57 protein-coding genes, 1 pseudogene and 1 riboswitch (1 of these 59 running past the window's edge) are annotated in these 57,671 nt (G+C 46.9%); of the genes and pseudogenes, 38 read left to right on the top strand and 20 right to left on the bottom strand.

Going from position 1 to position 57,671, the window contains the following annotated elements; translation table 11 throughout:
- The 14 genes from rplF to dsbD form a co-directional block, all read left to right on the top strand.
- Positions 1 to 360, top strand: the 3' portion of a protein-coding gene (gene rplF / locus H8K36_RS15245) for a 50S ribosomal protein L6 (protein WP_186917413.1). 174 nt of this gene lie to the left of the window's left edge; only the last 360 of its 534 coding nucleotides appear in the window; its start codon lies off the left edge, out of view; its stop codon occupies positions 358 to 360.
- Between the two features lie 13 nt (positions 361 to 373).
- The gene (gene rplR, locus H8K36_RS15240; protein WP_186917414.1) at positions 374 to 736 is read left to right on the top strand and encodes a 50S ribosomal protein L18; all 363 of its coding nucleotides are present in this window, start codon (positions 374 to 376) and stop codon (positions 734 to 736) included.
- 12 nt (positions 737 to 748) lie between these two features.
- Entirely contained in the window at positions 749 to 1,267 is a 519-nt protein-coding gene (gene rpsE / locus H8K36_RS15235) for a 30S ribosomal protein S5 (RefSeq protein ID WP_186917415.1), read from the top strand.
- A gap of 10 nt (positions 1,268 to 1,277) precedes the next feature.
- Positions 1,278 to 1,457, top strand: a complete 180-nt coding sequence (gene rpmD / locus H8K36_RS15230; protein ID WP_186917416.1) for a 50S ribosomal protein L30 — start codon at positions 1,278 to 1,280, stop codon at positions 1,455 to 1,457.
- 28 nt (positions 1,458 to 1,485) lie between these two features.
- A complete protein-coding gene (gene rplO / locus H8K36_RS15225; protein ID WP_186917417.1) occupies positions 1,486 to 1,917 on the top strand; it encodes a 50S ribosomal protein L15 in 432 nt (143 codons plus the stop codon).
- A 34-nt stretch (positions 1,918 to 1,951) separates the two neighbouring features.
- The gene (secY, locus tag H8K36_RS15220; RefSeq protein WP_186917418.1) at positions 1,952 to 3,289 is read left to right on the top strand and encodes a preprotein translocase subunit SecY; all 1,338 of its coding nucleotides are present in this window, start codon (positions 1,952 to 1,954) and stop codon (positions 3,287 to 3,289) included.
- 24 nt (positions 3,290 to 3,313) lie between these two features.
- On the top strand, positions 3,314 to 3,532 hold the full coding sequence (infA, locus tag H8K36_RS15215; RefSeq protein WP_005663428.1) for a translation initiation factor IF-1: 219 nt from the start codon (positions 3,314 to 3,316) through the stop codon (positions 3,530 to 3,532).
- Positions 3,533 to 3,564: 32 nt separating this feature from the next.
- Positions 3,565 to 3,678 (top strand): 50S ribosomal protein L36, encoded by a 114-nt coding sequence (gene rpmJ, locus H8K36_RS15210; RefSeq protein WP_014004415.1) that lies wholly within the window; start codon positions 3,565 to 3,567, stop codon positions 3,676 to 3,678.
- Positions 3,679 to 3,705: 27 nt separating this feature from the next.
- A complete protein-coding gene (rpsM, locus tag H8K36_RS15205) occupies positions 3,706 to 4,071 on the top strand; it encodes a 30S ribosomal protein S13 (protein WP_186917419.1) in 366 nt (121 codons plus the stop codon).
- Between the two features lie 29 nt (positions 4,072 to 4,100).
- Complete coding sequence (gene rpsK / locus H8K36_RS15200; protein WP_186892601.1) at positions 4,101 to 4,505, top strand: 30S ribosomal protein S11; 405 nt, start codon at positions 4,101 to 4,103, stop codon at positions 4,503 to 4,505.
- A gap of 184 nt (positions 4,506 to 4,689) precedes the next feature.
- Complete coding sequence (gene rpsD, locus H8K36_RS15195; protein WP_186917420.1) at positions 4,690 to 5,313, top strand: 30S ribosomal protein S4; 624 nt, start codon at positions 4,690 to 4,692, stop codon at positions 5,311 to 5,313.
- Positions 5,314 to 5,416: 103 nt separating this feature from the next.
- Positions 5,417 to 6,394, top strand: a complete 978-nt coding sequence (locus H8K36_RS15190) for a DNA-directed RNA polymerase subunit alpha (RefSeq protein ID WP_186917421.1) — start codon at positions 5,417 to 5,419, stop codon at positions 6,392 to 6,394.
- 132 nt (positions 6,395 to 6,526) lie between these two features.
- On the top strand, positions 6,527 to 6,925 hold the full coding sequence (rplQ, locus tag H8K36_RS15185; protein WP_186917422.1) for a 50S ribosomal protein L17: 399 nt from the start codon (positions 6,527 to 6,529) through the stop codon (positions 6,923 to 6,925).
- Positions 6,926 to 7,108: 183 nt separating this feature from the next.
- Positions 7,109 to 8,908 carry a protein-disulfide reductase DsbD gene (dsbD, locus tag H8K36_RS15180; protein WP_255423139.1) on the top strand — a complete coding sequence of 600 codons (1,800 nt, stop codon included), beginning with the start codon at positions 7,109 to 7,111 and terminating at the stop codon, positions 8,906 to 8,908.
- Positions 8,909 to 8,970: 62 nt separating this feature from the next.
- Here dsbD and sbcB read toward each other — a convergent pair whose 3' ends face one another.
- The 4 genes from sbcB to yihA form a co-directional block, all read right to left on the bottom strand.
- Complete coding sequence (sbcB, locus tag H8K36_RS15175) at positions 8,971 to 10,416, bottom strand: exodeoxyribonuclease I (RefSeq protein ID WP_186917423.1); 1,446 nt, start codon at positions 10,414 to 10,416, stop codon at positions 8,971 to 8,973.
- 41 nt (positions 10,417 to 10,457) lie between these two features.
- Positions 10,458 to 11,636, bottom strand: coding sequence for a magnesium transporter CorA family protein (locus H8K36_RS15170; RefSeq protein WP_186917424.1), 1,179 nt, complete (start codon positions 11,634 to 11,636; stop codon positions 10,458 to 10,460).
- Between the two features lie 74 nt (positions 11,637 to 11,710).
- Complete coding sequence (gene hemB, locus H8K36_RS15165) at positions 11,711 to 12,721, bottom strand: porphobilinogen synthase (RefSeq protein ID WP_186917425.1); 1,011 nt, start codon at positions 12,719 to 12,721, stop codon at positions 11,711 to 11,713.
- A 206-nt stretch (positions 12,722 to 12,927) separates the two neighbouring features.
- The gene (yihA, locus tag H8K36_RS15160; protein ID WP_186917426.1) at positions 12,928 to 13,650 is read right to left on the bottom strand and encodes a ribosome biogenesis GTP-binding protein YihA/YsxC; all 723 of its coding nucleotides are present in this window, start codon (positions 13,648 to 13,650) and stop codon (positions 12,928 to 12,930) included.
- A 242-nt stretch (positions 13,651 to 13,892) separates the two neighbouring features.
- Between yihA and H8K36_RS15155 the strand changes: the two genes are divergently transcribed.
- From H8K36_RS15155 to H8K36_RS15135, 5 genes are all read left to right on the top strand, one after another.
- Positions 13,893 to 14,561: a c-type cytochrome gene (locus H8K36_RS15155; RefSeq protein ID WP_186917427.1), complete on the top strand. Its 669-nt coding sequence runs from the start codon at positions 13,893 to 13,895 to the stop codon at positions 14,559 to 14,561.
- 116 nt (positions 14,562 to 14,677) lie between these two features.
- Positions 14,678 to 16,864: a cytochrome c biogenesis protein ResB gene (locus tag H8K36_RS15150; protein ID WP_186917428.1), complete on the top strand. Its 2,187-nt coding sequence runs from the start codon at positions 14,678 to 14,680 to the stop codon at positions 16,862 to 16,864.
- A 39-nt stretch (positions 16,865 to 16,903) separates the two neighbouring features.
- Positions 16,904 to 18,040, top strand: coding sequence for a c-type cytochrome biogenesis protein CcsB (gene ccsB / locus H8K36_RS15145; RefSeq protein WP_186917429.1), 1,137 nt, complete (start codon positions 16,904 to 16,906; stop codon positions 18,038 to 18,040).
- Positions 18,041 to 18,235: 195 nt separating this feature from the next.
- Positions 18,236 to 19,213, top strand: coding sequence for a protein-methionine-sulfoxide reductase catalytic subunit MsrP (gene msrP / locus H8K36_RS15140; RefSeq protein ID WP_186917430.1), 978 nt, complete (start codon positions 18,236 to 18,238; stop codon positions 19,211 to 19,213).
- A gap of 25 nt (positions 19,214 to 19,238) precedes the next feature.
- Positions 19,239 to 19,847 (top strand): protein-methionine-sulfoxide reductase heme-binding subunit MsrQ, encoded by a 609-nt coding sequence (locus H8K36_RS15135; protein WP_186917431.1) that lies wholly within the window; start codon positions 19,239 to 19,241, stop codon positions 19,845 to 19,847.
- A 28-nt stretch (positions 19,848 to 19,875) separates the two neighbouring features.
- Here H8K36_RS15135 and lptM read toward each other — a convergent pair whose 3' ends face one another.
- Complete coding sequence (gene lptM, locus H8K36_RS19730; protein ID WP_222611243.1) at positions 19,876 to 20,037, bottom strand: LPS translocon maturation chaperone LptM; 162 nt, start codon at positions 20,035 to 20,037, stop codon at positions 19,876 to 19,878.
- 69 nt (positions 20,038 to 20,106) lie between these two features.
- On the opposite strand from lptM, the gene cyaY reads away from it, so the two are divergent.
- The gene (cyaY, locus tag H8K36_RS15125) at positions 20,107 to 20,415 is read left to right on the top strand and encodes an iron donor protein CyaY (RefSeq protein ID WP_186917432.1); all 309 of its coding nucleotides are present in this window, start codon (positions 20,107 to 20,109) and stop codon (positions 20,413 to 20,415) included.
- 95 nt (positions 20,416 to 20,510) lie between these two features.
- Here the strand turns inward: cyaY and H8K36_RS15120 are convergent, their stop codons facing one another.
- Positions 20,511 to 22,673 carry a penicillin-binding protein 1A gene (locus H8K36_RS15120; protein WP_370587148.1) on the bottom strand — a complete coding sequence of 721 codons (2,163 nt, stop codon included), beginning with the start codon at positions 22,671 to 22,673 and terminating at the stop codon, positions 20,511 to 20,513.
- Between the two features lie 470 nt (positions 22,674 to 23,143).
- Between H8K36_RS15120 and H8K36_RS15115 the strand changes: the two genes are divergently transcribed.
- The 9 genes from H8K36_RS15115 to H8K36_RS15075 all read left to right on the top strand — a co-directional run bounded on the left by H8K36_RS15115 (position 23,144) and on the right by H8K36_RS15075 (position 34,095).
- Positions 23,144 to 24,223, top strand: coding sequence for a pilus assembly protein PilM (locus H8K36_RS15115; RefSeq protein WP_186917434.1), 1,080 nt, complete (start codon positions 23,144 to 23,146; stop codon positions 24,221 to 24,223).
- Positions 24,223 to 24,858 (top strand): PilN domain-containing protein, encoded by a 636-nt coding sequence (locus H8K36_RS15110; RefSeq protein ID WP_186917435.1) that lies wholly within the window; start codon positions 24,223 to 24,225, stop codon positions 24,856 to 24,858. Before H8K36_RS15115 ends, H8K36_RS15110 begins: the two co-directional genes overlap by 1 nt.
- Before the next feature lie 8 nt (positions 24,859 to 24,866).
- Positions 24,867 to 25,571, top strand: coding sequence for a type IV pilus inner membrane component PilO (locus H8K36_RS15105; RefSeq protein WP_186917436.1), 705 nt, complete (start codon positions 24,867 to 24,869; stop codon positions 25,569 to 25,571).
- Positions 25,568 to 26,101: a pilus assembly protein PilP gene (locus tag H8K36_RS15100; RefSeq protein ID WP_186917437.1), complete on the top strand. Its 534-nt coding sequence runs from the start codon at positions 25,568 to 25,570 to the stop codon at positions 26,099 to 26,101. The genes H8K36_RS15105 and H8K36_RS15100 overlap by 4 nt, the downstream gene beginning before the upstream one ends.
- Entirely contained in the window at positions 26,098 to 28,257 is a 2,160-nt protein-coding gene (gene pilQ / locus H8K36_RS15095) for a type IV pilus secretin PilQ (protein WP_186917438.1), read from the top strand. The genes H8K36_RS15100 and pilQ overlap by 4 nt, the downstream gene beginning before the upstream one ends.
- Positions 28,258 to 28,324: 67 nt before the next feature.
- Positions 28,325 to 30,481 carry a beta strand repeat-containing protein gene (locus H8K36_RS15090; protein WP_186917439.1) on the top strand — a complete coding sequence of 719 codons (2,157 nt, stop codon included), beginning with the start codon at positions 28,325 to 28,327 and terminating at the stop codon, positions 30,479 to 30,481.
- A 30-nt stretch (positions 30,482 to 30,511) separates the two neighbouring features.
- A complete protein-coding gene (aroKB, locus tag H8K36_RS15085) occupies positions 30,512 to 32,188 on the top strand; it encodes a bifunctional shikimate kinase/3-dehydroquinate synthase AroKB (protein ID WP_186917440.1) in 1,677 nt (558 codons plus the stop codon).
- Positions 32,189 to 32,198: 10 nt separating this feature from the next.
- The gene (locus H8K36_RS15080; RefSeq protein ID WP_186917441.1) at positions 32,199 to 33,359 is read left to right on the top strand and encodes a deoxyguanosinetriphosphate triphosphohydrolase; all 1,161 of its coding nucleotides are present in this window, start codon (positions 32,199 to 32,201) and stop codon (positions 33,357 to 33,359) included.
- Positions 33,360 to 33,402: 43 nt separating this feature from the next.
- Positions 33,403 to 34,095 carry a DUF4197 domain-containing protein gene (locus H8K36_RS15075; RefSeq protein ID WP_230404680.1) on the top strand — a complete coding sequence of 231 codons (693 nt, stop codon included), beginning with the start codon at positions 33,403 to 33,405 and terminating at the stop codon, positions 34,093 to 34,095.
- A gap of 63 nt (positions 34,096 to 34,158) precedes the next feature.
- Here H8K36_RS15075 and H8K36_RS15070 read toward each other — a convergent pair whose 3' ends face one another.
- The 8 genes from H8K36_RS15070 to H8K36_RS15035 form a co-directional block, all read right to left on the bottom strand.
- On the bottom strand, positions 34,159 to 35,250 hold the full coding sequence (locus tag H8K36_RS15070; RefSeq protein WP_186917443.1) for an enoyl-CoA hydratase/isomerase family protein: 1,092 nt from the start codon (positions 35,248 to 35,250) through the stop codon (positions 34,159 to 34,161).
- A 184-nt stretch (positions 35,251 to 35,434) separates the two neighbouring features.
- Complete coding sequence (gene hpf, locus H8K36_RS15065) at positions 35,435 to 35,779, bottom strand: ribosome hibernation-promoting factor, HPF/YfiA family (RefSeq protein WP_186917444.1); 345 nt, start codon at positions 35,777 to 35,779, stop codon at positions 35,435 to 35,437.
- A 131-nt stretch (positions 35,780 to 35,910) separates the two neighbouring features.
- Positions 35,911 to 37,404 carry an RNA polymerase factor sigma-54 gene (locus tag H8K36_RS15060; RefSeq protein WP_186917445.1) on the bottom strand — a complete coding sequence of 498 codons (1,494 nt, stop codon included), beginning with the start codon at positions 37,402 to 37,404 and terminating at the stop codon, positions 35,911 to 35,913.
- Between the two features lie 27 nt (positions 37,405 to 37,431).
- Complete coding sequence (lptB, locus tag H8K36_RS15055; RefSeq protein WP_186917446.1) at positions 37,432 to 38,175, bottom strand: LPS export ABC transporter ATP-binding protein; 744 nt, start codon at positions 38,173 to 38,175, stop codon at positions 37,432 to 37,434.
- Between the two features lie 29 nt (positions 38,176 to 38,204).
- A complete protein-coding gene (locus tag H8K36_RS15050; RefSeq protein WP_186917447.1) occupies positions 38,205 to 38,792 on the bottom strand; it encodes an LptA/OstA family protein in 588 nt (195 codons plus the stop codon).
- A gap of 49 nt (positions 38,793 to 38,841) precedes the next feature.
- Positions 38,842 to 39,531 (bottom strand): LPS export ABC transporter periplasmic protein LptC, encoded by a 690-nt coding sequence (gene lptC, locus H8K36_RS15045; RefSeq protein ID WP_186917448.1) that lies wholly within the window; start codon positions 39,529 to 39,531, stop codon positions 38,842 to 38,844.
- On the bottom strand, positions 39,443 to 39,997 hold the full coding sequence (locus H8K36_RS15040) for a KdsC family phosphatase (protein ID WP_186917449.1): 555 nt from the start codon (positions 39,995 to 39,997) through the stop codon (positions 39,443 to 39,445). The genes lptC and H8K36_RS15040 overlap by 89 nt, the downstream gene beginning before the upstream one ends.
- On the bottom strand, positions 39,997 to 40,962 hold the full coding sequence (locus H8K36_RS15035; RefSeq protein ID WP_230404674.1) for a KpsF/GutQ family sugar-phosphate isomerase: 966 nt from the start codon (positions 40,960 to 40,962) through the stop codon (positions 39,997 to 39,999). Before H8K36_RS15035 ends, H8K36_RS15040 begins: the two co-directional genes overlap by 1 nt.
- 315 nt (positions 40,963 to 41,277) lie before the next feature.
- Here H8K36_RS15035 and H8K36_RS15030 point away from each other — a divergent pair, with 315 nt between their 5' ends.
- The 8 genes and pseudogenes from H8K36_RS15030 (at position 41,278) to H8K36_RS14995 (ending at position 50,879) form a co-directional block, all read left to right on the top strand.
- Positions 41,278 to 42,105, top strand: a complete 828-nt coding sequence (locus H8K36_RS15030) for a BPSS1780 family membrane protein (RefSeq protein ID WP_186917451.1) — start codon at positions 41,278 to 41,280, stop codon at positions 42,103 to 42,105.
- Between the two features lie 152 nt (positions 42,106 to 42,257).
- Positions 42,258 to 44,240 (top strand): monovalent cation:proton antiporter family protein, encoded by a 1,983-nt coding sequence (locus H8K36_RS15025; RefSeq protein WP_186917452.1) that lies wholly within the window; start codon positions 42,258 to 42,260, stop codon positions 44,238 to 44,240.
- Positions 44,241 to 44,843, top strand: a pseudogene (locus H8K36_RS15020) (adenine phosphoribosyltransferase); the annotation flags it as partial.
- Between the two features lie 113 nt (positions 44,844 to 44,956).
- A riboswitch (S-adenosyl-L-homocysteine riboswitch) is annotated at positions 44,957 to 45,104 on the top strand.
- Positions 45,105 to 45,152: 48 nt separating this feature from the next.
- Positions 45,153 to 46,571: an adenosylhomocysteinase gene (gene ahcY / locus H8K36_RS15015; RefSeq protein WP_186917454.1), complete on the top strand. Its 1,419-nt coding sequence runs from the start codon at positions 45,153 to 45,155 to the stop codon at positions 46,569 to 46,571.
- A 189-nt stretch (positions 46,572 to 46,760) separates the two neighbouring features.
- Complete coding sequence (locus tag H8K36_RS15010) at positions 46,761 to 47,114, top strand: phage holin family protein (protein ID WP_186917455.1); 354 nt, start codon at positions 46,761 to 46,763, stop codon at positions 47,112 to 47,114.
- Positions 47,101 to 47,931 (top strand): methylenetetrahydrofolate reductase [NAD(P)H], encoded by an 831-nt coding sequence (metF, locus tag H8K36_RS15005; RefSeq protein ID WP_186917456.1) that lies wholly within the window; start codon positions 47,101 to 47,103, stop codon positions 47,929 to 47,931. The genes H8K36_RS15010 and metF overlap by 14 nt, the downstream gene beginning before the upstream one ends.
- 110 nt (positions 47,932 to 48,041) lie before the next feature.
- Entirely contained in the window at positions 48,042 to 49,403 is a 1,362-nt protein-coding gene (locus H8K36_RS15000) for a hypothetical protein (RefSeq protein WP_186917457.1), read from the top strand.
- Between the two features lie 129 nt (positions 49,404 to 49,532).
- A complete protein-coding gene (locus H8K36_RS14995) occupies positions 49,533 to 50,879 on the top strand; it encodes a hypothetical protein (protein WP_186917458.1) in 1,347 nt (448 codons plus the stop codon).
- Positions 50,880 to 50,960: 81 nt separating this feature from the next.
- On the opposite strand, the gene trpC is transcribed toward H8K36_RS14995, so the two are convergent.
- The 6 genes from trpC to rpe form a co-directional block, all read right to left on the bottom strand.
- Positions 50,961 to 51,761 (bottom strand): indole-3-glycerol phosphate synthase TrpC, encoded by an 801-nt coding sequence (trpC, locus tag H8K36_RS14990; protein ID WP_186917459.1) that lies wholly within the window; start codon positions 51,759 to 51,761, stop codon positions 50,961 to 50,963.
- Between the two features lie 45 nt (positions 51,762 to 51,806).
- Positions 51,807 to 52,838 (bottom strand): anthranilate phosphoribosyltransferase, encoded by a 1,032-nt coding sequence (trpD, locus tag H8K36_RS14985; RefSeq protein WP_186917460.1) that lies wholly within the window; start codon positions 52,836 to 52,838, stop codon positions 51,807 to 51,809.
- 1 nt (position 52,839) lies between these two features.
- Positions 52,840 to 53,406 carry an anthranilate synthase component II gene (locus H8K36_RS14980; RefSeq protein WP_186917461.1) on the bottom strand — a complete coding sequence of 189 codons (567 nt, stop codon included), beginning with the start codon at positions 53,404 to 53,406 and terminating at the stop codon, positions 52,840 to 52,842.
- On the bottom strand, positions 53,407 to 54,903 hold the full coding sequence (trpE, locus tag H8K36_RS14975) for an anthranilate synthase component I (RefSeq protein WP_186917462.1): 1,497 nt from the start codon (positions 54,901 to 54,903) through the stop codon (positions 53,407 to 53,409).
- Between the two features lie 346 nt (positions 54,904 to 55,249).
- Positions 55,250 to 55,939, bottom strand: a complete 690-nt coding sequence (locus H8K36_RS14970; protein WP_186917463.1) for a phosphoglycolate phosphatase — start codon at positions 55,937 to 55,939, stop codon at positions 55,250 to 55,252.
- 114 nt (positions 55,940 to 56,053) lie between these two features.
- Positions 56,054 to 56,722, bottom strand: a complete 669-nt coding sequence (gene rpe, locus H8K36_RS14965; protein WP_186917464.1) for a ribulose-phosphate 3-epimerase — start codon at positions 56,720 to 56,722, stop codon at positions 56,054 to 56,056.
- 171 nt (positions 56,723 to 56,893) lie between these two features.
- Here rpe and H8K36_RS14960 point away from each other — a divergent pair.
- The coding region (locus H8K36_RS14960) for an RNA-guided endonuclease InsQ/TnpB family protein (RefSeq protein WP_186920454.1) at positions 56,894 to 57,671 on the top strand (778 nt) is incomplete at its 3' end.

The raw sequence follows: 57,671 nt of genomic DNA, 5'->3' as shown, positions 1-57,671 counted from the left end.
CGTGAAGCTAATGCTATGACAGGTACATTGCGTGCCTTGGTCAATAACATGGTGAATGGTGTTACTAAAGGTTTTGAGCGTAAGTTGACGCTGGTCGGCGTTGGTTATAAAGCGCAAGCGCAAGGCGACAAGCTGAATCTCTCCTTGGGTTTTTCTCATCCTGTAGTACATCAAATGCCAGAAGGCGTGACATGTGCAACACCAACTCCAACTGAAATTCTCATCAAAGGTGTGAATAAGCAGCAAGTTGGTCAGGTCGCAGCAGAAGTTCGTGCATACCGCAGCCCAGAGCCTTATAAAGGCAAGGGTGTCCGCTACGCGGATGAAGTGGTTGTGATTAAAGAAACCAAGAAGAAGTAATAGGGGTTAGACGATGGATAAGAAACAATCACGTCTGCGCCGCGCGACTCAAACCCGTGCCAAGATCGCAGAGCTCAAGGTCACACGTTTATCTGTGCACCGTACGAACTCTCACATCTACGCTAGCATCATTGATGCAGATTCCAAAGTATTGGCATCTGCTTCTACAGTGGAAGCTGAAGTGCGTGCAGAATTGGCAACGGCATCTAAGCACGGTGGTAATGCTGCGGCAGCCACTTTGATTGGTAAGCGCGTTGCGGAAAAAGCATTGAAAGCAGGAGTTACCGAAGTTGCGTTTGATCGCTCCGGTTTTCGTTACCACGGTCGTGTGAAGGCGTTGGCAGAAGCCGCGCGTGAAGCCGGCTTGAAGTTCTAAGGAATATTCGTCATGGCAAAAATGCAAGCAAAAACAGCAGCCGACAAGCCGGATGATGGCATGCGCGAAAAAATGATCGCGATCAACCGTGTAACCAAAGTGGTTAAGGGTGGTCGTATCATGGGCTTCGCAGCATTGACAGTTGTTGGTGATGGTGACGGCCGTATCGGTATGGGCAAAGGAAAGTCGAAAGAGGTTCCAGTGGCCGTACAAAAAGCGATGGAAGAAGCGCGTCGCAAAATGATCAAAGTTACTTTGAAGAATGGCACATTGCAACATACCGTAATTGGTAAGCATGGTGCATCTTCAGTAATGATCTCTCCAGCTAAAGAAGGTACTGGTGTGATCGCTGGTGGTCCAATGCGCGCTATTTTCGAAGTTTTGGGTGTTACTAACGTTGTTGCTAAATCTAACGGTTCCACAAATCCATACAACATGGTTCGTGCAACTTTGAATGGTTTGGCAAAAATGAGTACTCCAGCTGAGATCGCAGCGAAACGCGGCAAGTCCGTTGAAGAAATTTTGGGCTAAGGTGATCGCAATGACTAAAACAGTAAAAGTACAATTGGTCAAGGGTTTGATCGGTACGCGCGAATCACATCGTGCAACTGTGCGCGGCTTGGGTCTGCGTCGTGTAAATTCAGTTTCTGAATTGCAAGACACACCAGCTGTTCGCGGTATGATCAACAAAGTCTCGTATCTTGTGAAGGTTGTATCGTAAGCCTTAGGGTTTGCGATCGGAGCAAATTATGGAATTAAATACAATCCAACCAGCTGATGGCGCAAAACACGCAAAACGTCGTGTTGGTCGCGGTATCGGTTCTGGTATCGGTAAAACAGCGGGCCGTGGTCACAAAGGTCAAAAATCCCGTACAGGCGGTTTTCATAAAGTAGGTTTCGAAGGCGGTCAAATGCCTTTGCAACGTCGCTTGCCTAAACGCGGTTTTAAATCTTTGGCAACACCTTACAAAGCAGAAGTTCGTTTGTCTGATCTGGAAAACTTGCCAGTAACAGAAATCGACATCTTGGCTTTGAAACAAGCTGGTGTTGTGTCTGATTTGGCACGTGTTGTTCGCGTGATTTTGTCAGGTGAGATCACTAAGAAAGTAACTTTGAATGGCTTAATCGTCACCAAAGGTGCTAAAGCTGCGATCGAAGCTGCTGGCGGCTCAGTCGCTTAATAACGAAATTCATTGCGAAATTCTGGAGCAATAATTGGCAACATCTCCTCAACAAACTAAAAGTGCGGCAAGCGGTTTTCCTTGGGGAAGACTGTGGTTTTTGCTTGGTGCACTGGTTGTATATAGGATAGGCGCACACATACCTGTTCCTGGGATTGATCCAACTGTTCTGGAAACACTCTTTAAACAAAACCAAAATGGTATTTTGGGTATGTTTAACATGTTTTCAGGCGGTGCGTTGGCGAAGTTTACGATTTTAGCATTGGGTATCACGCCTTACATTTCTGCAAGTATCATCATGCAGTTGATGTCAGTGGTGTCCCCTCAGCTTGAAGCGTTGAAAAAAGAAGGTGAATCGGGTCGTCGTAAGATTACCCAGTACACGCGTTACGGTACTTTGGTACTCGGCGTGGTGCAGGCTTTCTTTATCGCGTTCGGACTCGAAACCCAGCCAGGTTTGGTACTTGATCCAGGTATGGCATTCAGATTTACAACGGTTGTAACTTTGGTTACCGGTACCATGTTTTTAATGTGGTTAGGTGAGCAAATTACTGAGCGCGGTCTAGGTAACGGCATCTCGATTATCATTTTTTCTGGTATCGTGGCTGGTTTGCCTGGCGCATTGGCAGGTATGCTGGATATGGTCAGCACGAATACAATGCAACCAATCTCAGCAATCGTAATCTGCGTCATGGTTGCAGCTGTCACATTCTTGGTCGTATTCGTAGAGCGTGGTCAACGTAAGATTTTAGTTAACTACGCAAAGCGCCAAGTTGGTAATAAGGTTTATGGTGGTCAAAGTAGCCACTTGCCATTGAAATTGAATATGGCCGGTGTGATTCCTCCGATTTTTGCGTCGTCAATTATTATGTTGCCGGCCACGATCACTGGAATGTTTGCTAAAGGTGCGCAAGATCAGGAATCTGGTTTTGTTCGTTTCCTTCAAGATTTAGCAAGCTCTCTGTCTACGGGTGAGCCGATGCATGCTTTGTTGTATGCAGCAACGATCATTTTCTTCTGCTTCTTCTATACAGCGTTGGTTTTCAACAGTAAAGAAACAGCAGACAATTTGAAGAAGAGCGGTGCGTTTGTTCCAGGGATTCGTCCTGGTGATCAAACAGCTCGTTATATCGATAAGATTTTGATGCGTTTGACGCTGATTGGCGCGATGTACATTTCGCTGGTTTGCTTGTTGCCAGAATTATTGATCGCTCATTGGAAGGTACCATTTTATTTCGGCGGCACTTCGCTGTTGATTATCGTGGTAGTGACAATGGACTTCATGGCGCAAGTACAGAATTACGTTATGTCACAGCAATACGAATCGCTTCTTCGTAAAGCAAATTTCAAGGGCGGCATACCTTCACGGTAAGCGCTCAGAGGAACAGCAGACCGAATGGCAAAAGACGACGTTATACAGATGCAGGGAGAGATTCTAGAGAATCTTCCGAATGCAACATTTCGAGTTAAGTTGGAAAATGGGCATGTTGTGCTTGGCCATATTTCAGGAAAAATGCGAATGAACTATATCCGCATTCTTCCTGGCGATAAGGTGACAGTAGAATTGACGCCTTATGATTTGAGCCGAGCACGTATTGTGTTCCGGACCAAGTAAATTAAATTGAACTAGAAGGGAAGAGGGCAAAAATGAAAGTTCTCGCATCAGTTAAGCGGATTTGCCGCAACTGCAAGATCATCAAGCGCAAAGGTGTTGTTCGTGTAATTTGCACAGAACCACGCCATAAACAGCGCCAAGGTTAATTAACGTTATTGAACGAGGAATAACGAATGGCACGTATAGCAGGGGTTAATATCCCAAATCATCAGCATACCGTAATTGGCTTACAAGCAATCTATGGTATTGGCGGCCCACGCGCAGCAGATATCTGTGCAGCAACGGGTGTTCCGACCACTAAAAAGGTCAAAGATCTGGACGACAACGAGTTAGAAAAGCTTCGCGACAGTATTGCAAAATACGTTGTTGAAGGTGATCTTCGTCGTGAAATCTCGATGAACATCAAGCGTTTGATGGACTTAGGCTGCTACCGCGGTCTGCGTCATCGCAAAGGTTTGCCTGTTCGTGGTCAACGTACACGTACTAATGCACGTACACGTAAAGGCCCACGTAAAGCAGCGCAATCATTGAAGAAATAATCCAGTAAGCTGGATTCAAGGAACCAATTATGGCAAAAGCACAAAATAACGCAGCGGCAGCTCGCGCTCGTAAAAAAGTTAAGAAAAATGTTGCTGAAGGTATCGCACACGTTCACGCATCTTTCAACAACACCATCATCACGATCACTGATCGTCAAGGCAATGCATTGTCTTGGGCAACTGCTGGTGGTCAAGGTTTTAAAGGCTCTCGTAAATCTACACCTTTCGCTGCGCAGGTTGCGGCAGAAGCAGCTGGTAAAGTTGCTGTAGAATGCGGTATCAAAAATCTTGAAGTACGTATCAAAGGCCCAGGCCCAGGTCGTGAGTCCTCTGTGCGTGCTTTGAATAATTTGGGTATCAAGATCTCTTTGATTCAAGACGTTACGCCAGTTCCACACAACGGCTGCCGTCCTCCAAAGCGTCGTCGTATCTAATACTTAGCTTAGCGTGAGCTAAGCTTTGGAAATTCTGGCATTCGTGCTAGAATGCAGCCCGCCAATTCAATTGGTGGGTTTTGTTCTTTAGAATTGTTATTCGTTTTTTTAAGACCACTGTTTGATAGCAGGTAGATCAGACTAGCGCAGGCGAACGCTTGCGTCATTTACAAAGGAAATTATTGTGGCACGTTATATCGGACCAAAAGCAAAATTATCCCGTCGCGAAGGCACGGATCTGTTTCTGAAAAGCGCACGTCGCTCTTTGGACTCCAAATGCAAATTAGATGTAAAACCAGGTCAACACGGCGCAAAATCTGGCGCACGTACATCTGACTTCGGTAATCAATTGCGTGAAAAACAAAAAGTCAAACGTATGTATGGCGTTTTGGAACGTCAATTCCGTCGTTATTTCGCAGAAGCTGATCGTCAAAAAGGCAACACAGGCGAAACACTGTTGAAATTGTTGGAATCTCGTTTGGATAACGTTGCATACCGTATGGGTTTCGGCTCAACACGTGCAGAAGCGCGTCAATTAGTTAGCCATAAAGCATTCACTGTTAACGGTATTGTTGTGAACATTGCTTCTTACCAAGTAAAAGCTGGTGATGTAGTTGCTGTTCGTGAAAAATCCAAAAAACAAACACGTATCGTTGAAGCATTGTCTTTGGCAGAGCAAATCGGTATGCCATCTTGGGTGTCTGTTGATGCCAAGAAGATGGAAGGTACTTTCAAAGGTATGCCAGATCGTAGCGACATCGCTCACGATGTCAACGAATCCCTGATCGTTGAATTGTATTCTCGTTAATATTAAGTTTCACCGCCTGCCCATTTTACGATGGGCAGGCTTTTTTCTTTTTGCCATCAGCCTTATCGGTGTAACGAGCCGAGGGTATTGAAAAGGACAAATCATGCAAAACAATCTGTTTAAGCCTCGTATTATCGATGTCGAAATGTTGGGCCCTGGCTCAGCGAAAGTTGTGATGGAACCGTTCGAACGCGGTTTTGGTCATACTTTGGGTAACTCTTTGCGTCGCGTTTTGTTGTCTTCTATGGTTGGTTACGCGCCAACAGAAGTCACGATTGCTGGCGTGGTTCACGAATATTCGACACTCGATGGCGTACAAGAAGACGTCGTTGATATCTTGTTGAACTTGAAGGGCGTGGTTTTCAAGTTGCATGAACGTGATGACGTGACTTTGACTTTGAAAAAAGAAGGCGAAGGCGCTGTTTTAGCTTCTGATATCGAGTTGCCACATAATGTTGAATTAATCAATCCGGATCACGTGATTGCAAATTTGACTGCTGGCGGCAAGTTGGACATGCAGATCAAAGTGGAAAAAGGCCGTGGTTACGTTCCAGGTAACGTACGTCGCTTGTCTGAAGACGCGAACAAAACAATTGGTCGTATCATTTTGGATGCTTCGTTCTCCCCAGTACGTCGTGTTTCTTATTCTGTTGAGTCTGCTCGCGTTGAACAACGTACTGACTTGGACAAATTGATCATCAACATCGAAACAAATGGTGTGATCACTCCAGAAGAAGCGATTCGTCAATCTGCTCGCGTGTTGGTAGATCAATTGCACGTATTCGCTGCATTGGAAGGCACAGAAGCTGCTGCTGAAGCGCCATCTCGCGCACCAGCGGTTGATCCAGTATTGTTGCGTCCAGTCGATGATTTGGAATTGACAGTACGTTCTGCAAACTGCTTGAAAGCTGAAAATATTTACTACATCGGTGATTTGATCCAACGTAGTGAAAATGAACTGCTCAAGACACCAAATTTGGGTCGCAAGTCTTTGAACGAAATCAAAGAAGTGTTGGCATCTCGTGGTTTGTCTTTGGGTATGAAACTCGAAAACTGGCCACCAGCTGGTTTAGAGAAGTAATTAATTGATTGAACATCGATCACGCTATTGCGTGGTCGATGGTGTAGGTGAGTAGGAAGACATTACCGGTCCGCGTCAAATGGTTTGACGATAGAAGAACTGGAATTTTTAAACATATTGAAAGGAAGTACCATGCGTCATCGTCACGGCTTACGTAAGCTGAATCGTACATCATCCCATCGTTTAGCAATGTTGCGCAACATGACAGTTTCTTTGTTGCGTCACGAAGCGATCAAAACAACTTTGCCAAAAGCAAAAGAATTGCGCCGCGTAGTTGAGCCAATTTTGACTTTGGCAAAAACTGACACATTGGCAAACAAACGTTTGGCATTCAACCGTTTGCGCGATCGTGAAATCGTTCAAAAACTGTTCGCGGAATTGGGCCCACGTTTTGCAAATCGTAACGGTGGTTACCTGCGTATCTTGAAAATGGGTTTCCGCGTTGGCGACAATGCACCTATGGCATACGTAGAACTGTTGGATCGTCCAGAAGTTACTGATGCAGCTGATGCACCAACAGTAGAAGAATAAGCACCGCTTTAAGCTTTATTCGCAAAGAAAGCCGTTCATGTATTGAACGGCTTTTTTATTTATGGTCGGCCATTAATGACTATGGGTGCTGGTTTCTTCAAAGATGTTGCCAATCCTCAGAGTCATGCGCAATCTATCGGCACTTCGGTTAAGATGTGAGTTCTTGAACAGTCTTTCCTCATCATGATGACTCCCGTAATCATATTTAATCTCGCTCCTATCTCAACGCTCAACGGCATCCTAAGTCGCTATTTTGTGCTGGCCCTCGCGTTTTTGATGGCAATCGGTAGCCTAAGCTTTGTTGCGCCAGCGAATGCGGATGATTTCCTCGACCCAGCAGTGGCTTTCAAAGTTGATGCTAAGATGGTGGCAAAAGATAAGCTGCGCATCGATTTTACGATTGCCAAAGGCTACTACCTCTATCGCGAACGGTTTAAGTTTGGTGCTGAAGGCGCAAGTTTGGGGCAATTCGATTTCCCGCGCGGGAAGATTAAGTATGATGAGACCTTCGAGAAAGATGTCGAGACCTATCACGACCAATTAACACTTGAAATCCCCGTGGTCGCGAACTCGGATTTTAAATTAAAACTAACGCAGCAAGGTTGTGCTGATGCTGGCTTGTGCTATCCACCTATGGACTTAGTGATTCCGATTAGCATTGCTTCTGCTATCCCGACACAAACTTCAGTTAACGTGCAGAATGCTCAAGCGCCCGCGGAAACGGAGTCTTCGGGTATCGCCAGCACCTTGAAAAGTGGACGTTTGGTGTTGATCATTCCTCTGTTTTTTGTTTTGGGTTTGGGTCTTTCTTTTACGCCCTGTGTCCTCCCTATGGTACCGATTCTCTCATTCATCATTGTTGGTGAGGGGGCGGCAATTAAAAGGAGTCGTGGCTTCTTCTTATCACTTAGCTATGTTCTCGGCATGGCCTTGGTCTACACCGCATTGGGTGTCAGTGCTGGGTTACTGGGCGAAGGTCTCGCTGCCGCTTTACAGAACCCTTGGGTACTGTCTTCGTTTGCGGGTCTGATGGTGTTGTTGTCACTCTCGATGTTTAACGTCTACCAGCTTCAAGTGCCTGCCGCGATCCAAACGAAGTTGAGTATGTTTTCCGAAGGACAAAGAAACGGCAAGATGGCTGGCGTGTTTTTGATGGGAGCCATTTCAGCATTGATTGTGGGCCCCTGTGTAGCGGCGCCCTTAGCAGGTGCTTTGGTGTACATCAGCCAAACACGTGATGTGGTTGTTGGTGGTAGTGCTTTGTTTGCGATGGCGATGGGTATGGGCGTCCCGCTCTTGTTGGTTGGTATGTCGGCGGGTAGTCTCTTGCCTCGTGCAGGTGTGTGGATGGAGCAGATCAAACGCTTCTTTGGCGTCTTGATGCTGGCGATGGCGATTTGGATGGTATCCCCAGTTTTGCCAGCTGCGGTCCAAATGATTGCATGGGCCGCGCTGTTGATCTCTTATGCGGTCTACCAAGCCTTCTTCTACAAAGGTAAATTGTTTTCTAAGTTCGTTGCAGGGGTGTTCTTCATTCTTGGGGCGATACAACTTGCAGGCGTCTCAACCGGAGGGCGCGATGTATTCTCACCTTTGGCACATCTCACCGGCAATGCCGTGCACGTGCAATTTCAACGTGTCAAATCCAGTGCTGAGCTCGATGCGGTCCTTCAACAATCTGCAGGTAAGATCGTGATGTTTGATTTCTACGCGGATTGGTGCGTGTCTTGCAAAGAAATGGAAAAGTTAACTTTTGTTGAACCTCGCGTGAAAGCGAAGCTGGATCAAATGGTGTTGTTGCAAGTCGATGTGACGGCGAACAATGCTGAAGACAAAGCACTCCTAAAACGGTTCGGATTGTTTGGGCCACCAGGCATTATCTTCTTCGATAAAGCGGGGAAAGAGCTGGAAGGTAAGCGCGTGATTGGTTATCAAAATGCGGATAAGTTCTTGCAGTCTTTAAACTCAGTTGATGCACCTTAAGAGTGGTAGTTAAGTGGGTTGATGATGCGAGTGCTAGAAAAAAGGCGACTAGGTCGCCTTTTTTATTGTACGGGTACGACTAGCTCTGCATAATCGTATAGAGCACCGAGAATCTCTTGCGTTTCTTCATCGGCGGTCTCAGATAGGAAATCAATTTGATTAAAGTAGCTTTCCACGGATCGCGCCTGGGCCTCTCCATGGATCAAACGTGCGATCCGATGTTCTTCCCATTGCAGTCGTTCATCTGCGGCCAAAGTCTGAGGGAAGTTGCGTGCCTTGTAGCGGAAGAATAACTCGCCTAGCCGTTCGTCTTGGAAGTGAGGTTTCGCTTTTTGTAACTGCGAGGCGTCCATTTGGCGCAAATCATTCAGGATACGCCTATCACCTGTGCCTATGAATCCTCCATACAGATCTTCATCGACATCAGCGGCTTCCATTTCAGGGCGCGCATAGACTTGTGACCAGAAATCGCTCGTCAACTCTCCCGACTGGGAAAGTTGCACGGCACGCTCGGCGTATGTTTGAACTTGGTCGAGATCGATTTGCCAGCGAGTGGCCATTTCTGCACTCAATGTCTTCAAGTTGCCGATGACGATAGGCGACTTATTCAGATGTATGCTCTTAACAGGTAGCCGACTAACTCCTTCAGGAAGCGCATCCGTTTTGCTGAACATACGTAATTGAATTTCCGCGACATCAAGACCTACGAGTTCTTGCGGATCGAAGCGTAAGTCCCAAGCGATGATCTCGTTTTTGTTTTTCGGATGCACAGCAAGTGGCCACATCACTGCAAGACAACCATAGCTCGTATTGAACATGCCTGATACATGCAAGAATGGCTTGCCCAATAAAGGTAAACCAAGTTCACTCGCAGCTTTTTCCTTCTTGTGTAGAGCGAAGCAGAAATCGAATAGCTTAGGTTGTTTCTGTTTAACTAAGCGAGCCAAGGCGATCGTCGCTCTTACGTCAGACAAAGCATCATGCGCTGCTTCATGGGCAATGCCATTGGCTGCGGTTAAGTGTTCGAGCCTAAAGCTGGGCTTCCCTTCTTCGTTCAAGGGCCAATTAATTCCCTCAGGACGAAGAGCGTAGCAAGTGCGCAGCATGTCCATGATGTCCCAACGTCCACATTGGTTTTGCCATTCACGTGCATACGGATCGATCAAGTTACGCCAAAACATAAAGCGAGTGATTTCATCATCAAAACGAATCGTGTTATACCCGACGCCGATCGTGCCGCTCGCGGCCAATGCTTGTTCGACTTGCGCCGCAAATTGATACTCTGGCAGGCCTTGCTCTAGACATTGTTGCGGCGTGATATGGGTGATCAAACAGGATTGAGGATCAGGCAAAAAATCATTTGCTGGTTTACAGAATATATTGATCTCTTCGCCGATTTCGTTAAGCTCCGCATCGGTGCGAATGGCAGCAAATTGGGCTGGTCGGTCACGTCGTGCGATCGCGCCGAAGGTTTCGTAATCGTGCCAAAGGAAGCTATGTGTTTGCATGATGAGAGCTTGGTGGATAATTTTAAATCGGTAATACGGTGTTAATCGAGACGGCGCCGTTCACGTTCGCCAAAGTAACGCAATTTGACGAATACGATCACTAGCACGACGACAATCGCCACCATACCGCCGATTACTTTCCAAAAACCAGATTCATCCGCCAGTAATGGCATCTTCGCAAAGTTCATCCCGAAAATCCCGGTCAACAAAGTGAGAGGCATGAACAAAGCCGTAATCACCGTCAGCCAACGCATGATGTCACTGGTACGATGTGCCATCGCCGCGAAGTGAATTTGCACTGACGACTCCAACGAGGCTTCTAAACGTCTCGCATGGTTTAACACGCGATTGACGTGTTCCATCACATCATTAATTCGTACCAACAGTAAATCTTTGGCGCGGCTATGGTGTTCTGCATTGCCGTCATAGGTGTCGATCAAATGATCGCGTAATTCCTGCAGGGCATCGTATTGTTCTTCACACAGGTGATCGAGCTTGCGTATCTCGATACGCGAATCGAGTAGGGCGATCCAATTATTGAAAGGCTTACGTGGATCGAGTAAGGCGTGTTGCCAGCGATCGAGTTGATTTGTTAATGGCTGACGTAGGTCGAGATATTGATCGACCATGGCGTTCAACATACGTAACATCAAATCTTCGGGTGATGTCGGTAGGCGACTCGCATGACTATTGTTTTCGCTTTTGGGTTTGTAGGCCAGTAAACGTTGGCGAGTCGCTTCAATGGTGCGGCTGTTTTTTCCTCGTACGGTGACGAGTGCAGTCCCAAAGAGTAGAAAAGAAATAGGTAAGGTCTGAAGCTTGTTTAAAGCCGCAGGAATCTTGCGTGAATTTGGCTCAGTGTTCGTAGGCGCTTCACTATGCAGCGCCAATTTTTGAAAGACGACAAGTTCGTAATCTTGAGTCGCATCAAAATACGATGGATGCGTCAGATTAATCACATCCTTGAGATGCAGGTCATAAAGACGAATGCCTGTGATTTTTTCGACTTCATCACGCCAAGCTTCAGGGTTGGCGGCGACTTCTTCATGGGTCACATCCAGCCACAAAAAACGGCAGCTCTCATCGAGTGGTAACTCACTGCTGTAATGGTTGCCGTTGCCAGAAGGGTTTGAAGGTGAGTTAGTCGCTGATTCTGCGGCGGGAACTTCGTGCGCAGTGTTGAGCACTACTTGCGATTCACTTATGTAGAAAATTTCCATCCAGCACACTTCGTAAGAGTTTGATCAAAGTGCCCGCTGCACGCTGGGTGCGCAACAGCAGGCAAAATCAAAGCTTACTTGGTTTGCAATAAACGCGCTACATCTCTTGCGAAATAGGTCAAGATACCATCCGCACCGGCACGTTTGAAGGCCAAGATCGCTTCCATCATGGTTTTGTCATGATCGATCCAACCGTTGATCGATGCTGCTTTGATCATGGCGTACTCGCCGCTCACTTGGTAAGCGAAGGTCGGCACTTTGAATTCATCTTTCACACGACGCACAATGTCGAGATAAGGCATGCCTGGTTTTACCATCACCATATCGGCACCTTCTGCCAAATCCAAGGCAACCTCACGCAAAGCCTCGTTACTGTTGGCAGGGTCCATTTGATAATTGGCTTTGTTGCTCTTACCGAGATTGCCAGAAGAACCGACCGCGTCACGGAAAGGGCCATAAAATGCGGAAGCATATTTTGCTGAGTAGGCCATGATGCGAGTGTAAATAAAGCCGTTACTTTCCAAAGCTTCCCGAATCGCACCAATGCGGCCATCCATCATATCGCTAGGAGCGACGATGTCAGCGCCAGCTGCGGCATGGGTTAACGCTTGGCGCACTAACATCGCTGTTGTTTCATCATTCAAGACATAGCCCGTTTCATCGATCAAGCCATCTTGACCGTGGCTGGTGTAAGGATCGAGCGCGATATCAGTCAAAATGCCAAGCTCTGGGCAAGTTTGTTTCAGAGCGCGAATGGCGCGAGGAATCAAACCCTCAGGGTTAGTTGCTTCAATACCGTCTTCGGTCTTGAGAGACTGATCAATCGATGGAAATAGGGCCATTACAGGGATGCCAAGTTGAACGCAATCTTTCGCCACTTCCAACAGTTTATCGAGAGACATGCGTTCTACGCCTGGCATCGATACCACGGGCTCAACGCGATTTTCCCCATCGACGATGAATACGGGATAGATCAAATCAGAAGCGGTAACATGGTTTTCGCGCATTAAATTGCGAGAAAAAGTATCGCGGCGCATACGACGCATACGAATGGCGGGAAATGGGGCGGACGAATTGATGGTCATAAGTAATAAAAAAATGTCGTGGTTTATGAAACTTTTCTTACCTTTTGTGCTCTTAGGAATAGGCAATATGCTTACCGCTGGTCCTCCCTAAGCGGGGCGCCTCTTGTTCCCATTCGATAGGCGTTTTTTTGCCCCAGCATCTTTGGTGCTGGGGATTTTTTACTTTTCGCTACTCGATCTGCAATAAAACTTTCTTCATTGCAAATTTAGTTTTCCTGCTTGCCTTCCACAGCTGACGTTTCAGTGTCTTCGATTGCATCGAGATCGATATCGAGACCTGTTAGCTCTCTGATCTTAGAATCGGCTTCCTCAATCCCTGTCCGTTTTAGAGCGGAAAACAATTGTGCTGTAAATGGATACGGTGTGCCGTTGGCATCGACATAACTCGCCAGTACGGTTTTCGCTAAACGCAAAGCATTGGTGGCTTCATTGCGATTAAGTTTGTCTGCTTTGGTGAGTAAACAATGTACTGGGCGGCCAGTCGGTGCGAACCACTCTAACATTTGTCGGTCGAGATCGGTGAACGGGCGACGTGAATCCATGATCAAGATCAAAGCCGCTAGTTGATCGCGCTTTTGCACGTAGGAACCCAACAAGACATTCCAATGATTCTTTGCTGCACCTGGAACTTCGGCATAGCCATAGCCAGGAAGGTCAACCAGCATGGCGCGAATTTCTTCTTGTATAGTCTCATCTTTACGGTGTTGCCCGACGTGCGCACCACCAATTGAGAAAAAGTTGATGTGCTGGGTACGACCAGGCGTCTTTGAGGCAAAGCAGAGTTTTTTCTGGTTGCACAAAATATTGATGGCAGTCGACTTGCCAGCGTTAGAGCGACCTGCGAACGCCACTTCAGGAACGTTGAGGCTAGGAAGATCTCGCAAATGATTGACTGTCGTAAAAAAACGCGCTTGCCAAAGGATAGACATAGGAGGGGCCAATCTTGATGAAAACAGCATGAAACTGCAAAAAGTAAGGCGGAAACTGTTCATTTCAGCCTGAAAAGTGAGGTTTCCTAGCGTCAATTGACTTGGAATACCTCAACATTTCCACAAAAGCTATTGTACAATAAGGGGTTAGCTACGTGGGCTCAATCAAGATTTAGAGCTGGTCACGTACATCGTATGCTCCAACAGAACCGATTTCCAATTTTCAGTCTCAAGGTGTTTGAATGAACCGTGCATTTTTATCATTTTCTAAGTCCCTTAGCGTCATCGCTTTAGCGGCTTCTTCCATGGTTTCTGTTGCTTATGCCAACGAAACAGCTAAACCAGCGAAAGCAGACGCGAGCAAAGGTGAAGCTCTGTACACCAGCGGTGATGCAGCACGTGGTTTGGTAGCATGCGTTTCTTGCCATGGTGCAGCAGGTAATTCGACGATCACCGTTAATCCAAAATTGTCTGGTCAGCACGAAGCCTATGTTGTCAAACAATTGACAGATTTCACGACGCCAGCGCGCAACAACCCAGTCATGACCACATTTGCAAAAGCAATGACGGCGGAAGATATGAAAAATGTTGCTGCATTCTTGGCAACACAGAAGCCAAAAGCGGGTGCTGCGAAAAATAAAGATATCGTTGAATTAGGTAAGAAAATCTACCGCGCGGGTATCGCTGAGAAAAACGTTCCAGCATGTGCTGGCTGCCACAGCCCGAACGGTGCTGGTATTCCAGCTCAGTTCCCACGTTTGGCTGGCCAACATCAAGACTACACCGTGGCGCAGTTGGCGAACTTCAGCAAAGGTACACGCGCAAACAGCCCACAAATGGTGACCATCGCGAAACGCATGTCTGAAGAAGAAATGAAAGCCGTTGCTGATTACATCGCTGGTTTGAAATAATCGCCATTATTTGCAACACGCTCTCTGATCTCTACGACATAGAATAAGACGACAGAGTTAAAGAAGATTAACGGAGGGGGTGGCGCTTGCCATCCCCTTTTTGTTTGTGGATATTCATGGAAAACGAAACCAGTACTTCCGGTTGGGAAATTCAAACGCGCCGCGCTTGGTTAGCAAGCACAGTCGAACTCTTGTCATCGATGCGTTTTGCGATCAGTTTGCTCTGTATGATCGCCATTACTTCTATCGTTGGTACTTTCCTTAAACAAAACGAACCACTAAATAATTACGTCAACCAATTCGGCCCCTTTTGGTTCGAAGTGTTTCAGCATTTGGGTTTGTATTCTCTGTATTCGGCTTGGTGGTTCTTGTTGATCATGGCGTTTCTGGTGTTGTCGACTAGTCTTTGCCTATGGCGTAATGCGCCGAAAATGCTGCGAGATGTCGCTAGCTGGCGAGACAATGTACGTGAACAATCTTTGCGTAATTTCCATCACCGTAGTGAGTGGGTCGTCAGCAAATCGACGCCTGAACTGCAGTCGATGATCTCTAGTTATATCCACCAATTGGGATATAAATTCAAAGCGGTCGACAAAGATGGTGCGGTGCTGATCGCCGCGAAGCAAGGTGCTGGCAACAAATGGGGCTATATCTTTGCACATGCCGCTATCGTCATTATTTGCGTTGGCGGTTTGCTAGATTCTGATCTCGCTATTCGCTACCAAACATGGTTCATGGGTAAAGTGCCCTACGAAGGCAGTGGCGAATTGATCTCCGAGATCCCAGAGAAATATCGCTTGTCGAAATCGACGCCGACTTTCCGCGGCAATGTCGCCGTGCCTGAAGGCAGTAGTGCGAACGTCGCCATCATTCAGCAGAGTAAAGGCGTATTGCTGCAAGATTTGCCGTTCACGATTCAACTCAACAAATTTAATATCGATTTTTATTCGACTGGCATGCCTAAGCTGTTTGCGAGCGAAGTGACAGTGATCGATCATGAGACTGGTAAGAGTTTTCCTGCAATTGTGAAGGTGAATCACCCTTTGATTTATAAAGGTGTGGCGGTCTTCCAATCTAGCTTTGATGACGGTGGCAGTCGCCTGCAGTTGAAGGTCCACCCTATGCAAGGAAAGTTCGCGCAGACAACTGAACTAAAGGGAACCATGGGCGGTTCAACAGCGCTTGATCCGAGCTTGGCGAAAGGCGAGGCGTATAGCATCGAATGGTCCGGCTTCCGTCCTTTGAACATCGAAGACATGGCTCGCAATGGACAAGACGTGCGAGCGGTGAATCCAAATGCGAATTTCGTTGAACGTTTGTCTGCAGATTTAGATAAGCATTCGGGTGCTGCTGCGAAGAGGCCAGAAGATAAGACCCTCAAAAACGTAGGTCCGACAGTGCAGTATAAATTGCGCGACAAAACAGGTCAGGCCCGTGAATTTCATAACTACATGAGCCCAGTTCAACTCGACGGTGCATGGGTGTTTTTGGCTGGTACGCGAGATTCGCCAAATGAAACATTTCGCTATTTACGCATCCCTGCAGACGACGAGAATAGTTTGAAAGAGTGGATGCGCCTGCGTGCGGCGCTAGCGGATCCTGAGTTGCGGGTCAAAGCAGCGGAGCGTTATGCAAAACGGGCTTTGTCGACTGCAGAAGCGGGTAAATTCCAGAGTCAATTAACTGCATCTGCCGTTAAAGGCTTGAGTATATTTGCGGGTGGTGAAGACGGGAGTAAATTATCCGGTTTCGCTGCTATCGCGGGCTTCTTGGAAAAAATTCCCGCGGCGGAGCAAGGTAAAGCTGCCGATGTGTTTATGAAGATTTTGAACGGTAGTATGTGGGATTTGTGGCAATTGGCACGTGAACGCGATGGATTGCCTGTTCTCGAATTGAATGAACAACGCGCGCAGTTTCTGCAATTGGCGACCTCGAGTTTGTCTGACTCTTTCTTTTATGGCGCTCCTGTTTATTTGGAACTGACTGGTTTTGAGGAGGTAAAGGCCTCGGTTTTCCAAGTTGCTAAAGCACCTGGGCAGAATATTGTGTATCTTGGCTGTTTATTCCTAGTGATTGGTGTGTTCGCGATGTTTTATGTGCGTGAACGTCGCTTATGGCTATGGATTAAGGCTGAGGGTGGTGAGAGTCGCGTGTTAATGGCGATGAGCTCACAGCGCAAGACCTTGGACTTTGAGAAAGAATTTGAACAGTTAAAGCAGCAGTTGTCGGCACGCTTTGCAGTAGAGCCTGTGGTTCAAGTGGAAAAGCAAAACGCAGCAATTGAGCCAGGTAGTCAGGTTTGAAAGGCGAATAGGCCTCGATACGCTTAAATAGGAAAAGTAATGGAAAACATTGTAGAACATCAAAGTTTTTTGAAGCGCTTAACAGTCATCGATTGGCTTTATGCCGCCTTGTTATGTACCGGTTCTTTGTATGCTTTCAGCGCCTATGGCAAGCACATGGATGTTTATGAAGAGGCCATTTTATTATTGGCCGGTCCAACCTTTGCCTTCTTGGGTTGGCATTGGAAACCAATGCGTTGGTTGATGCCTTTGTTAGCAATTCTCAGCTTATTCGCGATTTCACAGTACGCAGGTCAGCTTGATTTGGCTAGCAAAAAATTCTTCCTCAAATATTTGTTGTCTAGCCAATCTGCGATTTTGTGGATGAGTACATTCTTTTTTCTTTCTACTCTGTTTTATTGGGGAGGATTGATTGCACGCTCGGATTTTGGTGCATCGGTAGGATCGGGCTTATGCTGGGCAGCGGTGGTCATGGGTGCCACCGGTATGCTGGTACGTTGGTATGAATCGTATTTGATCGGTCCTGACGTTGGCCATATCCCAGTCTCGAATCTTTATGAAGTGTTCGTGTTGTTCTCATTGATTACAGCGATGTTCTATTTGTACTACGAACAAAGTTATAAAACGCGTCAACTTGGCGCTTTTGTATTATTGGTGATTTCTGCGGCAATTGGTTTCTTGTTGTGGTACACCGTGAGCCGAGGCGCTGCGGAGATCCAACCACTGGTGCCTGCCTTGCAGAGTTGGTGGATGAAAATTCATGTGCCTGCTAACTTTATTGGTTACGGTACTTTTTCTTTGGCAGCTATGGTCGGCGTTGCCTATCTGTTGAAGGCGCGTGGGGTTCTCGCTGATCGAATTCCAAGTTTGGAATTGCTCGATGACGTGATGTATAAAGCCATCGCGGTGGGCTTTGCTTTCTTCACAATCGCTACCATCCTTGGTGCACTGTGGGCGGCCGAAGCATGGGGTGGCTATTGGTCATGGGATCCAAAAGAAACCTGGGCGCTGATAGTCTGGTTGAACTATGCAGCTTGGCTTCATATGCGCTTGATGAAGGGCTTGCGCGGACAAGTAGCGGCATGGTGGGCAGTGATTGGTTTGCTTGTTACTACGTTTGCTTTCCTTGGTGTAAATATGTTCTTGTCGGGTTTGCATTCCTACGGCACCCTATAGTTTGAATATACAGATCTGGTTCAATGATTGAAGCCCAAACGAGAAATTGTTTGGGCTTTTTTGTTATGGAGAGCACTGACCCGAATAAAGAATTTTGGGAAAAAATGTAAGTTTCAAACTGAAACGCCGACTTATGAGAAACTATGAACAAATAGAAGCGAGTCCGATCAATTTCATTCTGAACTGGAGCACCGTATGCTGATCAAGAAACAAACTTCTGACACCATTATCTTGCCATCTGAAATTACGCCCCGCGATGTTTTTGAATCCCGACGCGATTTCATTCGACGTGTCGCCATAGGTTCGATTGCTAGTGCATCTGTCATTGAAATGGCACAGCGCGAGGCGTTTGCACAAACGCCCGGAGCGCAAAAACTGGCAGCGACTATCAATCCGGCATACGCCTCAAATGAGAAAAAAACGGCATATAAAGATGTGACTAGCTACAACAATTTTTACGAATTTGGTACTGATAAAGACGAGCCAGCCGTCAACGCTCATACTTTAAAGACAAGGCCATGGACTGTCAGCATTGAAGGAGAAGTGAACAAGCCTATGGTGCTTGATCTCGACGCTTTGCTCAAGTTGGCACCGATCGAGGAGCGTGTGTATCGTTTGCGTTGTGTTGAAGGGTGGTCGATGGTGATTCCATGGTTGGGATATTCACTCTCGAATTTACTGAAGAAAGTGGAGCCGAATAGCAACGCACGCTATGTCGAATTCATTAGCCTTGCCGATAAAAAGCAAATGCCGGCAATTCGCTTTCCTGTTCTGCAATGGCCCTATACTGAGGGCTTGCGTATAGATGAGGCAATGCACCCATTGACGCTGCTTACACTGGGCTTGTATGGAGAAGTATTACCCAATCAAAATGGCGCACCAGTGCGTCTCACAGTGCCTTGGAAATACGGTTTTAAATCTGCGAAATCTATCGTTAAGATTCGCGTGACCAAAGATCTGCCTAAGACATCTTGGAATGTAGCGAATCCAAGTGAGTACGGTTTTTATTCGAATGTGAACCCAGAGGTGGATCATCCACGATGGTCGCAAGCGTCTGAGCGACGTATCGGCGAAGATGGCTTCTTGAGTCGCAAGCGCAAAACGCTGATGTTTAATGGCTATAACGAAGTCGCTAGTCTGTATGCTGGCATGGATCTTAAAAAGTTTTATTGAAATAATGGATGGGAAGAGTTTCTCGATGAATCAACTCAGCGCGCGTCAGCTTTTCTGGTTGAAGCTTTGTATTTTTGTTGTCGCCTCTCTTCCATTTGCGAGGCTCGTCATCGCTACGATGTATGATGGTCTGGGTGCGAATCCGCTTGAATTCATTACTAGGAATACAGGTGATTGGACCTTGTATTTCTTATGCATTACCTTGGCGATCACGCCAGCGCGTAAGCTTTTGCAATGGCATTGGTTGATCCGCTTACGCCGGATGTTGGGTTTGTTTAGTTTTTTCTATGCGGCTTGCCACTTTCTTACTTTCCTGTGGTTTGATCATTTTTTTGAGATCGAGGAAATGTGGAGAGATGTCGTCAAACGCCCATTTATCACCGTCGGCTTTATAGCTTTTGTGATGTTGATCCCGTTGGCCATGAGTAGTAGCAACTGGGCGATACGCATCATGGGTGGAAAAACCTGGCAGTTGTTACACCGTTCGGTGTATATCATTGTCCCGCTCGGCGTGTTGCATTATGTGTGGATGCGCGCGGGCAAGAATAACTTCACTCAACCATTAGTATTTGCTGCAATTGTTTCTTTGTTGCTTGGGATACGTCTGTATTGGCGTCTGAAGAAAACGGTGTAGTGTCGTTCCAGCTACCGCTGTCGCTTTTCTATTTACCCTCTTGCGGGCTCTCAGACGGTGCTTTGACAGGAATAGCCTGTTGCGGCGCTGGAGATTTCTTTTCAGGCATATACAGAGGCCCCCGTTGACCGCAGGCGGAAAGCAAGCATGCGCAGACTAATAAACTAGAAATGAGAGTGGTTTTTTTCAAGATCGTACTAACCGTATAGAATGTAGCCTGTGAAATTAAAAACTTGCTGGTGTTAAGACGGAGTGTACCATGACAGAATCAGAATTTTTAGTGAAGGCAGACGCTTGTTTGCAAGAGGTGCAGGATATTTTTGAGCGTGCTTTCGAAAACGATGAGCTTGATGTTGACTGTAAGCGTAGTGGTAATGTGTTAGAGATTGAGTTTGTCGAGAATGGCTCGAAAATTATCGTCAATAGCCAAGCACCAATGCAAGAAATGTGGGTAGCTGCAAAATCTGGCGGCTTTCACTACAAGCACGATGGCACTAATTGGCTGAATACTAGGGATGGTTCCGAGCTCTTCGAGACATTGCGATCAATTGCTGCCAACCAAAGCTGATTGCGATAAGCGCGAACTTTGGTAATCAGTCACCAAAAAAATGGGATGAGGCTAGTTCGCCGTCATCCCATTTTTTATGAGTAGATGCTAGTAGCCTACTCTATTATGACCTCTGATTCGGTACCGAGACTTTTGACTGCCGAACCAGGCGGATTTTCAATATAGAAGTAATCCCCATCCGCTTGAATTACGCCATTTGGTATGGGTCTCTCAGTAATAGGGATGTCTTTTAGTGCTTTCTGCATATATCCAATCCATATAGGTAATGCCAAGCCACCACCGGTCTCACGATTACCTAAATTGCGAGGTTGATCATAGCCAATCCAAGCAACACCAACAATTTTTGACTGATAACCAGCAAACCATGCATCGATTGAGTCGTTGGTTGTGCCGGTCTTTCCTGCGATGTCTGGTCGTTTTAATACCAAAGCTTTGGTTGCCGTGCCAAATCGCACCACGTCACGCAACATACTGTCCATCAAAAAAGCATTGCGTTCATCAATGACCCGATTGTTTTCATCGCCCGCTAGATCTGGTTTTGCTTGCGATAAGACTTTTCCATCGGCATCCGTAATCTTGGTAATGAGATAGGGATTAATTTTGTAACCGCCGTTCGCAAAGACCGCATAGGCGCCTGCCATTTGCATTGGCGTTACCGCGCCAGCGCCTAAGGCGAGAGTCAAATAGGCTGGATTTTTCTCAGGGAGGAAACCAAAACGTGTCGTGTATTCCTGCCCATACTTTGCGCCTACTCGCTGCAAAATACGAATAGAAATCATATTTTTTGATTTCGTTAGGCCTTTACGCATCGTCATCGGGCCTTCGTATTTGCCGTCGTAGTTCTTCGGCTCCCATGCTTGTCCGCCCGTTTGTCCTGCATCGAAACTAATTGGCGCATCATCGATAATTGTCATCGGTGACAAACCCTTTTCTAGTGAGGAAGAGTAGATAAAGGGTTTAAAGCTGGATCCAGGTTGTCGCCATGCTTGGGTCACATGGTTAAATTTATTGAAGTTGTAATCGAAGCCGCCAACGAGGGCGCGAATCGCGCCGTCAGAGGTATCGGCAGCAACGAATGCCGATTGGACCTCGGGCATTTGAATGATCTGCCAATTTTTACCGTCGAGCATGACACGAATGACTGCGCCGCGCTGAATCCTCTTGTTAGCAGGAGCATTTGGCTTTAGTCCGGCCGCAGCAAAACTAAGGCCGGTGCCGGTAATTTGAATTTCATCACCGTTCGAGAGCACTGCGCGAACCTGATCGGGCTTGGCGTCAATCACCATGGCTGCTAGCAAATCGTCGCTGTCCGGATGATCGGCGAGTTCTTTTTCAATTGCTTCGTCAGCGAGTTCTTTATTCGACGGCAATTCAATGATCGCCTCTGGACCACGATAGCCGTGACGGCGCTCATAGTCCATTACACCTTTGCGCAAAGATAGATAGGCCGCGTCTTGCTCCGCCTTGGTAATGGTCGTGTAGACGTTCAGTCCTCGAGTATAAGTTTCTTCTTTAAATTGCTCGTACACCAGTTGACGCGCCATTTCAGCGATATATTCAGCATGAATTCCAAACTCGGCGCTGTTCGTTTTGATGTGAAGTTTTTCAACTTTTGCAGCTTCAAATTGCGCTTTGTTGATATAGCCCAATTGGTACATACGTTGCAAAATGTATTGCTGGCGAACGGCAGCGCGCTTTGGATTGGCGACAGGATTGTACGCTGATGGTGCTTTTGGCAACCCTGCAAGCATCGCCGCTTCTGCGACAGTGACATCTTTGAGATTCTTTCCAAAGTAAATCTGTGCAGCAGAGGAGAAACCGTAGGCGCGTTGTCCAAGATAAATTTGGTTCATGTAGACTTCGAGAATCTGGTTCTTGGTGAGATTCTGTTCGATCTTCCATGCAAGCAAAATCTCATAGACTTTTCGCTTAACGGTCTGCTCAGTGGAAAGAAAAAAGTTACGTGCTACTTGCTGAGTAATGGTTGAGGCACCTTGTTTGTTGCCGCTAGTGACATTATTCACGGCCGCGCGGGCAATACCAATGTAGTCGACCCCACCATGCTCATAGAAGCGATCGTCTTCGATGGCAAGAACAGCCTTTTTCATGACATCAGGGATGTCTTTGAAGTGAACTACATTTCTTCGCTCTTCACCAAACTCAGCAATGAGCATGTTGTCTGCTGAAAAAACACGCATCGGCATTTTAGGGCGATAACTTGTAATCGCATCGATTTCCGGCAAATTGGGATATGCCATGGTCAATGCGAATACTAAAATTAAGACTCCGGTCAACACGAGACCAAATAATACGATGCAACTTTGAAGTAAGAAGCGAACCGCTCGGCTTTTGGGGCGCGGTTGCGATGCTGTCTCGTTGGCTTGTGATTCGGTATTTTGAGGTGTTGACATAATGCAATAAAAAAATCGGAGTTTAGTCCAGCATTATATCCCGCTCCTAAGGACTATAAAAATTGCATTTCCTTAATTTATCGTCGCGAGTGGAGAAATGACAACGCAAAAAGGGCGTTCTGCTCGGAAAGTGCTTTACATTACACTACCCTTATTGCTAGGATTTAACGTAAGCTAGTATGAGTGTCTTCTAAATCGCGGTTTTTAAAAGAAAAAATGCGTTTTTCAGCCTGAATAATAGTTTTTTGTGAGCAATTTGTGTACGAATTTGCTTGTGCTTTTGCAAATAAGAATAATGTTTCTTTGAGGGGATATCCTTGGCTTTAGATCTCGCATCATTGCTCGGAAAGAAGAATGCGCCCTTGATTGGGGTGGATATCAGCACGTCTGACGTCAAGCTGGTGGAATTGTCTCGTTCGGGCGAAAAGGATTACAAATTAGAGCGTTGCGCTTCAGAGCCGCTGCCGAAAGGCGCTGTTATTGACGGCAACATTGAAAATCTTGAGCAGGTTTCTGACGCTATTACGAAATTGTTGAAGCGTGCTGGGACCGGCACACGAAACGTCGCTTTGGCGATGCCGGCAGCTTCGGTGATTACCAAGAAAATGATGCTACCAGCTAATTTAAATGAGCAGGCACTGGAGTATCAGGTGGAGTCCGAAGCGAGTCAGTACATTCCATTTGCGATGGATGAAGTGGCAATCGACTTCTGTGTCATTGGCCCGACCGCGAATTCGGAAGAGGATGTGGATGTGCTGTTGGCCGCATCACGAAAAGAGAAAATTGAAGACCGTGTGGCAGCAGCAGAGTCTGCTGGACTGCAGCCTAAGGTGATGGATATAGAATCTTATGCGGCGCGCGCTGCCGTTGAGCGCTTGATTGAACAACAACCCAATGCAGGACAAGATCAAATTTTTGCTCTGTTTCAGATCGGGTCGAAGGTGACATATATCTCGATCATTTTGAATGGAGAGGTCGTCTATGAGCGTGATCAGCAATTCGGCGGTAATCAGTTGACGCAAGATATTGTTCGCAATTACGGCCTGTCATTTGAGGAAGCAGAGTTGAAGAAGCGTCAGGGCGATCTTCCTGATAGTTATGAAATGGAGCTACTCGAGCCTTTCTTGGAGAGTGCAGCACTCGAAGTAACACGTGCGATTCAATTCTTCTTCACATCCACACCTTTTACGCGAATTGATCAAATTTATTTGGCTGGTGGTTGTTCAATGTTGCCTGGTTTGGTCGAGATAGTGGCTGAAAGGACGAAATTGTCGACTTCAGTCATTAGTCCATTCAAGGGAATGGAATTGGGATCAAACATAAATGAAAAAGCTTTGCGAAATGATGCACCTGCCTACTTGGTTGCCTGCGGTTTGGCGATGAGGAGGTTTGGATAATGATAAAGATTAATCTACTCCCACACCGTGAAGCCAAAAGGAAAGAGCTTAAAACCCAGTTCTATTCTTTGATGGCACTCGCCGCAATTCTAGGCGCTGGTGTGGTTATTTTGGTGGGCTTGGTATTTTCGACTCAACTCTCGGCGCAGACCGAACGTAATGCATTCATTACGCAAGAGAATCTTGAGTTGGATAAAAAAATCAAAGAAGTTGCGACACTGCGTCAAGAAATTGATGCCTTGAAAGCACGTCAACAAGCTGTTGAAGATTTGCAGGCGGATCGAAATCAACCAGTGTTTATGATGAACGAATTAGTTCGCTTGGCACCCGAAGGTTTATATCTCACGTCGATTAAGCAAGAAGGGCAACGGGTTTTGATGAAGGGCTATGCGCAGTCCCATGCTGTTGTCGGGATTTTTGTAAATGAGCTCAACTCTTCGCAATGGATGAATCGTCCAGAAATTATTCAAAATAAAGCGGTTGGTCTTGGACAGGGGCGAGATGCAAAGCGAGTAATTGAGTTTGACCTGAATGTCGGCATTCGTCGTCCACGTGAATTGGAAGCCGCAGCAGCAAGTGCAGCAGCTGAGGGAAGTACGAAGAAAGCAGTCGCACCAAAAGCAGGCGCTAAGTAGAGATAAATATGGCAAATATTCAAGAACAATTTGAGTCTTTCGCGGGACAGTTCAAAGATCTAAATGGTCTTCACCCAGGCCTTTGGCCGATAGCGCCTCGAATACTTACCGCCATAGCTGTTTTGGTAATGGTGATCATTGGCGGCTGGGCTTTTTATTGGAGTGGCCAGCTTGAAGATATTGAGCGAGGCGAGCAAGAAGAGCAAAAGCTCAAAGACACATTTAAGACGAAAGTACAGCAGTCAATTAGTTTGGATGCCCTGCTTGAACAACGTAAATTAGTGCTTCAGTATGTCTCTCGGATGGAGAAGCAATTACCTAGTAGCGCTGAATACGCATCTTTGTTGGATGACATTAATTCTGCAGCGAATGGTCGTGGTTTGAATATGGATAACTTCGAGCCTGGTGCTGTGGTGGTAAAAGACTATTACGCTGAATTGCCAATTAAGATTCAAATGGTTGCGAATTACCATGATATGGGCCAGTTCATTAGTGATATCGCCAAATTACCTCGGATTATCACGTTAAATAATTTAGTTTTCTCTGCCAGTAAAGATCCAAAGAAACCTGGCATTATTTTGGATGGTATTGCTAAGACCTATCGCTACTTGGGCCCTGAAGAGATCGCGGCTCAAGCGGAATTGGCAAAGAAAAATCGTGACAAAGGTAAAGAAGGTAAAGAAGGCGACAAGGAAAAAGAGGGGCATAAATGAGACTGATTCAGAATTGCTTAGCGTTGGTCTCATTACTAATGCTTGCGGCCTGTGGGGATAACGGGGTCGGTGAGCTCAAGGAATGGATGAATCAAGTTAAAAAGGAAACCCAAGTGAAGGTTAATCCTTTGCAAGAGCCTAAGGTTTTTGTTCCTGTGTCCTATGAAAGCGGTTCCTTAATTGACCCCTTTGATTCAGTAAAATTGTTGGCCGTGTTCGCGCGTATTAAGGCCGCCAACGACAATGGATTGAAGCCAGACTTTGACCGACCTAAGGAGGCGCTTGAGGGCTTCCCACTGGAAACCATGAAAATGGTCGGTACTTTTGATAACAAAAAGAAACTCCAAGGATTGATTCAAGTCGGGAAGATTATTTATCCTGCGACAGTTGGGTCTTATGTGGGTCAAAATTTTGGCAAAGTAATTAGCGTGAGTGAATCTCGAATTGATCTGGTAGAGACAGTTCAAGATGCAACGGGTGAATGGACGGAAAGAAAAGCAAGCTTAGAATTGCAAGAGGCGAAAAAATGAATTTATTTGTAAATAAAAACAAAGGGAGCGCCATGCGCATTAAAGGATTGTTTCTTGGGCTCCTATTGCTATGCCAATCGGCGTTTGCCCAAACTGATAATTCGATTGATTCGATTACTTCAAACCAACAAGGTGCTAACGTAATCGTCAAGATCAATCTCAAAAAGCCTCTTGAAAAAGCGCCTCTGTCATTTTCGATAACAAGTCCAGCACGTATTTCCCTTGACTTCGCCAATACCGCTAATGGCACAGGAAAAAGCGCGATCGATATCGGATTAGGCGAAGTTCGTAACGTGAATTTGATTGAAGTCCCTGGCCGCTCACGCTTGGTATTTAACCTTAATAGATCATTGAACTATGCGACTCTGGTTGAGGGGAATACATTGATCGTAACCATAGATGGATCTGGTGGTTTGGCGACACCAGTGAATTCGCTCGGTCTACCTGTCACTGCAAAGGGCCCACAACAGAACCTTCGTCAAAGTTTAAAAGATATCGATTTTAGACGTGGCGCAAGTGGTGAAGGCCGCGTGGTAGTAGATTTGCCTAATAATCAGATTGCGGTGGATCCACGTCTCCAAGGTCAGAAAATCGTTGTTGATTTTTTCAATGTCAGCCTTCCAGATGTCTTGAAACGTAATTTGGATGTTGCAGATTATGGATCGCCAGTCCAAAAAATTATCACGGAGCGTCAAGGTGACAATGTTCGGATGTATATTGAGCCAAAAGGCTTATGGGAACATAGCGTTTATCAAAGTGACACTCAATTGGTGATCGAAGTTAAGCCAATCAAAGAAGAATTGAATAAATTGACTCAAGGTTCGCAAGGCTATAAGGGCGAACGCTTTGGCATGAACTTCCAAGATATTGATGTCCGTGCGGTCTTGCAAATGTTGGCGGAGCAAGGTGGAGTGAATATTATTGCGAGTGATTCAGTCATGGGTAATATTACTCTGCGCTTAATCGATACGCCGTGGGATCAAGCACTCGATATCGTAATGCAAATCAAGAATCTCGATATGCGTAAAAACGGTAATGTTATTTTGATCGGGCCAAAAGACGAGTTGTTATTGAAAGAGAAGTTGGAGCTAGAACAAAAGGCGGCAATTGCTGAGCTAGAGCCATTAAAGACAGAATCCTTTCAATTGAAGTATCAGAAAGCGGAAACCTTACAAAAGTTGTTTGGTCTCGATGGAAGTAGCTCAACCAATCGTATGCTGTCTAAGCGCGGTAGCGTCATGATCGATCCACGTACGAATCAGATTTTTGTTACGGATATCGCTTCAAAAATTGAAGAAGTACGTAAACTGATTCAGAAGACAGACATTGCAACGAAGCAGGTCGTTATTGAAGCCCGTATTGTGGAAGCTGACAATAAGTTTAGCCGTAACCTCGGCGCTAAACTTGGTTTCGCGGACTTGCGGAAGTTGTCTGGCGGCGACGCTGGTTATCAACTCCAGGGTAATCAACGTGTTGCCGTGACCGGCAATTATCTGGGCGTCGGTGAGCAGACTGGCCAAGCAAAAATTACAGAGAAAAGTTTTATTCCAAATACGCAGTTCGTGAACTTACCTGCTGCTGGTATTGGCGGCTTGGATGCAGCAAGTATGGCAACGAGTATTTTTTCCGCGGCGGCTAATCGTTTCTTGAATTTGGAACTTTCCGCTTTGGAAGCCGACGGTGATGGAAAAATTATCTCCAGTCCTCGAGTCGTCACTGCGGATCAAACTCCGGCAAATATCGAACAAGGTCAAGAGATCCCATATCAAATCGCAACCTTGGGCGGAGCAACGGCGATCGCATTTAAGAAAGCAACCTTAAGTTTAAATGTGACGCCACAAATTACACCAGACGGCACTATCATCCTAACAGTGGACGTTCATAAAGATAGTCGTGGTGAAGAAACGCGTTTTGGACCTGCAATTAATACAAAACAGGTGAAGACGACCGTACTGGTCGATAATGGCGGTACCGTAGTATTGGGTGGTATTTATACTCAGGAAGAACGCTCTGACGTGACAAAAGTACCTTTCTTAGGTGATTTGCCATTGTTCGGAAATTTGTTTAAGTCGACTGGTAAAACGAACAATAAAACTGAATTGTTAATATTCATCACTCCAAGAGTGCAATTAACGGGAAGTTTTGCAAACCAGTAAGAAGAACCAGTGAAATGATTCACACGGGTGCAGGTTTTGAATTAATCAATAATTGAATAGGTGTTACATGACGAAGTTCTTTCGCACAATTTTTGCCATCCTGACGATTTCGTTGTTGTCAGCTTGTGGTGGTGGGGGTGGTTCCGCTGGTAATACAAGCGGAACTGCATTGTTCACGACAGCTGCTTCGGAAATTGTATTGGTCGCTGGCGATGTTCAAACCTACAATATCGGTGGTGGCGTACCGGGTTATGCCGCAACTTCGAACTCCGGAGTGGTTGTAGCATCAGTAAGTGGTAAAGTACTAACCCTTAAAGGAGTTGGTTCTGGCTCGGCAACAATCACAGTAACCGACAGTGCCGGTGCCAAGGTTTCTATCACGGTACAGGCAAGTACTGGCGTGCCATTGTTCACCACGGCGTCAGAGGCTTTGTCGGTCGGCATTGGGCGCACAAGTAACGCTTACACAATTGGCGGCGGTAGTGGCGTATTTACCGTCACATCAGGAAATCGTCAGATCGTTTCAGTGACTCAAAATGGCAGTCAATTTACGATTACTGGCGTCTCTGCAGGCCAAGCTACAGTCTCGATCACAGATTCACTCGGTGCATTCAAGCGTATTGAGGTCACAGTTGGAAGTGGTATCAACCTCTTCACAACCGCACCCGCATCAGTCACCGTTGCGGTAGGATCCAGCTCAGCTGTCTATTCAATTGGCGGTGGAAGTGAACAATATTCTGTCTCTAGCAGTGACAATACTGTAGCAACGATCGGCCAGTCTAGTTCGAATCAGTTTGTTATTACTGGCAAGACAGGTGGTAAGGCTACCGTTACCGTTAAAGATACTTTGGGTAAAGAAATTTCAATTAGCGTTACAGTAGGTACCAATGATGCACTGTATTCAACTGCAGCTTCGACAGTTACGTTAAACATCGGTGGGTCTGGCATTTACAAAGTTGGTGGTGGAACGACAATTTATAGTGTCGGAAGTAGCAATACTTCTGTTGCCACCGCAACGATCATTGGTAGTGATTTAATCATCACTGGTGTAGCAACTGGATCCGCAACAGTGATCGTACGTGACTCTACGACAGGAAGTTTGACAATCAATGTGACGGTAGGTAGCGGCACTCCAACACCTTTGTACTCAACTGCGGCTAGCGATATCATTGTGACGCCAGGCTCTTCACCAACTTTCAATGTCGGTGGTGGTCGTGCACCGTATTTCGTCAGCAGCAGTAGCTCAAATGTGGCCACTGCAGCTATTGCAGGAAGCACTCTCAGCTTGACTACGGTTGGTAGCGGTACAACTAAGATTGTGATCACTGATTCCGTTGGTGCAACATTGACAATCAACGTGACAGTAGGGGCTGGCGCATCGATTCCTTTGTTCACATCAGCGCCTTCAGCTGTGACGATTATTTCTGGCTCGACGGTTACGTACTCAATTGGTGGTGGTACTGCTCCATACACCGTCACCAGCAGCAACTCCGGAGCCGCGACTGTTCTTGTGACTGGTTCGAGCTATACAGTGACGGGTGCAAATGTGGGAACGGCAAGTATTGTGATCCGAGATTCAGTCGGCGCTTCCACCACGGTTGCTGCCACCATATCTGGCGCTGCGCAAACTCCCGTTGATGTGTTGCCAGGCGACTCTACAGGTGCAGTTGGCGACACTTTATCCTTCAATATCTCCGGTGGTTCAGCGCCGTACACGATTTTGAATAACAATCCAAGTATTGCGACTGTTACGTTGAATGGCGGTGCGTTCACAGCTAAATTGTTGAATCAAGGCTCAACGGTGGTAACAGTCACAGATAAACAGGGTCAAACGAAGAAAATTACAATCACAGCGAATGCTGCTGCATCTCAGTTGAGAATTTCACCATCCGCCTTAACCGTAGGTGAAGATAGTACGAATTCCATCGAACTTACGATTTATGGTGGAACTGGCCCTTATCGTGCGTTCACTAGTGATTTGACACTGTCCTCTGTACCATCAGGAACGATAACGCAAGGCACAAGCGGCACTGCGTTGACGATTGGTCTGGGTTCGAATAGTACACGCTGCGTCACTGTAAAAGACACAGGAGGAACTATCCTCATTGGTGGTACTTACGATATGACAATCACAGTGATCGATAGTTTGGGTGCTTCGGCAACTGCAACTTTGACGCTTAAGGATAACGCGAAAGGCATTGGTACTGATAAGTGCGGTAACTAAGCTAATCCATATTGATTTAAGTGAAATTGTGTGACAAGTAATATCTATTTAGTAGGACTGATGGGCTCTGGCAAGACGACAGTTGGCAGAGCCCTCGCAAAAAAACTCAACAAACGTTTTGTAGATTCAGATCATGAGATAGAGGCGCGCACAGGCGTCACTATCTCAGTGATTTTTGATATTGAAGGTGAAGCGAGTTTTCGTCAGCGTGAAGCTGATGTTATTCGCGATCTTTGTCAGCAACAAGACATCGTGCTTGCTACAGGTGGCGGGGCGGTGCTCAATCCCAAAAGCCGCGAGTTACTCCATCAACATGGAACTGTTGTCTATCTGAAGGCAAGTATTGGCAGCATTTTGCATCGTACGCGACACGATAAGAAACGCCCATTACTGCGTACAGTTGATCCACGTAAAAAATTAGAAGAACTCGAACAACAGCGTGATCCGCTGTATCGAGAAGTAGCCCATATGATCATCGAAACTGGGCAACCCCAATTGCAAACCTTGGTACAAACCATAGTCGATAAATTGCCTAAACCACAAAATGTCGCTCAAACAGCAGAAATTATCGCCGCGAATCTTCCGTCGGTATCAAATCAAACTATGGAACACGAACCAGGGCAGTACAAAACACTACAAGTTGACTTAGGCGATCGTAGCTATCCGATTAGTATTGGTGAGTCACTACTCAGTAACGCCAAGTTACTGGAACAAAGAATAAAAGCAAAGTGGGTGGTCATCGTCACCAATGATGTCGTGGCACCTTTGTATTTAGAAAACCTGCGTGCTCAATTGCTTAGCCTTGGCAAGCAAGTTGATGCAATCGTCTTACCGGATGGCGAAGATAAAAAAAATTGGCAAAGCTTGATGCTGATTTTTGATGAACTGCTACAAAAGAAATGCGACCGTAAAACAGCCTTGATTGCCTTAGGCGGCGGTGTGATCGGTGACATGACAGGGTTTGCTGCTTCTGCATATATGCGCGGTATTCCTTTCGTACAGATCCCAACGACCTTGTTAGCCCAAGTTGATTCTTCAGTCGGGGGCAAGACAGGCATCAATCATCCGCTGGGTAAGAATATGATAGGCGCGTTTTATCAGCCACAAGCGGTGATCGCTGATATCTCGGCGCTCTCGACCTTAACTGATCAAGAATTGTCCGCGGGTTTGGCAGAGGTGATCAAGCATGGGGCCATTATCGACGCGAAATTCTTCGATTGGATAGAAGCCAATATCGAAAAATTACGACAACGAGATTCCGAGGCGCTGAGTTACGCAGTCTTGCGTTCATGTGAAATCAAAGCCAATGTGGTTAAACAAGATGAGCGAGAAGGTGGCCTGCGTGCCATCTTGAATTTCGGACATACATTTGGACATGCGATTGAATCAGGCCTTGGTTACGGCACTTGGTTGCATGGAGAAGCGGTCGGATGTGGGATGGTGATGGCAGCAGATTTGTCACATCGCTTAGGCTACATTGACTTCGTCACCAAGACTAGAATTACTCGATTGGTCGAAGCAGCGGGGCTGCCCATAGTCGCTCCTGACTTGGGTGAGTCTACTTGGTTAGACCTGATGGAAGTCGACAAGAAAAATGAGGGTGGGCAGATTAAGTTCATCCTATTGAAACCTCTCGGAACTAGTGTGATTACCTCTGTGCCGAAAGAAAGTCTACTCGCAACCCTGCGAGCTTGTATTCAAGTCTAGAAAGAAATTCATGTTCGCTGATTCGCATCTCGCTCCTTATGCTGCACAGTCTGCACGGTCTAAGGGGCGGCGTTTTCACGAACCCGCTCCCGCTTCTCGATCTGAGTTTCAACGTGACCGCGATCGTATCATTCACAGTACGGCATTTCGACGACTCGAATATAAAACACAAGTCTTCGTCAATCACGAGGGGGATTTATTTCGTACGCGACTCACTCACAGCATTGAAGTGGCGCAGATCGCACGCTCCATCGCTCGAAATCTGCGTTTGAATGAAGACTTAGTTGAAGCAATCTCTTTAGCACATGACCTTGGCCATACGCCATTTGGCCATGCTGGCCAAGATGCGCTTAACGCCTGCATGAAAGACTATGGTGGCTTCGAGCACAATCTACAAAGCTTGCGTGTGGTTGATGCCTTAGAAGAACGCTATGCCGCCTTTGAAGGATTGAATTTAAGCTTTGAATCGCGTGAAGGCATACTCAAACACTGTTCGCTCAATAATGCAAAAAACTTAGGTGACTTAGGTGAACGGTTTCTTTTGAAACGCCAGCCAAGCTTGGAAGCACAATTAACCAATCTTGCTGATGAAATCGCCTACAACAATCACGACATCGATGATGGATTGCGCTCGGGTTTGCTGACGGAAACGCAGATGATGGAGGTCGATTTTTTCGCGCGCTTTAGACATGAGGTGGAGGCCGTCTACCCAGGCATTAGTGGTCGCCGTGCGATATCGGAGACCATAAGGCGTATGATCAATGCACTGATTTCAGACTTAATTCATACCTCCGAGGCACGCATTTTGGAACTCGCGCCGACCTCAATTGAGGACGTCCGCAATATGCCTGCGATGATTTCTTTTTCTGATGCAATGTACAAGGATGCGAAGTTGTTGAAGCAATTCCTATTTCAGCATTTGTATCGTCACTATCAAGTGAATCGTATGAGCAATAAGGCGAAAAATACGGTTCGTGATTTATTTAATTTGATGATGGACGAGCCAGGATTGCTACCGCCAGATTATCAAGTGACCGCGCAGTATAGTGGTGGCGATGATGAGAGTAGAGAAGTAAGGCAAGCGCGTCGTATCGCTGATTATATTGCCGGTATGACTGATAGGTATGCGATGCGTGAGCATCGTCGATTATTCCAGATCGAAGAAGTGTAAGCGTGGCTCTGACCCACATTCAAAATAAACGATGAAAGTATCTATGCAAAAATTATGTTGGCAAATGGCAGCGATATTCGCTTTAAGCTTAAATTTAAGTACTGCGCAAGCTGTTGATTTATCTCAGTTGAGTAATCAAGATGCGAATGCCGGCTTGAAAGCGGCACTCGAACAAGGTGCGAATGCGGCTTTAGGGAAACTCGGTATTCAAGATGGCTTCTTGGCAAACGAAAAAGTCAAAATTCAATTGCCGTCGATCTTGGAAAAAGCCAAACCTTTGTTGAAGTTAAGTGGGCAAAGCAAACAACTTGATGAGCTCGTGTTGTCGATGAATCGCGCTGCGGAGTCGGCAGTGCCAATGGCGAAACCTTTGCTCCTTGATGCAGTAAAGTCGATGACGGTGACGGATGCTAAGAATATCCTGAATGGCGGTGAAACCTCAGTAACTCAATTTTTTAGAGAAAAAACATCGACGCCATTGAACACCAAATTTCTACCCTTGGTGAAGGGGGTAACCGATAAAGCGGGTTTGTCAGCAAAGTACAATGCGGTAATGGGCAAGGCCAAGAAATTAGGTGCGATTCCTGAACAAGAAGCGACCGTGGAAGGCTACGTAACTGGGCGCGCTGTCGATGCTTTGTACTTCATGATAGGTGAAGAAGAAAAAGCAATACGCAAAGATCCAATTGGTACTGGTAGCAAAATTATTGGTAAGGTTTTTGGTTTGCTTAAGTAGGTCGTCAACTAAACCAAAAAAAGGGAGCTTTTTGCTCCCTTTTTTTTGGTTCAAACGTTTGATCTAAGGTAAGTGCGCTAATGGGTGCGCATAGTCAGGCCACACTGGTGCGAAGAAACTACTTACCATCACTTCTGTCACTTCAGCAATCGACGCAGGAGACCATTTCGGCAAATTGTCTTTATCGACGACTAAAGCGCGAACACCTTCGAGCACCTCGCCGTGTTTAAAGCAATGACGGACCATCGTGCGCTCTATACGCAAGCATTCAGCCACAGATTTCTGCGCGCACAGACGTAATTGTTCCAAGGTCACAGCCATCAGTAACGGCGAGCGTTTCGCCATAATCGCAACAGTATCGGTAGCAAATGTTGAAGTATCTTGCGCTAAGGATTCACAAATACGGTGTAATTGATTGCCTTGAAAATGCTGGTCAATTGCGGCGCGTTGCGAGGCAAGTTTTGAACTTGCTGGGTCGATTTGGGCTGTAAATTGTTGGGCAAAATCACGAATCGCGACACGCACATCCGCTTCCGACGTGGTCGATAGTAAGGACATCAAATTGTCGAGTTCGGATGTCGGGATAAACACGTCAGCGAGATTCGCATAGATCGCATCTGCTGCGCTGATCACTTCACCAGTTAATCCGAGGTAGGTACCAATTTCTCCTGGCGTGTGATTTAAGAAGTAACCACCTCCAACATCGGGGAAAAGCCCGATGTTCACCTCGGGCATGGCCATCTTTGTACGTTCAGTGACGATACGTAGACGGCTCGCAACACCAGATTGCGCAATGCCCATACCACCCCCCATGACTACGCCATTCATTAAGGCGATGTAGGGCTTGGGGTAAAAGTGGATGAGGTGATTAAGTGCATACTCTTCAGAAAAAAAATCTTCGAGCAATGCGCTATCTTGCATTGGCGTTTTGGTGCCAACGTCATAGAAGAATCGGATATCGCCGCCAGCGCAAAATGCTTTTTCACTACTGCTATAAATGAACACCGCGCGGACGTTAGGGTTATTGTGCCATGCACGTAAGGTTGCAGTGAGACTACGAACCATCTCCAATGAGAGTGAGTTGAGTGCCTTAGGGCGGTCGAGTGTAATGAAGCCAATACCATTTTTGATATCGGTGAGAACAAAGTTATCCATGGTGTTTTTTAATGAATTGCGATGGTCACTATTGTAACCTGTTGGCTTTAGACGATCTTTGATAAACAGATAAGACTGTCACAAGAAATAGAAAAGTAAAGTAGGCGATTGAGGGAAAAAAGGGCAAAAAAATGCCCCCTAAATAAGGGGGCTTAGCATTACCTGAATGCGTTGTTAGATCATCTTATACCGACGCTGGGTCTGGCATGTGTTTAATCGCATCGTGTTGATGGTCTTGAATCTTGTCCTTATGTTTGATGACTTGACGATCGAGTTTGTCGATCAGTGCGTCGATAGCTGCATACAGATCATGTGCCAGACTTTCGACGTGAATATCTTTGCCGCTCAGATGTAAATTGATATCGGCTTTGTGACGTTTGTCCTTTTCTCGGAGCTTATCAACCGTCAGAATGACGGCGATATCAATGACTTGATCGAAGTGTCGTCTTACCCGCTCTAACTTGCCTTGTACATATTCACGAATTGCAGGAGTTACTTCGACGTGGTGTCCACTGATGGTGAGATTCATACTGCGCTCCTATGGTGATATTGCTTTTATTTGCTAACTAGTAAAACCCATTACAACAATCGCTCATTGGTACAACTTGGTTTTGAGCTAAATCATATATAACGTTAGAAAGCAATAAATCAAGAACTGGTTTATAAAGATTTTCGCAGACTGACGGGGGGAATTTTCAGAGCCTCGCGATACTTAGCGACAGTACGCCGAGCGATGACCATGCCTTGTTCTCCCAATATGTCGGCGATCTTGCTATCCGAGAGAGGTTTCTTCTGGTCTTCTTCTCCTATTAATTGTTTGATCAGAGCCCGTATCGCCGTGGAGGATGCTTCTCCTCCTGCGTCAGTGGCGACATGACTACCGAAAAAGTACTTCAACTCAAACATGCCATGCGGTGTGAGCATGTATTTTTGAGTCGTTACGCGAGAAATAGTGCTCTCGTGTAATCCCAGTGTATCAGCTATTTCGCGTAAAACAAGGGGTCTCATTGCAACAGCACCATGCGTGAAAAAATTGTATTGTCTTTCGACTATGGCTTGTGCAACGCGCAAAATCGTATCGAAACGTTGGCGCATGTTTTTGATCAGCCAACGTGCTTCCTGCAGCTGTGGGCTCAAGCTAGCATCGCCACGTTGTTGCTTCATTAAGTTCGCGTAGAGTTGATTGACGCGAAGGCGCGGCATCACATCACGATTAAGCATCACCTGCCATTCGTCACCAATTTTTTTGACTACGACATCGGGCACCACATAGTCCGATTTACCTTCGGAAAAGGCCAAGCCGGGCTTGGGATTACATTGCCGAATAACCGTTTGTGCGTCGCGTAAATCTTCGTCGTCGCATTGCAACAATTTACGCAATTTTGTGAAGTCGCGTTGTGCAAATAGCGGTAGATAAGTCTCAACAATTTGTAGCGCTAAACGTCGTGTGACAAAGGCAACTTTAGGTAGCCGCTTGATTTGAATCGCAAGACATTCGGCGGTATCGCGGGCACCAACGCCCTCAGGCTCGAAGCTTTGCACCATGTTCAAGGCGAACTGCAGTTCTTCCATCTCTACACAAAGATCAATGGGCAAACTTCCATGAATCTCTTCGAGCGCTTCGCACAAATAGCCGTTGTCGTCGATCGCATCGATAATGAGTTCAATTAAGGCGCGATCGCGACCTTCACGAACGGTGAGGCGCATTTGCTCCAATAGGTAGTCGCGCAACGACATCTGTGCAGCTTCAAGTTGCGGGCGTCCATCTTCTTCATCATTCGACTTAGAGCCGCTACTGGGACCTTCTTCGAAGCTCCAATCTTCATCTGCGCTTGGTGTATGTTCAACCTCTGCATTGGCTTCGCCGCTTTCGGCTTTGGGGCTAGCTTCTTCAGAGTCTTGGCTTGATTTTTCCGGTACGGCGAACTCAGATTCAGTTTGCTGTGTCGCGTTATTGATTGTTCCATCAGCGAGCAGACGCACTGCACTATCGAGCGCATCGTCGACGCGCTCAAGTAAAGGATTTTCAATCAGTAGCGTTTCCAGTTCCTGATGCAACTCTAGCGTGGACAATTGCAGTAGTCGTATCGACTGCTGCAATTGCGGGGTCAATGCTAGATGTTGCGAGGTGCGGAGTTGTAAGCTTTGCTTCATGCTGAGGCTGGTCCAATTTGGAAACGCTTACATGCGGAAATGTTCACCCAAATACACACGTCTGACAGTCTCATTCGTAATGATTTCGTCAGGGCGCCCACTGGCGAGCACGGAGCCTTGATTAATGATATAGGCATGATCACAAATGCCCAGAGTCTCCCGTACATTATGGTCGGTAATTAAGACGCCAATATCACGTTCTTTGAGGAAGCGAACAATTCGTTGAATCTCAATCACAGCGATTGGATCAACGCCAGCAAATGGTTCGTCTAGTAAAACAAAGCGCGGATTGGTCGCAAGTGCACGCGCAATCTCAACTCGTCGACGTTCACCTCCCGATAGCGCTCGCGCAGGACTTTCGCGCAAACCGTCAATTTGTAGTTCGCTTAGTAGCGTGTTGAGGCGTTGGTCAATGTCCGCTTTGCTTAAGGCTCTTCCGTCTGAATCGACTTGTAGTTCTAAGACTGCTCGTACATTGTCTTCAACTGATAGCTTTCGAAACACGGAAGCTTCTTGCGGCAGGTAAGATAAACCTAAACGAGCCCGTTGATGGATAGGCAGACGAGAAATATCGGTACCGTCAATATCAATCTTTCCAGCATCGGAGGGCACCAAACCAACGATCATGTAAAACGAGGTCGTTTTACCTGCACCGTTAGGGCCTAGCAGTCCGACCACTTCACCACTCTTTACTTCAAGTGAAACGTCGCGCACAACTTGGCGCATGCCGTAGCGTTTTTGCAGACCTTGAATTTCTAATGTGCTTGTCATATTGCGAATTTTCGTAGTAAGCAAATTATTTATGGTTTATTGGGTTTGGGTTCGGTCTTAGCTTTGACACCTTCAAGGGTGAGCGTTACCCGACCACCGTTTTGTGAGCTCTTACCGCTGGTTTGGTTTGCCATGTTGAAGAAGTCATTTGGGCTATCGTAGGAAAAGAATTCACCTTCCAGTTTGCGCGTTTCTTTTTGTTGATCCAAGAAGCGAATGACAGCATTGCCATGGAAGGAGACGACTTCGCTTGCCTTGTTATACTCAACCCGTTGTGCTGTTCCCTCTATCCATAAGTCGCTACCACCATCTCTTTTTTGGCGAAAGAAAACAGGGTTGGCGCTAGTTCCCGTAAACACGGTGCTACCGCCACCTTCAGGGTGATCTTTGCTTACTGCGATGGTGATGTCAGTTCCTTTTTCGCCGCGAATGTAGAGCGTGCCACGGGTAAGTTCGATTTTATCGAAGGTAATAATGTTCTTGATTGCGTCATAGCCACCAGCAATTCCTGATACTTTTGTTTCTTTAAATTTGTCGGCCTTTTCTGCTTTCGCTGGCGCTACGATAATCGTTCCACCAATAGCGAGCGAGAACAATACGATTAAATACTTGGGCATGGGTCTTATCCTTAATTGGGATTTCAGAGTCGCACAATACAATGGCAACTTAATTCTTTCTATTCTTTATGCTTACGCGTAACTGATGCAAAAATTTTACAGTTTGATCGGTGTTGTTTGCTTCCATTCCGGTGGCAGTAATGTGCGCGTTGGGTGTAGTCATGGCGATGGCTGCATCCGTTTTCATGCGCTCGGTATCGGGATAGAGCACGAGCTTCGTTGTTTCTAATTTCACAGGTACGCCAACTTTGCTCGGCGCACGTTCAACACTCACGTTATCATATAGCTCGATTTGATCTTCGATCGGGCCACCAGATTTCTCTTGAATTTTCTGCTTTACCACCGCGCGGTCGGCACGGATATTCATGGGTGTTTTTTCTTGATCAACACCAATAATGCGAGGCTGGGCGATTTCAAATTCGTCTTCTTGAGGAAAGTGAGTAAGTTTCTCTCCCGTGACGCGATAATTTGTATTGCCACTTTGTGAGAGGCGAACAAAATTAAAATGTTCAACAAAATAATCGGGCTCGGTTCTAATGCGGCTACTACTTGCTTGCTCTTCGCTATTACGACGCATTACTTCATACACCCAAAAAGAGCCGAGCATGACCAGGCCAAGCAGACCTACCATGAGCCAGACTCGAATGCGATCAGCGGTCATCAGTGGGGTCTTCCAAGAAAGGGGCGATTGCCGACAAATATTTGTCTTGTGCTCGCAAGATGAAATCGCAAATTTCACGAGCTGCGCCACGGCCACCACCAGCTTGTGTGATGTAATCTACACGGGACCTCACTTCAGCATGACCATTTGGAACGCTCGCAGCAAAACCGGCACGCAATAAAATTGGGAGATCAATGACATCATCACCAATGAAGCCACATTCATCGTGGGGTATTCCTAGCTCTTCTGTGAGTTGTAGGAAGGCTGATTTTTTGTCGTGAATGCCTTGAAGTATGTGTTGGATGCCAAGATCGGTGCCACGCTTGCTGACGATGGCCGACTTACGCGCACTGATGATCGCGGTAGCGATTCCTGCATTTTGCAATAACTTAATACCTTGGCCATCCAAAACATTGAAGGTTTTCATGACCTCGCCGTCAGCATTAAAGTGCAAACTGCCATCGGTCAAAATACCATCGACGTCGAAAATCATCAGCCGTACACGTGCGGCTTTAGCTTTTGCTTGTTCGATCGACGCTGTCATTAAATCACCTTGGCGCGAGTAAGATCATGAATATGTAAGGCGCCTACGAGTTTGCCTTCTTCATCTGCAACCAGTAATTGGTTAATGCGATGTGTTTCCATCACTTCCACGGCTTCTACAGCGAGTTGTTCGGGGCGGACGGTGCGAGGTTGTTTGCCCATTACTTCGCCAATCGATAGTTCGCTGAAATTCAATTGCTTCTCCATCAGACGGCGTAGATCGCCATCGGTGAAGACACCAAGAATTCGTTGTTCAGCATCGACGACGGCAGTCATCGCCATGCCTTTTTGTGTGATTTCTAATAGCGCGGAAGTGAGCTTGGTGTCTGCTTTAACTTGGGGAATAGCATTCCCACTGCGCATGATGTCTTTGACGTGCGTGAGCAAGCGGCGACCTAAGGCGCCACCAGGATGAGAGCGGGCAAAGTCTTCTTCTTTGAATCCACGAGCGTCAAGAACTGCCACAGCGAGCGCGTCACCGAGCGCCAAAGTCACTGTAGTACTTGCTGTTGGCGCTAAATTCAGAGGACAGGCCTCTTTCTCAACGTGCACGCTCAAATGAATATCGGCAAGTTTGGCCAAAGTCGACTGTGGGCTGCCCGTCATGGCGATCAATTTCACGCCTAGACGTTTAACGATAGGTAAAATCGCGATAAGTTCACCGGCTTCACCCGAGTAAGAAATGGCAATTAAGACGTCTTCTGGCGTCACCATCCCTAGGTCACCGTGGGCAGCCTCGGCTGGATGGACGAAAAATGAGGGCGTACCGGTTGACGCGAATGTCGCAGCCATCTTCCTAGCGATGTGACCGGACTTGCCAATACCAGAAACGACAACTCTCCCGCTACAGCTCAAAATGAAGCTCATCGCAGAAGTGAATGCCTGCGCGTCGCTGCCATTTAGCCTTTGCTTGAGGCTGAGTATGGCGTCAGCTTCGATTTGCAAAGTATCTGTCGCGAGTTGCATGGCATGCTTCGCGTTGGCCTCGTCCAATTCGACAGGGGAAGGGGAGTGAATGTTTAATGTTCTCATGCCCAAAGTATAAACTAAATACGGCAAAGCAAGAACCCTGCCAGAAAATTCTCGCGTCGAGGAAAAGCGAAAACTACATGAAGATTCTATATGCTCAATGGGCGGAATGAGAATTTTGCGACACTTTTGTGCCGTTTATCGGAAGGAAATTTACTTTGCCTTGTCAATTTGAAAATCATACCTGATACTCAACGAGCCGACGCTCTCGTGTCTGTGCGGTTTTTAATTATTTTTGTGAAAGTAGCTTTTATGAATCCATATTCCGTTGACCCAAATCAATCGTACTCCGCGCCACCCTCAGACATGATTTCTGGAAACGATGGCACACAATTTAATCCTCAAGGTAACCAGCTCGGTGCGGGAAGTGCTACTAACTGGTTTAGTGTAGGCTTTGGTTCGTTTAAAGCTGCGCCCGGCGTCTGGATTGGCATGGCGTTAATTCACTTTGTAATTGCTATTGTTCTCGGCGTGATTCCGCTTGGGTCTCTCGCCTCTTATATTTTGATGCCAGTGTTTACTGCTGGCTTCATGATGGCTTGCCAAGCACAATTTGAAGGCAAGCCTATCGGTGTAGACATGATGTTTGCCGGCTTTAAAGAGAAATTCGGTTCCCTGGCTTTATTAGGCTTGTTCTGGCTAATCGGTATCTTCTTGATCGCGGCTGTAATCGGCATTGTTGTGGCCATTACTATCGGCGGTGCTGTCGCGACAAGTGCGTTAAGCGGTGGAAATGTCGCTTCTGCTCTCTTTGGCCTCGGCTTTGGTACGATTTTGCTGCTGTTCATTGTGGCGATAATTGCATTCATTCCAGTTGCGATGGCAATTTCTTTTGCTCCGGCCTTGGTGGTTTTCCATAACGTCGAGCCGTTTGAAGCGCTGAAACTGAGCTTGAAAGCAAGTTTGAAAAACTGGGGAGCATTTTTCCTCTATGTGATTTTGACGATCATTTTGGGTGTATTGGCGACCCTACCAATTTTCTTGGGATGGTTAATTTTGTGGCCAACCATGATTGGCGCGATGTACGGTGCCTATCGTGAAATTTTCTTGGTGCCTGCAAATACGACAGCATCAATGTAATTATCAAAAACAAGTCTTAACGGCAAAGCGCGTAGTCCTGCGCGTTTTGCCTTATTTAAGATCCAGTCTACAGCAAGAAAAAATCCAACAATTCCGCAAAAATTGCAGTGGCTTCATCACTGCACCAGTCTTTATCGGTAATAATAGAGCACATGACCGCTCTCGATACCACTCTCCTTCTTCTTAGTTCCGCCGTGCTTGGCGTGGTCGCTTTCCGTATGCTGAATTTGCCGCCTATGCTTGGCTATCTTGGCGTTGGGATTTTAATTGGCCCACACGCATTAGGCTGGGCACAGGAGAGTGCAGCGACTCATCAACTGGCCGAGTTTGGTGTGGTGTTTTTGATGTTTTCAATTGGTCTTGAATTTTCTTTGACCAAATTGATCTCGATGCGTCGCGCAGTATTTGGATTAGGTCTGGCTCAGGTCGTGATGACCATCGTGCTAGCCATGATCGGCGCTACCGTTGCAGCGATGTGCTTACCTCAATACTTTGAGATGAGTTGGAAAGCGGCATTTGCATTAGGTGGGGCTTTGTCGATGTCATCTACGGCCATCGTTTCGAAAATGCTTACTGAAAAGTTAGAGCTTGAGAGTCCGCATGGCCGCCAAATTATTAGTGTGCTGTTGTTTCAAGATTTGGCAGTGGTGCCGCTATTGATTTTGGTGCCAGCGTTGGCGACGGACTCTGAAAACCTTAGTATGACCTTGACATTGGCCAGCGCGAAAGCCTCTGTGGTTTTGTTTCTACTGTTCTTCGTGGGTAAACGCGTTGTGCGAAGCTGGTTCACGATTGTCGTGAAACGCCGATCTCAAGAGCTGTTCATGCTCAATCTTCTGTTGTTCACCTTAGGCGCAGCTTGGCTAACCGAGAAGGCAGGGTTGTCCCTTGCTTTGGGAGCCTTCGTTGCCGGGATGCTGATCTCCGAAACTGAATACAAGCATCAAGTGGAAGAAGATATTAAATCCTTCCGTGACGTATTGTTAGGGTTGTTTTTTGTGACTGTCGGTATGCTGCTCAATTTGAGCCTGGTGTTGGAATACGGTTGGTTAATCTTGCTGTTGTTGGCTGGCCCGGTATTGATGAAGTTTGGATTGATCTTCGCGCTAGCACGTTTATTCAAAGCCCCAACAAGCGTGGCATTGCGCACCGGCCTCGGATTAGCGCAAGCTGGTGAATTCGGCTTCGTCTTATTGAATCAAGCTGGTGGCTTAAATTTAATTGATCCTTTGCTGTTGCAATTGATTTTGGCGTCGATGGTCGTTTCTATGTTGATTTCGCCTTTCATCCTCGCCAAATCAGATTGGATCGTGAAAAAGCTTTCCGCGAATGAATGGATGATGCAATCCTTGGCGCTGACTCAAATCGCCGCGCGTACCATGAAGACCAAAAAGCACGTCATCATCGCTGGCTTTGGGCGTAGCGGGCAGAGTTTGGCACGCTTACTTAGTGACGAAAAAATCGATTACCACGCACTTGATCTCGACCCAGATCGCATTAGCGAAGCACAAATTGCTGGTGCTAACGTTTCATATGGTGATGCTGGCCGCCGCGAAAGTTTGATGGCAGCAGGTATTAATCGAGCGGCCGCATTAGTAATTACTTATACCAATACTGCCTCGGCATTGAAGATTTTGCATTTGGTGCACGAGCTTAATCCTAGTTTGCCAGTGGTTGTGCGAAGTCATGACGACACCGATCTGGAAAAATTGCGAGCAGCCGGTGCAACAGAAGTCGTACCCGATTTGATGGAAGGCAGCTTGATGTTGGCATCCCATGCCTTAGTTTTGCTGGGCGTGCCATTACGACGCGTGGTGCATACGGTGCAGATGGCGCGTGATGCACGCTATGAATCTTTGCGAGGATTTTTTCACGGTGCGAGTGATGCCGCTGACGATGCTGAAAGCATGCAATTGCGTTTGCATACCGTCGTTTTGAAAGAGCGTAGTAAGCACATCGGACGGGCGATTTCCGAACTTGGTTTAGCCGAAACGGGTGTCGATATTACTGCAGTGCGACGAGGTAAGCAGCGCCTCGATGCAACTCCAGAATTGCAATTGGAAGGCGCCGATGTGATCGTTTTGCGCGGGACCGCAGAGGGCGTCACACGTGCAGAGCAAAAACTGAACAAATAAACACGAGCGCTCACTCGATATCGTTCAAGAGCGCAAAATTTTAGTTCCAACAGGAAGCATATGATCGACTCCAAAGAATACATTAAGCAACATGTACGTACCGTGCCGGATTGGCCGCAGGCAGGAATACAATTTCGTGACATCACGCCTCTATTGCAAGATCCAAAGGTGTTCCGCGCTCTGATTGATATCTTTTTAGCCCGTTATGCGAATGCGAATCTCAATTACGTCGCCGGCCTCGATGCGCGCGGTTTTATTCTCGGTTCGGTCATCGCGTATGAATTGAATCTCGGCTTTGTCCCGATTCGCAAGAAAGGTAAGTTGCCCTTTCATACAATCTCAGAGGAATACGATTTGGAATACGGTAGTGCCACAGTCGAGGTCCATACCGACGCTTGCAAGCAGGGTGATCGTGTCTTGTTGGTCGACGATTTGATAGCGACCGGCGGCACTATGCTAGCGGGAAAAAAGCTATTAGAACGTCTCGGTGCGGAAGTCATAGAAGCAGCGGTGATTGTGGATTTGCCGGAGCTTGGCGGCTCGAAACTGATCGAGCAAAGTGGCTTGAAAGTATTCACGGTATGCGATTTTGACGGCCATTAAGCGATGTTTTTGAGTTAAGTTTTCACCTCTTTTGATTTCAAATTGGCAATGAAATGAGTAGCCAATCAAGTTAGGCCGTTTCGCGAACGGCCTTTTTTGCGTTATACTTCGGGCTCTCCAAGGAGCGCTGCGACAGATGTCACGAAAGTCAATTTAATCGAGTTGGCTAGTAGGCGATCATTCTGCCAGGCTTGGATTCCGCGAGTAGGCTGATTATTCAACTAGTAATCGTCACACTCTACGCAACTGCGCTCACGTTACTTTTTTCTTGATTAATCTTAGAAAGGAGGGCGTGAGAACGCCGCCATCATGACTACACAAACTACACCAAACTTAGCACAAGACTTCGTCGTTGCTGACTTGAGCCTGGCCGATTGGGGCCGCAAAGAAATTCAAATTGCTGAGACTGAAATGCCAGGCTTAATGGCAATTCGTGAGGAATTCGCTGCAAGCCAACCTTTGAAGGGCGCACGCATCACTGGTTCTTTACACATGACGATTCAAACCGCCGTGTTGATTGAAACTCTGAATGCACTCGGCGCAGAAGTGCGCTGGGCTTCATGCAATATCTATTCAACTCAAGACCACGCTGCTGCGGCGATTGCAGCAGGCGGTACACCAGTGTTCGCATTCAAAGGCGAAAACCTCGATGAATACTGGGAATTCACACACCGTATTTTCGATTGGAAAGACGGCGGTTACTCCAACATGATTTTGGATGACGGCGGTGATGCGACTTTGTTGCTGCATTTGGGCACACGCGCAGAAACCGATATTTCTGTGTTGAATAACCCAGGTTCCGAAGAAGAAATCTGCTTGTTCAATTCGATCAAAAAGCACTTAGCGGTTGACGCAACTTGGTATTCCAAACGTTTGGCTGCGATTAAAGGCGTAACAGAAGAAACAACGACTGGCGTGCATCGTTTGTATCAAATGCATAAAGACGGTAAGTTGGCCTTCCCAGCGATTAATGTTAATGACTCCGTGACGAAATCGAAATTCGACAATCTCTATGGTTGCCGCGAATCTTTGGTGGATGGTGTTAAGCGTGCGACTGACGTCATGATCGCTGGTAAAGTGGCGGTGATTGCTGGTTACGGTGATGTAGGTAAGGGCTCCGCACAGGCGATGCGTGCTTTATCCGCACAAGTGTGGGTAACAGAAATTGATCCTATTTGCGCATTGCAAGCAGCAATGGAAGGCTATCGCGTAGTGACCATGGATTACGCTTGTGAACATGGTGATATCTTCGTGACGACAACAGGCAATTACCATGTTATCACGCACGAACATATGTTGAAGATGAAGGATCAAGCGATCGTTTGTAACATCGGTCACTTCGATAATGAGATCGACGTTGCCTCACTCAAGCAATACAAGTGGGACAATATCAAACCACAAGTAGATCATGTGATCTTCCCATCTGGCCGTCGTATTATTTTGTTAGCCGAAGGTCGTTTGGTTAACTTGGGCTGCGGTACTGGTCACCCTTCGTATGTGATGAGCTCTTCATTCGCGAATCAAACCATCGCGCAAATCGAATTGTTCTGCAACACTGACAAGTATCCAGTCGGTGTGTACACATTGCCTAAACATCTCGACGAAAAAGTAGCGCGTCTGCAATTGAAAAAACTCAATGCTCAATTAACTGAGTTGACAGCGGAACAAGCTAATTACATCGGCGTGAAAAAAGAAGGTCCATACAAACCAGAACACTATCGTTATTAATTTAAGACCGACGCAAAACAAACGCTGGCGTTGATGTATTGGCATTGTCGTACCAATGTATTGGCTACGCCCCTCACGTTGCTAGCGCAATTTTGCGATGGTCTTATTTTGATGTGAACTGACCGAATCATTGAATTTGATTCGATGATTTGGTCAAGATAGTTTGTATTCAAATCTCATGGAGGCGCCATGCGTCTGCTGGCTACTTGGTTGATCAATGCAATCGCGTTATTGGCCTTACCTTATTTGCTCAGCTCGATTACCATCGATAGTTTTGTTACGGCATTACTAGTCGCAGTGGTACTCGGTTTTGTGAATACGGTGATCCGACCTATCCTCTTGATCTTGACTTTGCCGGTGACGTTGGTCAGTCTTGGTCTGTTTATTTTTGTGATCAACGGCCTAATGTTTTGGGCGGTTGCAAGCCTTATTGATGGCTTTCATGTTGGCGGTTTTTGGTCGGCCACATTTGGCGCAATTTTATACAGCATCACTTCATGGGCGCTCTCCACTTTATTGTTGAACAACGATGAAAACACATAATTTTAGTATTGAATTTTTCCCGCCAAAGACGGAAGACGGTACGCAAAAATTACGTGCCACACGCGCCAAATTGGCCGAACTGGACCCGAAGTATTTCTCAGTGACTTTTGGTGCTGGCGGCACCACCCAACAAGGCACTTTGGATACCGTGGTTGAGATCCGCAAAGAAGGCTTTGATGCAGCTCCGCATCTATCCTGTGTCGGTGGCAGTAAAGATTCGATTCGTCAGATTCTGAAAACCTATCAAGAACACGATATTCGTCGCTTAGTCGCGCTGCGCGGCGATTTGCCGAGTGGTTATGGCATGGGCGGTGAATTCCGTTACGCAAACGAGTTGGTCGAGTTTATTCGCGCCGAAACCGGTGATTGGTTTCATATCGAAGTAGCGGCATACCCAGAAATGCACCCACAAGCCAAGTCTCCACAAGACGACTTGAATAACTTTGTGCGCAAAGTGAAGGCAGGTGCCAACGCGGCGATCACCCAGTATTTTTACAATGCAGATGCCTATTTTCAGTTCGTTGAGAATGCGCACAAGGCTGGAGTTGATGTGCCTATCGTAGCGGGTGTTATGCCGATCACGAATAGTAGCCAGTTGATGCGCTTCTCCGAAATGTGTGGCGCTGAAATTCCTCGTTGGGTACGTCTGAAATTGGCGAGCTTCGGTGACGATAGCGCGTCGATCAAAGCCTTTGGTCTTGATGTTGTGACGCAAATGTGCGAACGCTTGTTGGCAGGTGGCGCCCCGGGTTTGCATTTCTATTCTCTGAATCAAGCAGCGGCGACCACAGAAATCTGGAAACGCTTGTTGGCGTAATTGCGGTACTTTTGTGCCCAATGAAAACGGAGGCTCGTCCTCCGTTTTTTTGTTTACGTCGCTAATGATCTCTTCTAGACTGTAATACTTTATTCTTAAAGTGAACGCATATGAGGCAGCATCAATCGAAATACAAGCGGGTGTGGTTACTTATTGCCGTTGGTGTTTTCATTGTGCTTCTCGTTATATTGTCCCTTTGGCAGATCAGAGGCGTGGAGCTTGATGGAGGCTCCCAAGCGGCTGTGCAGAAAACGAATGTTTCGACCCTACCTGTTGTAGTTGAACAAAGAGCCCAATCATCAGTGCAAGTGCATGGTTCCAACACAGAAGCCACCAACGAAGCTAGATCGAAATCGACGCAAGCCAAATTCAATAATGCGGATGAACTCTGCAAAGATTTTGCAGCGAAGTCTTCACCGAAATGGACTGAAGATCAGTTTGCCGAGGCCTTGCGTGATCATGTTCAAGGCGGCGATCCTGCGCTTGAGGAATGGTTACGCTCGGTCACCAATACAGGCACGGCAAGACAGAAGGGCGCGGCCTTGTCGTTACTCATTGCGTCTATCGACAGAGCTACGCGTAAAGAGGTTTATTCACGCACACCGAATTGCGACCAACTGAAAGAATGTTCTGCTTCATTGGAGGCTGTTGTTGGACAGAAAACAAGCCCCTACGCGTACGCTTTGGTGAATACGGCGATCTACCTGCCAGACCCAGCTTTGTACGGGATGGCACATAATATTTGTAAGCAGTCTAGCCTCAGTAGCGATACGATCTGTGAGCGAGTTGGTTCATTGCAATGGATGCAGTTAGATCCGGATAATGGCGCGGCAGCCCTCTATGCCTTGGGTGAATTGAAATTAGCGCCATCAGATCAAGATCAAACTGCTTTTGAGAATGCACTCTATCGCTTCGGACAAGCAAAGAAATTTGATGTGTATTTTGACGTAGGGCGTGAGTTGCCTAACCTACCTTCATCACTTGATGATTATCGAGGGCGTACCGAACTAGACTCTTTACGAGCTTACTTTGGGGATATTTCCCCGCTACCACCTCACAGAAATATCATCCGAGCATGTAGTGGAGATTATTTGAAGAATGCAAATCGTCGATCGCTTTGTGAGAAAGTCGCAAATCAATATTTGCGTGAGAATGCCTTCCTTATTGACCGTGGCATTTTTTTGAAACTAGCGGCAAACTTAAATTGGGATAAATCGAGCTTGCAAAAATATGCTGATGAAGTGGATGAGGTGCATGGGTATTATCGGGCCAAGAGCGAGCAACAGAAACGGCAGTATCAGGATGCCTCAGGTCGATTAGCAGCCTGCCACCGCGCCCTCAAGTGGAATGCGGACATTAGCTTATATGCGGCAAAGGGGGAATTTAAGCAGCTTCAGCAAGATGCCAAAGAGTTTGGAATGTCGCGAGACGAAATGATTAATATTGGTCGACGATCGCGAGTTTCGCGATAATGGAGCAATGTGTTCCAGACTGATTCATTGCTTGCGCAAGAAATCTCAGATTCTAGTCATGGGTTTGTTGCACTTTCGATGACTTGCATATTTCATAAGGCGAATTCCTTTAACCGAGAGTGAAACCGAATGAGTCAGACAGTTTTTTCTAAATTACGTTTGCTAATTGTTGTCCTAATCATCACTGCGCTCTCGTCTCTCGGCTGGTACCATTTTGGTGAAGACGATGCGAATGCCTCACTGCAGAATCAAGCGCGGATAGATGTGCGAAAACATAGTCAAGTGCAGCACTCCAAGTCTGAACTGGTCAACTTAGTGGCCATCACTAGCGGTACTACGTCAGAAACGACGACCCAAGCCAAGCAAAGGTTTATGGGTGAGGATGAGTTATGCAAAGGCTTTTCTCACGGCCGGTGGGGGAAACTAGATGCGGCAGGATACTCTGATCAAATCTTAAATTATTTGCAGACCTCAGATCATTCGGTGGAAGAATGGTTACGATCTGTCGCTACTACAGGGACGCCAAGGCAGAGAGCTGCTGCGGTGTCATTGCTGTTGACAGTAAGGGCAAAAACAGCTGTAACTCAAGCACAGCATTTGAACTCAAAGTGTGATGATGATCCCCAGTGTTCCGAAAACCTTAGAGTTGCAATGCGCGAAAGGACCAGTGCCGATCAAGCGACGCTCATTAATCTTGCGGTCTATACTTCTGATCCCATGCTGTACGGGATGGCTTATAACACTTGCTTAAGTGGAGCGCTCGTAGGAGCGAGTTTGTGTACCAGACTCGACGCGGCGCAATGGATGCAACGTGATCCCGACAATGGTGCAGCTGCGCGCTATGCCCTGGCAGCCATGAAGGTGCCTGGACCAGGTGAAGATGCGACGGCCTTTGAAAATGCTTTGTATCGACTTAGTTTGGCGAAGAGATTTGATTATTACTTTGATGTCGCCACTGCACTGCCAGCACTTCCTCCTAGTCTCGATGATTACCAACATCGAACCGAATTGGCGGCATGGGCCTATGAGCATTTGATGATACTGCCGATACCACCAACGAAGCATATCTCGGCTGCTTGTAATGAAGAGGCGGTCAAGAAGCCACATCGGCGATCGATCTGCATTTCAATAGCAAACCAACTTTTGCGTGATGACGCTAGCATGTTTGATCGAGCACTTTTTTTGAAGTTGTCTTCGCCTTTAGAATGGGATCGAGAAGCGCTTCAGAAAATAACGGACGAATTTGATTTGGTGCGGGCCTACTTTCGCGAGATAATGCGTAGAGAGGCGCAGAAACTGCAGCAAGGCTCGGGGCTAGAGTCAGCCTGCCATATGAGCTTGAATCATATGAACAAGATCTTGAGTAATCTTAAAAAAGGTGAATTTTCGACCTACCGAGATGAGACAAAGACTTTTGATATCTCACGAGATGAACTGATCAAGATCGGGCGCGGCATGCGCCAGCCAAAGCAGTAACAACATAGAACGCCGGCTTGTGACGTAGTGGTTCAATCTTTGAATGACATATGGAGGAAGATCGACTTCCTCCATCGCACTTCAAGAAAAAATTTTCTGTAATTCGACGCCCGGGTCATCAGCCCGCATAAAAGCTTCTCCCACGAGGAAGCTATGCACGTTGGCTGCACGCATCGCCACAACATCTTCGCGTGTGAAAATTCCCGATTCCGTAATGATGAGCCTGTCGTTCGGAATGCGCGGCAAGAGGCCTAACGTAGTATCAAGGCTCACTTCAAAAGTGCGTAAATTGCGATTGTTGATGCCGACTAAATTCGTTTTCAATTTCAGTGCGGCTTCTAGTTCTTCACCATTGTGCACTTCGACCAAAACATCCATCCCAAGTTCATGCGCACAAGCTTCCAGTTCTGCCATAAGTCCGTGATCAAGTGCGGCGACGATTAGGAGAATACAGTCAGCGCCCCAATGCCGTGCTTGATACACTTGGTAAGGGTCGATCATGAAATCCTTCCGTAATACCGGTAAGGAACAGGCGGCACGCGCTTGTTTCAAATAATCGGGAGCGCCTTGGAAAAACTTTTCGTCCGTGAGCACCGATAAACAGGCAGCGCCGTGTTCGGCATAGCTCATAGCGATTTCTGATGGCACGAAATGTTCGCGAATAACGCCTTTAGACGGAGACGCTTTCTTAATTTCTGCGATGACCGCGGCCTGCTGTGCCGCGATCTTTTGTCGTAAGCTCGTTTCGAATCCACGAATACTCTGGTGTACCTCACGGTTACTCTCGACATCGCTTCGTAGGCTTGCATAGCCTTGCTGCTTTTTGGCCAGTGCGACTTCTTCACTCTTTACTTCAATGATTTTGTTCAATATGTCTGACATAAGTATTCCTGATCAAAAACGCGTTCGCGCTTTAGCTTTAACGTTTCACTTTCCGAGCTGATGGGTCACTTCAATCAATTGATCTAATTTCGCTTTGGCCGCGCCTGATGCAATCGCAGCTTGGGCTTTCTTGACGCCATCAGCGATCGAATCAGCAATGCCCGCACCATACAAAGCGGTGCCAGCGTTCAAACTTACGATATCGGTTGCTGGACCCGCAACGTTGTTGAGCACATCTAGGATGCGCGCTTTGGATTCTTCTGCGCCGGAGACTTTGAGGCTGCGGTTGGAAACCATTTGCAGACCGAAATCTTCTGGATGGATATCGTATTCACGGATCTCACCATTGACGAGCTCGCCGACCATGGTCGGTGCACCGAGTGAGACTTCATCCATATTGTCACGACCCCAGACTACAATCGCATGCTGAGCGCCCAAGCGCTGCAAGACGCGGACTTGAATACCGACCAGGTCAGGGTGGAATACACCCATCAAGATATTGGGGGCACCAGCTGGATTGGTGAGTGGCCCGAGAATGTTGAAGATCGTACGAACGCCAAGTTCGCGACGCACAGGAGCTGCATGCTTCATCGCGGCATGATGGTTAGGCGCAAACATAAAACCAATATTGGTTTGTGCGATCGATTGGGCGATCTGCTCGGGTTGTAGATTGATGTTGACGCCTAAAGATTCCAAGACATCGGCACTACCCGACGATGAAGAAACACTACGGCCTCCATGTTTAGCGACACGTGCACCGGCAGCGGCCGTTACAAACATTGAAGCTGTGGAGATATTGAACGTATGAGCACCATCGCCACCCGTACCAACGATGTCGATCAAGTTCTTCGTATTTGCCATCGGCACTTTGGTTGAAAATTCACGCATCACTTGCGCTGCTGCTGTGATTTCGCCAATGCTTTCTTTCTTGACGCGCAGACCCATAGTTAGGGCTGCAATCATGATTGGTGACATTTCCCCGCCCATGATTTTGCGGAATAAATGCAACATCTCGTCATGGAAAATTTCGCGATGTTCGATTAAACGGGTGAGCGCTTCTTGCTGAGAGATAGTCATCTTATTTTCCGATCAAAAAATTTTTCAATAGGGCGTGGCCATGTTCTGACAAAATCGATTCAGGATGGAATTGCACACCTTGCAAATCGAACTCTTTGTGCCTTACACCCATAATCTCGCCATCTTCAGTCCACGCGGTCACTTCCAAACAATCGGGAAGGCTAGAACGTTCAATCGCCAATGAGTGATAACGAGTAACGATGTAAGGACTTGGCAAATCGCTAAACACACCAACGCCCGTATGCGCGATCGGTGAGGTCTTGCCATGCATGACTTCTTTAGCACGGATTACTTTTCCACCAAAAGCTTCTGCAATACTTTGATGGCCTAGGCAGACGCCGAGAATCGGAATTTTCCCGGTAAATTTTTTGAGTACTGGAACGGAGATGCCAGCTTCGAGCGGCGTACAAGGTCCAGGAGAGATGCAAATGCGATCAGGCTTCATCGCCTCTATCTCTTCAATCGTAATTTCATCGTTACGATAGGTTCGAACTTCTTCTCCAAGCTCGGCGAAATATTGCACGAGGTTGTAAGTAAAGGAATCGTAGTTGTCGATCATGAGTAGCATTTAAATTTCTCCGTCCAATCCATCTTGCACCTGTTCTGCTGCACGCAACATCGCGCGCGCTTTATTCTCAGTTTCTTGCCATTCCATTTCGGGAATAGAATCAGCAACGACGCCTGCTGCAGCTTGTACGTACAGCATGCCGTCTTTCAACACGCCTGTGCGAATAGCAATCGCTAAATCCATCTCTCCACCAAACGAAAGATAGCCACAGGCACCACCATAAATACCGCGTTTAACTGGTTCTAGCTCATCAATCAGTTCCATTGCTCGCACTTTAGGCGCACCGGAAAGCGTGCCAGCAGGGAAGGTGGCTTTGAGAACATCGAGGTTAGACATATTCGGCTTTAATAGGCCTTCAACGTTCGAGACGATGTGCTGCACGTGTGAGTACTTTTCAATCACCATTTTTTCGGTGAGCTTGACGCTACCCGTTTGCGCGATACGGCCGATATCGTTGCGAGCTAGGTCGATCAACATTACGTGTTCGGCGATTTCTTTTGGATCTGCCAGCAATTCTACTGCGAGTTCCTCATCTCGTTCCGGTGTCGCTCCACGTGGTCGTGTTCCGGCGAGCGGACGGATGGTGACTTTCTTATTGCCATCACTGAGTTGTTCGTTACGAACTAAAATCTCAGGCGATGCGCCAATCACGTGCATGTCACCGAAATTGTAAAAGTACATGTAGGGTGACGGATTGATGGATCGCAGCGCGCGGTATAAGGAGAGCGGTGAGTCGACATAAGGTTTTTTGATGCGTTGCCCCACTTGGACCTGCATTAAATCGCCAGCCATAATGTACTCTTTTGCTTTGAGTACGGCCTTTAAATAATCTTCCTTGGCGAAATCGCGAATGGCTTCGGTTCTCACCGAAGCAGAAGTGATTGGTACATCGACGCTACGACGAAGCATGGCGCGCAAATCTTTCAGGCGCTGACGGGCTTTGCTCCACGCTTCTGCTTGCGTCGGGTCGGCATACACGATGAGATAGAGTTTGCCAGAAACGTTATCGATGACCGCAAGTTCTTCGGTCAGGAGTAGTTGAATATCGGGTAAACCTAAATCATCTTTGGGCGCTGTTTTCTCTAGTCGCTTTTCCACATAACGTACGGCGTCATAGCCAAAATATCCAGCGAGGCCACCACAGAAGCGCGGCAGACCAGGGCGCAAAGCGACGCGGAAACGCGATTGGTATTCAGCGATGAAATCGAGCGGGTTTCCATCAAAGCTTTCAATGGTTTCTCCATTCTTAATGACTTCGGTGTGGAAACCGTAAGAGCGTACGACTGTTGACGCGGGTAAGCCGATAAAGGAGTAACGTCCAAATCGTTCGCCGCCTTTGACGGACTCGAGTAGAAAACTATGTTTCCCGCCGTTGCTGGCTTGTGCCAATTTGAGATATAGGGTTAATGGAGTTTCCAGATCAGCGAAAGCTTCGGCAATCATCGGAATGCGGTTATGGCCTTGTGCGGCGAGTGATTTAAATTCAAGTTCAGTCATGATATCGATCGGACGTTAGATTTGCTGAATCTTGTTGCTCAAGCTAAACGCAAGATAGAGGTCGAGATAGTCGACGTAGCTAGCGCCAGAGTTTGAAAGACAACATCAAAACAGCAGGCAAAACTTTATGCGAAAACTACAGAAACTTGTCAAAGATGACGAGAGATGAAAAAACGTCGTTGGCGCGGATCAGGGTTTGGATAAAACTCAGACACACAGACGAAAGCGCCCACGCTGGTCAGTTAGATTGCCAGCGTCGCCATAGCCAGGCCTCAAAAGTGCCTGGAATTGTTGATGGACGTTTCTTATCGAGGAACATTCTATTTGTGATAGAAGCTTGATGAAATTAGTTAATATTTTTGCTGACTAAAATTTGTGCAACAGCCAACAATGTCTCGACTATACCATCACTTTCGATAGTTTGTACAGCCTCTCCGTGGTTGTAGCCGTAGGGCACGATCACCACAGGGCAGCCTGCGGCTCTGGCTGCGGCGGCATCATTGGAGGAGTCTCCGATTGCCAATACTTGGTGTGGTTCTAGCCCAAGTCCTTTGCAGGCCTCTAGCATGGGCATGGGGTCGGGTTTCTTTCGCGCAAACGAATCGCCGCCGTAGACCAAGTCAAAAAAGCCGCTTAGGCCCTTTTTTGCAAGAAGTGGAGTGGTGAAGTTCATTGGCTTGTTGGTGACGCAAGCGAGCTTGAGTCCTTGCGCTTTGAATGCATGCAAGCCTTCCATTACTTCAGGATAAAGAGTGCTGTAGTCGCCATTGATTGCCAGATAATGCTTTTCGTAGCTTGCCATGGCAGCTTCAAAGTGTTGTTCAACTTTGGCGGGCTCGAAATCCACCGATAGCACACGTTGAACCAAGTTGGCTGAGCCTTTCCCCACAAAATGGGTGATGGTCTTAATGTCTAACCCAGGAAGGGACAACTCCGCTCGCATGCGATTGATAGCGATCAAGAAATCAGGCCCTGTGTCCAGCATGGTGCCGTCGAGGTCGATGATGAGGGCGCGAATATCTGCGAAATTACTCATGAAGTCTGACTGAGGGTGATGAAATCAAAGGCCTGAATCTACATACTTAGGGTAGGGCGAATGTTGGGAATTCGCCCTACACAGAGCTTGCTTTATGGTCGAAAGCTTTGAGACTTAAGCGACTTGGGCTAATTCCAGGCGCATTGCGTCAATCACCGCTTTATAGTCGGGCTTGCCGAAAATGGCAGAGCCTGCAACGAAAGTATCCGCACCCGCAGCAGCGATTTCGCGAATATTGTCGATTTTTACGCCACCGTCTACTTCGAGCAAAATATCGCGACCTGATTCGTTAATCATCTTGCGCACGGCTGCAATTTTCTTCAGAGTGTGTGGGATGAAGGACTGTCCACCGAAACCTGGATTGACAGACATCAAAAGAATAATGTCGAGTTTATCCATCACGTGTTCGAGTACATGCAGAGGGGTCGCGGGATTCAATACCAAGCCAGCTTTGCAACCATGATCGCGAATTAATTGCAAGCTGCGATCGATGTGTTCTGATCCTTCTGGGTGAAAAGTGATGATGTTGGCGCCTGCTTTGGCGAAGTCGGGAATAATACGATCAACAGGTTTCACCATCAGATGAACGTCGATAGGAACTTGCACATGCGGGCGAATTGCTTCACATACCAATGGGCCTATCGTCAAATTCGGCACATAGTGATTGTCCATGACGTCAAAGTGAATAATGTCTGCGCCCGCCGCAACAACGTTACGGACTTCCTCACCAAGTCTGGCGAAGTCGGCAGAAAGAATACTCGGAGCGATGCGGTAGGTGGTCATGGTCTTTAATGATTGAAAGTTGAAGAACAGGCATGATAGCCAGCAAAGTCAGTATTTTACCGGAATTGAGCGAAAAGCCCCGCCTCTTCAGGGCGGGGATGGATAGCTAGGAAGGCGAAGCCCTCCAAAGGCGGTAGTTGCAGAAGTGAATTAACTGTATATAATCACAGTATGCAGAGACTCCAAGCCTTCAAATATGAACTAATGCCAGGCAGCGAACAACAGCGTGATATGCGCCGTTTTGCAGGATCGTGCAGGTTCGTCTATAACAAGGCGCTGGCGATGCAAAAATCATTATACGAACAGGGTGCAACAAAACAGGGATATGCAGGCCTGTGTAAGAGTCTTCTAGGATGGAAGGCAGAGGCGACTTGGCTAGCAGAAACGCCATCTCAGGCATTGCAGCAAACATTGAAGGATTTGGAGCGAGCCTATAGCAATTTCTTCGCCAAACGTGCTGACTTCCCGCGCTTTAAGAAAAAAGGGATGGGGGACAGCTTCCGTTATCCTCAAGGATGCAAATTAGATCAGCCCAACAGCCGTATATTCCTGCCTAAGCTCGGGTGGATTCGTTACCGCAATAGTCGTGATGTGTTGGGTGAAGTGAGAAATGTCACTGTCAGCTATTCTAGTGGAAAATGGTTCGTTTCGATCCAGACGCAGCGAGAAGTTGAACAACCATTACCCGCTGCGACAAGCGCCATCGGGATCGATGTCGGGATTGTACGATTTGCCACCATGAGTGATGGCAGCTTCGTCGCACCGCTCAACAGTTTCAAGAAGCACCAGCAGCGCCTTGCACGTTATCAGCGACGCATGAGCCACAAGGCAAAATGTAACGTAAAACTAAAGAGGACAACATTCAGTAGCAACTGGAAAAAGGCGAAGTTGAAAGTCCAGCAGATTCACAATACCATCGCCAATGCTCGGAAAGATTTCCTGCATAAGA

This window comes from Affinundibacterium nitidum, from assembly GCF_014284155.1.
GTDB lineage: Bacteria > Pseudomonadota > Gammaproteobacteria > Burkholderiales > Burkholderiaceae_D > Undibacterium > Undibacterium nitidum.
This window is presented reverse-complemented; position numbering and strand designations above follow the sequence as displayed.

Coding starts and splice junctions, on each gene's coding strand:
- rplR (WP_186917414.1), top strand. CDS start 374: ATGGATAAGAAACAATCACGTCTGCGCCGCGCGACTCAAACCCGTGCC.
- rpsE (WP_186917415.1), top strand. CDS start 749: ATGGCAAAAATGCAAGCAAAAACAGCAGCCGACAAGCCGGATGATGGC.
- rpmD (WP_186917416.1), top strand. CDS start 1,278: ATGACTAAAACAGTAAAAGTACAATTGGTCAAGGGTTTGATCGGTACG.
- rplO (WP_186917417.1), top strand. CDS start 1,486: ATGGAATTAAATACAATCCAACCAGCTGATGGCGCAAAACACGCAAAA.
- infA (WP_005663428.1), top strand. CDS start 3,314: ATGGCAAAAGACGACGTTATACAGATGCAGGGAGAGATTCTAGAGAAT.
- rpmJ (WP_014004415.1), top strand. CDS start 3,565: ATGAAAGTTCTCGCATCAGTTAAGCGGATTTGCCGCAACTGCAAGATC.
- rpsM (WP_186917419.1), top strand. CDS start 3,706: ATGGCACGTATAGCAGGGGTTAATATCCCAAATCATCAGCATACCGTA.
- rpsK (WP_186892601.1), top strand. CDS start 4,101: ATGGCAAAAGCACAAAATAACGCAGCGGCAGCTCGCGCTCGTAAAAAA.
- H8K36_RS15190 (WP_186917421.1), top strand. CDS start 5,417: ATGCAAAACAATCTGTTTAAGCCTCGTATTATCGATGTCGAAATGTTG.
- rplQ (WP_186917422.1), top strand. CDS start 6,527: ATGCGTCATCGTCACGGCTTACGTAAGCTGAATCGTACATCATCCCAT.
- dsbD (WP_255423139.1), top strand. CDS start 7,109: ATGATGACTCCCGTAATCATATTTAATCTCGCTCCTATCTCAACGCTC.
- sbcB (WP_186917423.1), bottom strand. CDS start 10,416: ATGCAAACACATAGCTTCCTTTGGCACGATTACGAAACCTTCGGCGCG.
- H8K36_RS15170 (WP_186917424.1), bottom strand. CDS start 11,636: ATGGAAATTTTCTACATAAGTGAATCGCAAGTAGTGCTCAACACTGCG.
- hemB (WP_186917425.1), bottom strand. CDS start 12,721: ATGACCATCAATTCGTCCGCCCCATTTCCCGCCATTCGTATGCGTCGT.
- yihA (WP_186917426.1), bottom strand. CDS start 13,650: ATGTCTATCCTTTGGCAAGCGCGTTTTTTTACGACAGTCAATCATTTG.
- H8K36_RS15155 (WP_186917427.1), top strand. CDS start 13,893: ATGAACCGTGCATTTTTATCATTTTCTAAGTCCCTTAGCGTCATCGCT.
- H8K36_RS15150 (WP_186917428.1), top strand. CDS start 14,678: ATGGAAAACGAAACCAGTACTTCCGGTTGGGAAATTCAAACGCGCCGC.
- ccsB (WP_186917429.1), top strand. CDS start 16,904: ATGGAAAACATTGTAGAACATCAAAGTTTTTTGAAGCGCTTAACAGTC.
- msrP (WP_186917430.1), top strand. CDS start 18,236: ATGCTGATCAAGAAACAAACTTCTGACACCATTATCTTGCCATCTGAA.
- H8K36_RS15135 (WP_186917431.1), top strand. CDS start 19,239: ATGAATCAACTCAGCGCGCGTCAGCTTTTCTGGTTGAAGCTTTGTATT.
- cyaY (WP_186917432.1), top strand. CDS start 20,107: ATGACAGAATCAGAATTTTTAGTGAAGGCAGACGCTTGTTTGCAAGAG.
- H8K36_RS15120 (WP_370587148.1), bottom strand. CDS start 22,673: ATGGCATATCCCAATTTGCCGGAAATCGATGCGATTACAAGTTATCGC.
- H8K36_RS15110 (WP_186917435.1), top strand. CDS start 24,223: ATGATAAAGATTAATCTACTCCCACACCGTGAAGCCAAAAGGAAAGAG.
- H8K36_RS15105 (WP_186917436.1), top strand. CDS start 24,867: ATGGCAAATATTCAAGAACAATTTGAGTCTTTCGCGGGACAGTTCAAA.
- H8K36_RS15100 (WP_186917437.1), top strand. CDS start 25,568: ATGAGACTGATTCAGAATTGCTTAGCGTTGGTCTCATTACTAATGCTT.
- pilQ (WP_186917438.1), top strand. CDS start 26,098: ATGAATTTATTTGTAAATAAAAACAAAGGGAGCGCCATGCGCATTAAA.
- H8K36_RS15090 (WP_186917439.1), top strand. CDS start 28,325: ATGACGAAGTTCTTTCGCACAATTTTTGCCATCCTGACGATTTCGTTG.
- H8K36_RS15080 (WP_186917441.1), top strand. CDS start 32,199: ATGTTCGCTGATTCGCATCTCGCTCCTTATGCTGCACAGTCTGCACGG.
- H8K36_RS15075 (WP_230404680.1), top strand. CDS start 33,403: ATGCAAAAATTATGTTGGCAAATGGCAGCGATATTCGCTTTAAGCTTA.
- H8K36_RS15070 (WP_186917443.1), bottom strand. CDS start 35,250: ATGGATAACTTTGTTCTCACCGATATCAAAAATGGTATTGGCTTCATT.
- hpf (WP_186917444.1), bottom strand. CDS start 35,779: ATGAATCTCACCATCAGTGGACACCACGTCGAAGTAACTCCTGCAATT.
- H8K36_RS15060 (WP_186917445.1), bottom strand. CDS start 37,404: ATGAAGCAAAGCTTACAACTCCGCACCTCGCAACATCTAGCATTGACC.
- lptB (WP_186917446.1), bottom strand. CDS start 38,175: ATGACAAGCACATTAGAAATTCAAGGTCTGCAAAAACGCTACGGCATG.
- H8K36_RS15050 (WP_186917447.1), bottom strand. CDS start 38,792: ATGCCCAAGTATTTAATCGTATTGTTCTCGCTCGCTATTGGTGGAACG.
- H8K36_RS15040 (WP_186917449.1), bottom strand. CDS start 39,997: ATGACAGCGTCGATCGAACAAGCAAAAGCTAAAGCCGCACGTGTACGG.
- H8K36_RS15035 (WP_230404674.1), bottom strand. CDS start 40,962: ATGCAACTCGCGACAGATACTTTGCAAATCGAAGCTGACGCCATACTC.
- H8K36_RS15030 (WP_186917451.1), top strand. CDS start 41,278: ATGAATCCATATTCCGTTGACCCAAATCAATCGTACTCCGCGCCACCC.
- H8K36_RS15025 (WP_186917452.1), top strand. CDS start 42,258: ATGACCGCTCTCGATACCACTCTCCTTCTTCTTAGTTCCGCCGTGCTT.
- ahcY (WP_186917454.1), top strand. CDS start 45,153: ATGACTACACAAACTACACCAAACTTAGCACAAGACTTCGTCGTTGCT.
- H8K36_RS15010 (WP_186917455.1), top strand. CDS start 46,761: ATGCGTCTGCTGGCTACTTGGTTGATCAATGCAATCGCGTTATTGGCC.
- metF (WP_186917456.1), top strand. CDS start 47,101: ATGAAAACACATAATTTTAGTATTGAATTTTTCCCGCCAAAGACGGAA.
- H8K36_RS15000 (WP_186917457.1), top strand. CDS start 48,042: ATGAGGCAGCATCAATCGAAATACAAGCGGGTGTGGTTACTTATTGCC.
- H8K36_RS14995 (WP_186917458.1), top strand. CDS start 49,533: ATGAGTCAGACAGTTTTTTCTAAATTACGTTTGCTAATTGTTGTCCTA.
- trpC (WP_186917459.1), bottom strand. CDS start 51,761: ATGTCAGACATATTGAACAAAATCATTGAAGTAAAGAGTGAAGAAGTC.
- trpD (WP_186917460.1), bottom strand. CDS start 52,838: ATGACTATCTCTCAGCAAGAAGCGCTCACCCGTTTAATCGAACATCGC.
- H8K36_RS14980 (WP_186917461.1), bottom strand. CDS start 53,406: ATGCTACTCATGATCGACAACTACGATTCCTTTACTTACAACCTCGTG.
- trpE (WP_186917462.1), bottom strand. CDS start 54,903: ATGACTGAACTTGAATTTAAATCACTCGCCGCACAAGGCCATAACCGC.
- H8K36_RS14970 (WP_186917463.1), bottom strand. CDS start 55,939: ATGAGTAATTTCGCAGATATTCGCGCCCTCATCATCGACCTCGACGGC.
- rpe (WP_186917464.1), bottom strand. CDS start 56,722: ATGACCACCTACCGCATCGCTCCGAGTATTCTTTCTGCCGACTTCGCC.